The organism is Pseudoalteromonas sp. MMG010 (assembly GCF_018100905.1).
In the GTDB taxonomy this organism is placed as follows: domain Bacteria; phylum Pseudomonadota; class Gammaproteobacteria; order Enterobacterales; family Alteromonadaceae; genus Pseudoalteromonas.
This window is the reverse complement of record NZ_JAGJEG010000004.1, coordinates 1-57,671: the sequence shown is the minus strand read 5'-3', so window position 1 is coordinate 57,671 and position 57,671 is coordinate 1. Positions and strand designations below refer to the sequence as shown.

Annotated in this window: 54 protein-coding genes, 4 tRNA genes and 1 riboswitch (1 of these 59 running past the window's edge); of the genes, 38 read left to right on the top strand and 20 right to left on the bottom strand. The window is 38.6% G+C overall.

From position 1 onward, the window contains the following. From ruvX to J8L70_RS06290, 6 genes are all read right to left on the bottom strand, one after another. On the bottom strand, positions 1 to 373 hold the 5' portion of the coding sequence (gene ruvX, locus J8L70_RS06315; protein ID WP_211054694.1) for a Holliday junction resolvase RuvX. Its footprint begins 77 nt before the window's first position; the window shows 373 of its 450 coding nt (coding positions 1–373); it begins with the start codon at positions 371 to 373; its stop codon lies off the left edge, out of view. Between the two features lie 4 nt (positions 374 to 377). Further along, positions 378 to 935, bottom strand: coding sequence for a YqgE/AlgH family protein (locus J8L70_RS06310; protein ID WP_211054693.1), 558 nt, complete (start codon positions 933 to 935; stop codon positions 378 to 380). Positions 936 to 1,034: 99 nt separating this feature from the next. Next, a complete protein-coding gene (gshB, locus tag J8L70_RS06305) occupies positions 1,035 to 1,985 on the bottom strand; it encodes a glutathione synthase (RefSeq protein WP_211054692.1) in 951 nt (316 codons plus the stop codon). Positions 1,986 to 2,056: 71 nt separating this feature from the next. Further along, a complete protein-coding gene (rsmE, locus tag J8L70_RS06300; protein ID WP_211054691.1) occupies positions 2,057 to 2,791 on the bottom strand; it encodes a 16S rRNA (uracil(1498)-N(3))-methyltransferase in 735 nt (244 codons plus the stop codon). Positions 2,792 to 2,874: 83 nt separating this feature from the next. Next, entirely contained in the window at positions 2,875 to 3,351 is a 477-nt protein-coding gene (locus J8L70_RS06295; protein ID WP_211054690.1) for a hypothetical protein, read from the bottom strand. A 65-nt stretch (positions 3,352 to 3,416) separates the two neighbouring features. Further along, the gene (locus J8L70_RS06290; RefSeq protein WP_211054689.1) at positions 3,417 to 4,310 is read right to left on the bottom strand and encodes a hypothetical protein; all 894 of its coding nucleotides are present in this window, start codon (positions 4,308 to 4,310) and stop codon (positions 3,417 to 3,419) included. A gap of 99 nt (positions 4,311 to 4,409) precedes the next feature. Here J8L70_RS06290 and glnE point away from each other — a divergent pair, with 99 nt between their 5' ends. Continuing rightward, positions 4,410 to 7,205: a bifunctional [glutamate--ammonia ligase]-adenylyl-L-tyrosine phosphorylase/[glutamate--ammonia-ligase] adenylyltransferase gene (gene glnE / locus J8L70_RS06285; protein WP_211054688.1), complete on the top strand. Its 2,796-nt coding sequence runs from the start codon at positions 4,410 to 4,412 to the stop codon at positions 7,203 to 7,205. A 59-nt stretch (positions 7,206 to 7,264) separates the two neighbouring features. On the opposite strand, the gene J8L70_RS06280 is transcribed toward glnE, so the two are convergent. The 3 genes from J8L70_RS06280 to tolC all read right to left on the bottom strand — a co-directional run bounded on the left by J8L70_RS06280 (position 7,265) and on the right by tolC (position 10,303). Further along, positions 7,265 to 7,861: a TcpQ domain-containing protein gene (locus tag J8L70_RS06280; RefSeq protein ID WP_211054687.1), complete on the bottom strand. Its 597-nt coding sequence runs from the start codon at positions 7,859 to 7,861 to the stop codon at positions 7,265 to 7,267. A gap of 59 nt (positions 7,862 to 7,920) precedes the next feature. Beyond that, entirely contained in the window at positions 7,921 to 8,847 is a 927-nt protein-coding gene (gene lpxL / locus J8L70_RS06275) for an LpxL/LpxP family Kdo(2)-lipid IV(A) lauroyl/palmitoleoyl acyltransferase (RefSeq protein ID WP_211054686.1), read from the bottom strand. A 103-nt stretch (positions 8,848 to 8,950) separates the two neighbouring features. After that, positions 8,951 to 10,303: an outer membrane channel protein TolC gene (gene tolC, locus J8L70_RS06270; protein ID WP_211054685.1), complete on the bottom strand. Its 1,353-nt coding sequence runs from the start codon at positions 10,301 to 10,303 to the stop codon at positions 8,951 to 8,953. Between the two features lie 147 nt (positions 10,304 to 10,450). On the opposite strand from tolC, the gene J8L70_RS06265 reads away from it, so the two are divergent. From J8L70_RS06265 to rraB, 10 genes are all read left to right on the top strand, one after another. Then, positions 10,451 to 11,086, top strand: coding sequence for an NUDIX domain-containing protein (locus J8L70_RS06265; RefSeq protein WP_211054684.1), 636 nt, complete (start codon positions 10,451 to 10,453; stop codon positions 11,084 to 11,086). An 11-nt stretch (positions 11,087 to 11,097) separates the two neighbouring features. After that, complete coding sequence (locus tag J8L70_RS06260) at positions 11,098 to 11,556, top strand: DUF1249 domain-containing protein (RefSeq protein ID WP_211054683.1); 459 nt, start codon at positions 11,098 to 11,100, stop codon at positions 11,554 to 11,556. Further along, positions 11,543 to 12,322 carry a metallophosphoesterase gene (locus tag J8L70_RS06255; protein WP_211054682.1) on the top strand — a complete coding sequence of 260 codons (780 nt, stop codon included), beginning with the start codon at positions 11,543 to 11,545 and terminating at the stop codon, positions 12,320 to 12,322. Before J8L70_RS06260 ends, J8L70_RS06255 begins: the two co-directional genes overlap by 14 nt. Continuing rightward, positions 12,307 to 12,867, top strand: a complete 561-nt coding sequence (locus J8L70_RS06250; protein WP_211054681.1) for a YqiA/YcfP family alpha/beta fold hydrolase — start codon at positions 12,307 to 12,309, stop codon at positions 12,865 to 12,867. Before J8L70_RS06255 ends, J8L70_RS06250 begins: the two co-directional genes overlap by 16 nt. Positions 12,868 to 13,083: 216 nt before the next feature. Further along, positions 13,084 to 14,973, top strand: a complete 1,890-nt coding sequence (gene parE / locus J8L70_RS06245) for a DNA topoisomerase IV subunit B (RefSeq protein WP_211054680.1) — start codon at positions 13,084 to 13,086, stop codon at positions 14,971 to 14,973. Between the two features lie 102 nt (positions 14,974 to 15,075). Then, positions 15,076 to 16,899, top strand: a complete 1,824-nt coding sequence (locus J8L70_RS16135) for a GGDEF domain-containing protein (RefSeq protein ID WP_211054679.1) — start codon at positions 15,076 to 15,078, stop codon at positions 16,897 to 16,899. Next, positions 16,892 to 17,986 (top strand): PQQ-dependent sugar dehydrogenase, encoded by a 1,095-nt coding sequence (locus J8L70_RS06235; RefSeq protein ID WP_211054678.1) that lies wholly within the window; start codon positions 16,892 to 16,894, stop codon positions 17,984 to 17,986. Before J8L70_RS16135 ends, J8L70_RS06235 begins: the two co-directional genes overlap by 8 nt. 10 nt (positions 17,987 to 17,996) lie before the next feature. Then, entirely contained in the window at positions 17,997 to 20,291 is a 2,295-nt protein-coding gene (gene parC / locus J8L70_RS06230; RefSeq protein ID WP_211054677.1) for a DNA topoisomerase IV subunit A, read from the top strand. Between the two features lie 280 nt (positions 20,292 to 20,571). Beyond that, positions 20,572 to 21,285 (top strand): 1-acylglycerol-3-phosphate O-acyltransferase, encoded by a 714-nt coding sequence (locus J8L70_RS06225; protein WP_211054676.1) that lies wholly within the window; start codon positions 20,572 to 20,574, stop codon positions 21,283 to 21,285. After that, positions 21,285 to 21,620: a ribonuclease E inhibitor RraB gene (rraB, locus tag J8L70_RS06220; protein WP_211054675.1), complete on the top strand. Its 336-nt coding sequence runs from the start codon at positions 21,285 to 21,287 to the stop codon at positions 21,618 to 21,620. Before J8L70_RS06225 ends, rraB begins: the two co-directional genes overlap by 1 nt. Before the next feature lie 76 nt (positions 21,621 to 21,696). On the opposite strand, the gene J8L70_RS06215 is transcribed toward rraB, so the two are convergent. Then, positions 21,697 to 23,349, bottom strand: coding sequence for a pseudouridine synthase (locus tag J8L70_RS06215; RefSeq protein ID WP_211054674.1), 1,653 nt, complete (start codon positions 23,347 to 23,349; stop codon positions 21,697 to 21,699). 103 nt (positions 23,350 to 23,452) lie between these two features. Next, positions 23,453 to 24,424 (bottom strand): zinc transporter ZntB, encoded by a 972-nt coding sequence (locus J8L70_RS06210; protein ID WP_211054673.1) that lies wholly within the window; start codon positions 24,422 to 24,424, stop codon positions 23,453 to 23,455. A 196-nt stretch (positions 24,425 to 24,620) separates the two neighbouring features. Here J8L70_RS06210 and J8L70_RS06205 point away from each other — a divergent pair, with 196 nt between their 5' ends. Genes J8L70_RS06205 through J8L70_RS06195 form a run of 3 tightly spaced genes read left to right on the top strand, consistent with a single transcriptional unit; the run spans position 24,621 to position 27,009 of the window. Further along, entirely contained in the window at positions 24,621 to 25,049 is a 429-nt protein-coding gene (locus tag J8L70_RS06205; RefSeq protein WP_211054672.1) for an ATP-dependent zinc protease, read from the top strand. Positions 25,050 to 25,058: 9 nt separating this feature from the next. After that, the gene (gene rimK / locus J8L70_RS06200) at positions 25,059 to 25,964 is read left to right on the top strand and encodes a 30S ribosomal protein S6--L-glutamate ligase (protein WP_211054671.1); all 906 of its coding nucleotides are present in this window, start codon (positions 25,059 to 25,061) and stop codon (positions 25,962 to 25,964) included. Further along, positions 25,951 to 27,009 (top strand): succinylglutamate desuccinylase/aspartoacylase family protein, encoded by a 1,059-nt coding sequence (locus tag J8L70_RS06195; RefSeq protein ID WP_211054670.1) that lies wholly within the window; start codon positions 25,951 to 25,953, stop codon positions 27,007 to 27,009. The genes rimK and J8L70_RS06195 overlap by 14 nt, the downstream gene beginning before the upstream one ends. Positions 27,010 to 27,224: 215 nt before the next feature. On the opposite strand, the gene J8L70_RS06190 is transcribed toward J8L70_RS06195, so the two are convergent. From J8L70_RS06190 to recQ, 3 genes are all read right to left on the bottom strand, one after another. Further along, entirely contained in the window at positions 27,225 to 28,862 is a 1,638-nt protein-coding gene (locus J8L70_RS06190) for a BamA/TamA family outer membrane protein (protein ID WP_348772135.1), read from the bottom strand. A 190-nt stretch (positions 28,863 to 29,052) separates the two neighbouring features. Continuing rightward, complete coding sequence (locus J8L70_RS06185) at positions 29,053 to 29,337, bottom strand: DUF3630 family protein (protein ID WP_211054669.1); 285 nt, start codon at positions 29,335 to 29,337, stop codon at positions 29,053 to 29,055. A gap of 7 nt (positions 29,338 to 29,344) precedes the next feature. Further along, on the bottom strand, positions 29,345 to 31,168 hold the full coding sequence (gene recQ / locus J8L70_RS06180; protein WP_211054668.1) for a DNA helicase RecQ: 1,824 nt from the start codon (positions 31,166 to 31,168) through the stop codon (positions 29,345 to 29,347). Positions 31,169 to 31,340: 172 nt separating this feature from the next. Between recQ and J8L70_RS06175 the strand changes: the two genes are divergently transcribed. Beyond that, entirely contained in the window at positions 31,341 to 31,796 is a 456-nt protein-coding gene (locus J8L70_RS06175) for a thioesterase family protein (protein WP_211054667.1), read from the top strand. A 50-nt stretch (positions 31,797 to 31,846) separates the two neighbouring features. Beyond that, a complete protein-coding gene (gene rarD / locus J8L70_RS06170; protein WP_211054666.1) occupies positions 31,847 to 32,755 on the top strand; it encodes an EamA family transporter RarD in 909 nt (302 codons plus the stop codon). A gap of 23 nt (positions 32,756 to 32,778) precedes the next feature. Here the strand turns inward: rarD and J8L70_RS06165 are convergent, their stop codons facing one another. After that, the gene (locus J8L70_RS06165) at positions 32,779 to 34,014 is read right to left on the bottom strand and encodes a response regulator (protein ID WP_211054665.1); all 1,236 of its coding nucleotides are present in this window, start codon (positions 34,012 to 34,014) and stop codon (positions 32,779 to 32,781) included. 219 nt (positions 34,015 to 34,233) lie between these two features. On the opposite strand from J8L70_RS06165, the gene J8L70_RS06160 reads away from it, so the two are divergent. The 8 genes from J8L70_RS06160 (at position 34,234) to ung (ending at position 41,837) form a co-directional block, all read left to right on the top strand. Then, positions 34,234 to 35,079, top strand: coding sequence for a LysR family transcriptional regulator (locus J8L70_RS06160; RefSeq protein WP_211054664.1), 846 nt, complete (start codon positions 34,234 to 34,236; stop codon positions 35,077 to 35,079). A gap of 136 nt (positions 35,080 to 35,215) precedes the next feature. Continuing rightward, positions 35,216 to 36,136, top strand: a complete 921-nt coding sequence (locus tag J8L70_RS06155; protein ID WP_211054663.1) for a porin — start codon at positions 35,216 to 35,218, stop codon at positions 36,134 to 36,136. Between the two features lie 61 nt (positions 36,137 to 36,197). Further along, a riboswitch (cobalamin riboswitch) is annotated at positions 36,198 to 36,338 on the top strand. 98 nt (positions 36,339 to 36,436) lie between these two features. Beyond that, positions 36,437 to 37,255 carry an ABC transporter ATP-binding protein gene (locus J8L70_RS06150; RefSeq protein ID WP_348772134.1) on the top strand — a complete coding sequence of 273 codons (819 nt, stop codon included), beginning with the start codon at positions 36,437 to 36,439 and terminating at the stop codon, positions 37,253 to 37,255. Further along, positions 37,248 to 38,234, top strand: a complete 987-nt coding sequence (locus tag J8L70_RS06145) for an iron ABC transporter permease (RefSeq protein ID WP_211054661.1) — start codon at positions 37,248 to 37,250, stop codon at positions 38,232 to 38,234. Before J8L70_RS06150 ends, J8L70_RS06145 begins: the two co-directional genes overlap by 8 nt. 4 nt (positions 38,235 to 38,238) lie before the next feature. Next, on the top strand, positions 38,239 to 39,723 hold the full coding sequence (locus J8L70_RS06140) for a cobyric acid synthase (protein ID WP_211054660.1): 1,485 nt from the start codon (positions 38,239 to 38,241) through the stop codon (positions 39,721 to 39,723). Then, positions 39,713 to 40,312 (top strand): cob(I)yrinic acid a,c-diamide adenosyltransferase, encoded by a 600-nt coding sequence (cobO, locus tag J8L70_RS06135; RefSeq protein ID WP_211054659.1) that lies wholly within the window; start codon positions 39,713 to 39,715, stop codon positions 40,310 to 40,312. Before J8L70_RS06140 ends, cobO begins: the two co-directional genes overlap by 11 nt. Next, entirely contained in the window at positions 40,312 to 41,175 is an 864-nt protein-coding gene (locus J8L70_RS06130; RefSeq protein ID WP_211054658.1) for a cobalamin-binding protein, read from the top strand. Before cobO ends, J8L70_RS06130 begins: the two co-directional genes overlap by 1 nt. Next, positions 41,175 to 41,837, top strand: a complete 663-nt coding sequence (gene ung, locus J8L70_RS06125; RefSeq protein ID WP_211054657.1) for a uracil-DNA glycosylase — start codon at positions 41,175 to 41,177, stop codon at positions 41,835 to 41,837. The genes J8L70_RS06130 and ung overlap by 1 nt, the downstream gene beginning before the upstream one ends. A gap of 72 nt (positions 41,838 to 41,909) precedes the next feature. On the opposite strand, the gene J8L70_RS06120 is transcribed toward ung, so the two are convergent. Both J8L70_RS06120 and tal read right to left on the bottom strand, forming a co-directional pair. Continuing rightward, positions 41,910 to 42,098, bottom strand: a complete 189-nt coding sequence (locus J8L70_RS06120) for a DUF3545 family protein (RefSeq protein WP_211054656.1) — start codon at positions 42,096 to 42,098, stop codon at positions 41,910 to 41,912. A gap of 234 nt (positions 42,099 to 42,332) precedes the next feature. Continuing rightward, the gene (gene tal, locus J8L70_RS06115; protein WP_211054655.1) at positions 42,333 to 43,283 is read right to left on the bottom strand and encodes a transaldolase; all 951 of its coding nucleotides are present in this window, start codon (positions 43,281 to 43,283) and stop codon (positions 42,333 to 42,335) included. Positions 43,284 to 43,504: 221 nt separating this feature from the next. On the opposite strand from tal, the gene yaaA reads away from it, so the two are divergent. The 3 genes from yaaA to J8L70_RS06100 all read left to right on the top strand — a co-directional run bounded on the left by yaaA (position 43,505) and on the right by J8L70_RS06100 (position 46,017). After that, entirely contained in the window at positions 43,505 to 44,284 is a 780-nt protein-coding gene (gene yaaA, locus J8L70_RS06110) for a peroxide stress protein YaaA (protein ID WP_211054654.1), read from the top strand. Positions 44,285 to 44,380: 96 nt separating this feature from the next. Beyond that, a complete protein-coding gene (locus J8L70_RS06105) occupies positions 44,381 to 44,803 on the top strand; it encodes a hypothetical protein (protein ID WP_211054653.1) in 423 nt (140 codons plus the stop codon). A 278-nt stretch (positions 44,804 to 45,081) separates the two neighbouring features. After that, positions 45,082 to 46,017, top strand: a complete 936-nt coding sequence (locus J8L70_RS06100) for a mechanosensitive ion channel family protein (RefSeq protein ID WP_211054652.1) — start codon at positions 45,082 to 45,084, stop codon at positions 46,015 to 46,017. Between the two features lie 448 nt (positions 46,018 to 46,465). Here J8L70_RS06100 and J8L70_RS06095 read toward each other — a convergent pair whose 3' ends face one another. Together J8L70_RS06095 and srmB are read right to left on the bottom strand one after the other, a co-directional pair. Then, complete coding sequence (locus tag J8L70_RS06095; RefSeq protein ID WP_211054651.1) at positions 46,466 to 46,786, bottom strand: BON domain-containing protein; 321 nt, start codon at positions 46,784 to 46,786, stop codon at positions 46,466 to 46,468. Positions 46,787 to 47,063: 277 nt separating this feature from the next. After that, positions 47,064 to 48,296, bottom strand: a complete 1,233-nt coding sequence (gene srmB, locus J8L70_RS06090; RefSeq protein WP_211054650.1) for an ATP-dependent RNA helicase SrmB — start codon at positions 48,294 to 48,296, stop codon at positions 47,064 to 47,066. A gap of 76 nt (positions 48,297 to 48,372) precedes the next feature. Here srmB and J8L70_RS06085 point away from each other — a divergent pair, with 76 nt between their 5' ends. After that, positions 48,373 to 49,071: a methyltransferase gene (locus J8L70_RS06085; protein WP_211054649.1), complete on the top strand. Its 699-nt coding sequence runs from the start codon at positions 48,373 to 48,375 to the stop codon at positions 49,069 to 49,071. Position 49,072: 1 nt separating this feature from the next. Here the strand turns inward: J8L70_RS06085 and fldB are convergent, their stop codons facing one another. Next, positions 49,073 to 49,594, bottom strand: coding sequence for a flavodoxin FldB (gene fldB, locus J8L70_RS06080; protein ID WP_211054822.1), 522 nt, complete (start codon positions 49,592 to 49,594; stop codon positions 49,073 to 49,075). Between the two features lie 95 nt (positions 49,595 to 49,689). Between fldB and xerD the strand changes: the two genes are divergently transcribed. The 10 genes from xerD (at position 49,690) to J8L70_RS06030 (ending at position 57,177) form a co-directional block, all read left to right on the top strand. Then, the gene (xerD, locus tag J8L70_RS06075) at positions 49,690 to 50,592 is read left to right on the top strand and encodes a site-specific tyrosine recombinase XerD (RefSeq protein WP_348772133.1); all 903 of its coding nucleotides are present in this window, start codon (positions 49,690 to 49,692) and stop codon (positions 50,590 to 50,592) included. A 63-nt stretch (positions 50,593 to 50,655) separates the two neighbouring features. Next, positions 50,656 to 51,411 carry a bifunctional protein-disulfide isomerase/oxidoreductase DsbC gene (gene dsbC, locus J8L70_RS06070; RefSeq protein ID WP_211054647.1) on the top strand — a complete coding sequence of 252 codons (756 nt, stop codon included), beginning with the start codon at positions 50,656 to 50,658 and terminating at the stop codon, positions 51,409 to 51,411. Between the two features lie 89 nt (positions 51,412 to 51,500). Continuing rightward, complete coding sequence (gene recJ / locus J8L70_RS06065; protein ID WP_211054646.1) at positions 51,501 to 53,222, top strand: single-stranded-DNA-specific exonuclease RecJ; 1,722 nt, start codon at positions 51,501 to 51,503, stop codon at positions 53,220 to 53,222. Positions 53,223 to 53,365: 143 nt separating this feature from the next. Further along, positions 53,366 to 54,464, top strand: a protein-coding gene (prfB, locus tag J8L70_RS06060; RefSeq protein ID WP_211054645.1) for a peptide chain release factor 2 whose coding sequence is annotated in 2 segments (ribosomal slippage) — positions 53,366 to 53,440 and positions 53,442 to 54,464 — 1,098 coding nt in all. Because the reading frame shifts where the segments join, the coding sequence is not laid out codon by codon here. A gap of 26 nt (positions 54,465 to 54,490) precedes the next feature. Further along, on the top strand, positions 54,491 to 56,026 hold the full coding sequence (gene lysS, locus J8L70_RS06055) for a lysine--tRNA ligase (protein WP_211054644.1): 1,536 nt from the start codon (positions 54,491 to 54,493) through the stop codon (positions 56,024 to 56,026). Between the two features lie 278 nt (positions 56,027 to 56,304). Next, the gene (locus J8L70_RS06050; RefSeq protein WP_211054643.1) at positions 56,305 to 56,487 is read left to right on the top strand and encodes a hypothetical protein; all 183 of its coding nucleotides are present in this window, start codon (positions 56,305 to 56,307) and stop codon (positions 56,485 to 56,487) included. A gap of 128 nt (positions 56,488 to 56,615) precedes the next feature. Next, positions 56,616 to 56,708 (top strand) — tRNA-Ser (locus J8L70_RS06045). A gap of 34 nt (positions 56,709 to 56,742) precedes the next feature. Next, positions 56,743 to 56,819, top strand: a tRNA-Arg gene (locus J8L70_RS06040). A 58-nt stretch (positions 56,820 to 56,877) separates the two neighbouring features. After that, positions 56,878 to 56,954 (top strand) — tRNA-Arg (locus tag J8L70_RS06035). A gap of 146 nt (positions 56,955 to 57,100) precedes the next feature. Beyond that, positions 57,101 to 57,177, top strand: a tRNA-Arg gene (locus J8L70_RS06030). Positions 57,178 to 57,671: the final 494 nt, after the last annotated feature.

The following is a 57,671-nucleotide window of genomic DNA, read 5'->3' as shown; positions in this document are numbered from 1 at the left end:
AATTTTTATAACCACCTTGTTCAAATAAACGTGCTTTCGCATCAGCAGTCGTGAGCCTTTCATCTTGTGTTTCGACAGCTATGGCATAATGATTGTGCAAACGATTGGCAAATTTCTTTGCTTTAAAGGTCACATCCTGAGGCGTACCATCCATATTTAACGGTAATCCAACAACCATTAAATCTGGTTGCCACTCGTTTACTTGTACTGCAATATCATCCCAATTAGGAATACCATCACGAGCCGATACCGCCTTTAAGCTCGATGCACTGCCTGTAAGTTCTTGGCCTATAGCAATCCCTATACTTTTAGTACCAAAGTCAAAGCCCATAACGGTGCGTTGACCTTTTGGTTTTAGCGTTTTTTTTGTCATTGTATTATGCGTGTCCAGCTTCACTACTTAATTGACTAGCATCGAACCCTAACATAGAGACCGCTTTTTCCCAGCGCTCTTCTATAGGGGTATCAAAGATGATTTTTGGATCTGCTTTAATAATAAGCCAGCTATTCTCAAGTAGCTCTTTTTCTAATTGTCCTTGTTCCCAGCCTGAATAACCTAAAGTAATAATAAATTGTTCGGGAGCGTGTTCTGTTGTGAGTTTAGCTAGGACATCTTTTGAGGTGGTGATCATAATATCACGACTTAGTTTTTGACTTGCAGAATAACCTAGCTGTGGAGAATGAAGGACAAAACCTCTATCAGTTTTTACCGGTCCTCCAGCAAATACAGAGACTTGTGAGGCGTCGGTTGATTTATCGTTATCAATTTCGATCTTATCTAGTAGTTCACCGACAGTGATATTGATCGGTTGGTTGATAACCAACCCCATGGCCCCATCTTCATTATGCTCACAAATATAGGTGACAGAATGTTTAAAAAAAGGGTCTTGCATTGATGGCATAGCGATTAAAAAATGATTTTCTAATGATTGCATAAGCGTCACCTTTTAGTTATTGAATAGTGAGTATGGCATATTTATTGAGTTAGCTATAAAAAACTCATTAATAACAATTATTAATGAGTTTTAATTTTATTATTTAGCTATTTTTTCTTCGATAGCATCAAACAATATACCTGTAATAGATATGTCATAAGCGGCTTCTATTTCTTTTACGCATGTAGGTGCGGTGACATTTATTTCAGTTAATTTGTCGCCAATGATATCTAGGCCAACAAAAATAAGCCCTTTTTCTTTAAGCGTTGGCGCAACAGCGTGTGCTATTTTTAGATCTGATTCACTTAAAGGTCTTGCTTCACCACGTCCACCAGCGGCTAAATTACCGCGCGTTTCACCATTTTGTGGAATACGTGCAAGGCAGTACGGGATCACTTCCCCATTAATTACCAATACACGCTTGTCACCTTGTTTAATCGCAGGGATATAGTTTTGTACCATGGCAAACTGGCTACCATGCTCTGTAAGTGTTTCGCAAATAACGCCAATATTTGCATCATCTTCTTTTACTCTAAAAATAGAGGCGCCGCCCATGCCATCTAACGGTTTTAAAATAATATCTTTATGTTGTGCTAAAAACTCACGGATTTGACTTTGGCTGCGCGTCACTAATGTATCGGGTGTGTGTTCACTAAACCAAGCTGTAAATAATTTTTCGTTAGCATCTCGCAGGCTTTGTGGTTTATTAACAATCAAAGTACCTTCTTGCTCTGCACGTTCTAAAATATAGGTGGCGTAAATATATTCGGTATCAAAAGGAGGATCTTTGCGCATTAAAATGACATCTAAATCACTTAGCGCGATAGTTTCTTTTGCTTCTAGTTCGTACCATTTAGACGGGTTATCAAACACGTGTGCTTTTGCCGCTGTCGCATAGGCTTTACCTTGGCGCAGTGATAAGTCATCCATTTCCATGTAATAAACTTCATAGCCGCGCGTTTGCGCCTGCATCATCATTGCAAAACCAGTGTCTTTTTTAATATTAAACCCGCTGATCGGATCTGAAATAATACCTAATTTAATTGCCATGCACTTTGCCTTGTTATTTAAATTGTTCATGAACCTTCATAACGTTTATATGAGGGTTGTTACGATCGTTTTCAATTCGCTAAATCACCAAATTGAAGTTGTAAAGCACTTAAGACCGTTAAAGCGGCTGTTTCCGTTCGTAAAACGCGAGGCCCTAAGCGAATATCGACAAATTCTTGTTGCTTTGTATTTAACATTTCTTCGTCGGTAAAGCCGCCCTCAGGGCCAATTAAAAAACGCACCCCAGCATCAGGGACTATAATCGTTTTTATACTGTGCTCTGCACGAGGGTGTAGGGTTAGCTTTATTTCTGTACTGGTTTGTTCTAACCATGTTTGTAAATCAATTGGAGGGTGAATTACTGTAACGGCATTGCGCCCAGACTGTTCTGCAGCAGAAATTGCAATTTTTTGCCATTGTTGGTGTTTTTTATCGAGTCTATCGGCATTGAGTTTTACCCCGCAGCGCTGGCTAAAAATAGGTGTGATTTCGTTAACTCCTAATTCAACCGACTTTTGGATCGTAAAATCCATTTTATCGCCGCGAGATATACATTGCCCCAAATGCACTTTTAATGGAGACTCTGCATTGTGGTCAATATATTCAATAGGCAACACAACAACACTTTTTTTAGTGATTTCGCTTATTTCACTTAAAAACTCACCGCCTTGGCCATTAAATAAAGAAATTTTCTCACCCACTTTCATACGCAATACGCGGCTAATATGCCCCGCAGCATCATCATTTAAAGAGATTGGGGTGTTAAGTGCAATATCAGATGCCTGATAAATATGGGGGACTCGCATACGCTTCACTTATTACTGTATTTGGATATATTTGACTATGGTAAGCATGCATAGAAATAGGTGCAAATGTTTATTTTAATATTTTAGATTTTATTTAATTGTATTGCTAATTCGGTTAAGTCTGCTGAGGTTTGGGCAATTTCAGTTTGACATGATAGATGATTAACATGGCCTTTTTCGCCTACGCTTTCAAAATAATATCCGTTTTCACTTTGCGAGACTAAAAAGCGAATTTGGTGGATAGAATTAAAAATAAATTGCTGTTCTTTACTGGCTGATAAATAATCGGCTTTATTGAGCAGTACCCCTTTAATTTGATGATGTGTATGTAGGTAGCTGGCCAGTTCAGAGACACTTATTTCATTACTTATATCGCAATAAGAATAGTCTTTAATGAGGTTATCGAACATCATTTTTACTAATTGGCGTGTATTCCCCCCGGCAACAATTAATGTGCTTGGGTTTTGGCGTTTACTTTGATCAAAATAGTGTGTGGCAAAATCATGGCTGAATTTACTGTCTGTATCGAGTAAAAGATAATTACTAACTTCAAACGGCATAGTTCTCATTACCTTAACTGTGTGTGTTGTTATATATATAAGCTATCGTGAGCTGTTAATCTACTTTAAATCGAAAACATACTGATAAGTAAATAGCCAACAGCACAAAATACGGCAAACTCTATACACGCTATACCAATATTGTCTTGGTGGTCAACCTCAAGGGCTGTATTAATTTTAGGTAAAGATACCATTTTAATTATAAACGCTAAGCAATAAAGTAGCAGCCACATTACACCGCAATGCATTACTAACGTAAAAAGGTTTTCAACCATTTTACCATTTTGAAATACAGCGCTAGAAAGCCCTGCATATAACGCTAACGATAAGCCTATAGATTTTCCTGCATAACGAATGCCTATTGAGGTGTTCTCGTGATTAAAGTTACTTTGCAATGAAGCACCTTGGTTAGCGCTCGCAAATTTGCGTTCTCTTATTTTTGAATCGATTGAAAATATACCTTGTAGAACAAAAAAGCTCACAATGGCGATAAGTAAATTACTGTAACCTTGTATATGAGTCCAAGTGTATAGCCCAAGTGTAATTATACAATTTGCAATTAACATTCCTGAGTCAACCATTGCGGCGCAGACATTTTGTTTTAAAATGGCAGCCTCTTCGTTGAATCGACTCAATATCCATTTTCGATGGATTAAATGGCCTATTTTAATAAAACTAAACAACAACACGATTAAAATAATCACTTTCACCGGGTGTGATTGTGCCGTATTTAAACTTATTTCATCAAATAAAAATGCCATTGTCGCAATCACCACAATGATTTCGCTAGCAAAGCTAATTCCCATAGCAAAGTTATCACGTTGAGCTAATTCATCTTTAAGGGCTTTTTTTGCCCTGTATTCAGAATATAACCGTAAGCTGATAATAGTTATACAAATAACAATAAAACTAATGGCAATCGCAGCAAAACTGGTGTTAGATAAAGATAGATATGACATGTTGATTCCATATAACGTTTTAAAAGCATTTGTACCTAAAATTTTTAGGTTTCTTTACCTATTCTAGTACGGTTACAGATTATATAAAAGGGAGTATTAATGACTAACTCAATGCCAATCTCTAGTGAATTTACAAAGCTTGGGCAATTACGCTTTGAAAACCTTTATCCAGAGCAAGAACACCAAAGTGATATTGTTAAATTGTTGGCATTAAGTGATTTTGCTTGGCGTTGTTTATCATCGCAACCACAATTAAAAGATTGGCTGCTTGATGAGGCCGAGCTAAAACAACGGCAGGTTGTTTCGCCTTTTATTAATACAGCACTCAATGAGATTGATGATAATCAGTGTCAAAAAATATTACGCCAATACCGCGAGCGTTATTGGCTTAAAGTCGCTTATTTAGACTTATGCTGCGATAACCCAATTGATGAGAGTGTTTTTTATATTAGTGAATTGGCCGACATGTTAATTGATAGTGCTAATCAATGGGCTTATTCTCAAGTAGCTAAAGTCAGCGGGCAACCTCTTGATGAAAAAGCTAATCCGCTGCCTTTAATGATTGTAGGAATGGGAAAATTGGGAGGGAAGGAATTAAATTATTCATCCGATATAGACCTTATTTTTACTTACCCCCGTAATGTTGAAACGCAAGGTGGTCGACGTGCTGTTGAGGCACAGGTTTTCTACACTAAAGTGGCACAAAAAATCATTTTAGCTTTAGATCATATTACCGGTGATGGCCAAGTATTTAGAGTTGATATGCGATTGCGTCCATTTGGTGAAAGTGGACCATTGGTAATGAGTTTTAATGCATTTGAAGACTACTACCAAGAGCAAGGGCGTGATTGGGAACGTTACGCCATGTTAAAGGCGAGGTTAATAGGAAAACCAAGTATATATAGCGAAGAATTTTATACTTTATTAAAACCTTTTGTATATCGTCGGTATATTGATTTTTCTGTTATCGACTCTTTGCGTAAAATGAAACGTATGATTGCGCAAGAAGTTCGTCGAAAAGGACTACGTAATAATATTAAGCTTGGGGCCGGAGGGATCCGCGAAGTTGAATTTATTGTACAAGCATTACAAATGGTTCGCGGTGGGCGAGAGGCAAACTTACAAACACAGTCAATATTAACAGCACTGCAAGAATTGATAAAAAGTCAGGTTATTGACGAAAGTGAAGCAAAAGAATTAACGGCTAATTATCTGTACCTACGAAAAGTTGAACAATATTTGCAAATATTTGACGATCAACAAACGCAAACCTTACCCGATGATGTATTAAATCAACAGCGACTGCAATATTTACTGGGGCATGATGATTTTGCGACATCACTGGAAAAAATTTCTCAGGTAATGACAAAAGTGAATGAAGAGTTTGCATTAGTTATCGGTGAAGAAACTGAATCGATAGATAGTTGCGAACAAACATTTATCAGTACTTGGGATCATTTTGATGTAAGTTTTTTAGCTGATGATAAACAAGGTTGGCAAGCCCCTTTAGATGATTTTGTGCGTAAGCTAGCTAAAGCTAAAATGGGGCACCGTGGACGTGATATTCTTGATAAATTAATGCCAGTGTTACTTAAACAGCTTAGTGAAAACAATGCCAATGCGCGTGTTTTTACTATGGTATGCCAAGTATTTACAAAAATAATCTCCCGCACCGCTTATTTAGAATTACTTTATGAAAATCCAGGAACCTTAAAGCAGTTAGTTTTATTGTGTTGCCATAGTAAATGGATTGGCGAACATATATCACGTTATCCAATATTACTAGATGAGTTAATTGACCCCGCGGTGCTTTATAAACCGACGCCCTTATCGGCTTATAAAGATGAAATAAGACAATATTTTTTACGTATTGAGCATGACGACTTAGAGCTGCAAATGGAATCATTGCGCCAATTTAAACAAACTCATCAGTTACGTATAGCCGCAGCCGATGCCACGGGGGTGATCGATGTTATGAAAGTAAGCGATCACTTAACGGCATTAGCAGAAGCCATTGTTGAACAAGCCGTTAATATTGCTTGGCAAACTAACACGAAGCGTTTTGGTCACCCACCTAATACCAGCGAGCAAAACAAAGGTTTTGCTGTTATTGCTTATGGTAAAACGGGTGGTTTTGAAGTGGGGTATGACTCTGATCTTGATTTAGTGTTTGTACATAATCATGATGGTTCAAGTTTTACAAATGGCGATAAATCGATTGATTCACGACAGTTTTATTTGAAATTAGCTCAACGGTTAATGCATTTATTTAATACGCGTACGGCCTCGGGGATTTTATATGAACTTGATACTCGCCTTCGCCCTGAAGGGGCATCGGGTTTATTGGCTATAAATTTAGAAAGCTTTAATCATTATCAGCAAACACAAGCGTGGACCTGGGAGCATCAGGCTTTAGTTAGAGCGCGTATTATTTATGGTGAATCTGGTTTAGTTGAGCGTTTTTCTCAAATTCGCAGTCATATTTTATGTCAATCACGAGATGTTGAAATACTCAATCAAGATGTAATAAAAATGCGTGAAAAAATGCGTCAACATTTAGCGAAAGGAACAGAGCATCAATTTGATTTAAAACAAGATAAAGGTGGGATGGCTGATATTGAATTTATTACTCAATATTTAGTACTCAAGAATGCGCAGCATTATCCGCAGTTATGTGAGTACTCTGATAATGTACGGATTTTAACAAATGCAGCCTTGCTAGGTTGTATAACTGAACAGCAAAAACACCAATTGGTGCAAGCTTACATTGATTACCGTTCTCGTTATCATGTATTAAGTTTAGATCAACAAGGGCGCTGTGTTGAACGCACAGAGTTGAAACATGATATAGAGAATGTAACCGCTATTTGGTCTGACGTATTTACCTTAGCTTGAGGCTGTTTAATATTGCGTTAAAGCGCCGCTAAGATTACACACTTAACGACGCTTTAGTGCTATTTAGCTTTTAAGTTTATACAATGTGTGCGTAAATTTTCTGAAGGGAGTTCGGTGATCACAGCAGCACGTTGGTTGTAACAAAAAAAGGTATACACTTCATGCTCAAAGTCATCGTTTATCGCTCTGCCTACTTGGTAGAGCGCTGAGGTGAAATTACTATCGACCCTAAAGTGATCTTTTACTACATAGTCTTTTTTTAAGTACCAATATAGCTCTATTCCTTCATCATGAGCGTATCCAGAGAGTACCTCTTTTAATGTAGAGTTAATTTCAAATCGACGTGCAGTCACACTGCCAGTCCAATTTGCTGGTAGTGGTTCGACAACCTGACTTCGTTGAGCAAGTACTCGGTCTATATTTAGGGTCGGAGTTGGTAGAGGTAAAACAAATTTATCTCGTTCTTTATTGTCATTCACCTGATTACGAATTGAAGTATAAAAGCGAGATAATCCTTTAGCCGCAGCATTTGTGCTGTCTTTAATACTAAACGAATCTTTTGATAATGAGAGATCTAAATCCTCATTAAATATCAAAAAATAAGCCACTCCTATCAACGTTAATGTAAGCAGTATGTTTCGTATCCAAAACCACATAATATAGACCTGTTTGATTAGTTTATTACTGTGTATATTTAAAAACAGTATGTTACTTATTATTTATAAAGTGATGGAGCCTCTTTATTTGGGCGTGTTTTAAAGCGCCTATGTAACCACATGTATTGTGTTGGCGCTAAGTTAATAGCTTCTTCCATCCTTAGATTAACACGTCTAACATCCGCATTATCATCGCCGCTTGGGAAGTGTTCAAGGGTGGGGAAAATTTTCAAATGGTATTTTCCATTTTCATCACGCCAGCTAGATAAACTAGCCGTTTCACAGTTTTCACTGGCGGCAAATAATAATGTACCGGTGGTAGATGCTGCATCGGGTACACCATAAAAAGGAACAAATTCACAGCGTTTACGGCCATAGTCTTGATCGGGTAGGTAATAGCACACTTTTTTATTTTTTAGTGCTTTTAAAAGGCCTTTTACATCTTTTTTACCGACAAGGTATTCATTCGATCGTAACCGCCCATTGGTGGTAAAATATTCCATTAAAGCATTGTTGTGTGGGCGATAAAAACCAACCCCTTGGCATTGTAACCCTAACACTCGGCTCATCATTTCTAAGTGCAAAAAATGAGGGACTAATAATAAAACCCCTTTACCTGATTGTTGCACTTGCTCTAAATATTCAAGCCCAGAAATAGAGCCTAATACTTTTTTAATTCGCCATTGTGGCCACCACCAAGCCATACCCGTTTCAAGCATAGCGATAGCGGTATGTTCCATATTTTTACGTACTAGGGTGTCTTGTTCTTCTGCGGATAAGGTGGGAAAACACAGCTTAATATTTACTTGCGCAATATGGCGACGTTTTTTCATATATTTATACACAACGCGCCCAAGCACTCGGCCTATCGCAAATTGCACGCTTTGCGGTAACCACGAAATTATATATAAAAAGAATACACCCACCCAAGTTAACCAATAGCGAGGGCCTAAAAAAGATACTTTAAAAGGAGAAGAGTTAACCACAAAAAAATCTCAGAAAAATAAAACGCTAGTTTAACGCTAAGTCGTTAAAAATACAAAAGCCAGCATAAGCTGGCTTTTGTATATCGTTTATACAATGAACACATTAACTTTTAATTAGTCCTTTATTAATAGAGGTTAAATCGTCGCGTGTTAGTGTCCCTGTTGCTTGTTTTAGACGCAGTGTTGATAACACATAGCGGTAGCGTACATCAGCTAAGTTACGTTTTGCGCTATATAAATTTTGTGTGCTAATTAATACATCTACAATGGTGCGCGTGCCAACTTCAAATCCAGCTTCTGTGGCTTTTAGTGCACTTTGAGCTGAAATAACCGCTTGTTCTAATGCTTTGTAAGTGGCAATGTCTGAGACAACTTGATTGTACGAGGTAATGACAGAGCGAGTAATCGCACGGTAATTCGATTCTAAATCTTGGCTTGTTGCAACAAAATATGCTCGTGCTTGATTAGTTGCAGCCACGGTTGCACCACCACTGTAAATCGGCACGCTCAAGTTAAGACTGACAGTTGTGGTATCTCCACGCGGCATATCATCAAAGGTGATGGCGTTTACGTCGCCATTTGTTAGCGTATCACCGTAGCTTGCACTTAAAGTAAGTTTTGGAAAGTGACCTGCCTTGGCTTGCTCTATTTGATCTTTGGCAATATCGACACTGACTTTAGCGACTTGTAAGCTGAGATTTTTTTCTTGTGCGATATTAACAAAATCAGTTGAGCGTTTAATTGGCTTAACGGTTGAAAATGTTGTGGTGTTTAACGTATCCAGCTTTTCGTGGTACTTACCCGTGATTTCACGCAGTTGTTCGCGAGCTGTCTCAACGGTATTATTAGCAATGATTTGTTGAGCAATAGAGTTATCAAACTGTGCTTGTGCTTCATGAACATCGGTAATTGCTGTTAAACCAACCGCGTAGCGTTCTTTAGTTTGTTCTAGTTGACGTTCGATGGCGCGTTTTTCGGCTTTAACAAATTCAAGATTATCAATAGCACCAAGGACATTAAAGTAACCTTCAGCAACACGCACAATTAAACCTTGTTTTGCATCATCGTACTGTGCATTCGCTTGTAAAGCTTGTTTTTCAGCAATATCTAATGTGTTCCAAGCACCTAAATCAAACAATGTTTGGCTTAGGCTTAAACCGCGAGTGAAAGATGTGTAGTCAGTATCTGAGCGGGTATACCCTGAGTTATCGTATCCGTCGAAACTAAGATCATCAATTTTACTATACCCCATCGTTAATGCGACTTGTGGTAATAGTACGCTCATTGCACGATCATTTTCATAAGACTGTGCTTTTGCTTGTGCTTGAGCTTTTAAAACGGTGGGGTCATTTGCAGTTGCAATTTCAAAAACTTGCAGTAAATCTTCAGCTTGAGCTGTGGTTGCGCCGAATGCGCATGATAAGCTAACCAATGCTGCAATGATGTTTTTTTTCATGGGGTTCAGTCCTTAGACAATTTTTTTACTAAAAGCATGGTAACCTGTTTTACTTAATAACAAAAAAAATAAATAGTAAAACTGTATGTTCAAATGTAACAGAATATATTAACGGCTATGGCTGGTTAAATAAACAGGAATGATGAAATGAGTGATGAAAAATTAGTACAATTTACCCACCGTGATGTGAAGTTACATCCGGTAAAAAAATTATATAAAGGTTTTTTTGAAATCAATTTATATGAATTTGAGCATGCTTTATTTAATGGCGGTACATCGTCAGTTATTCGTCGAGAAATACTTGAGCGAGGGGATGCCATTGCAGTATTGCCTTATGATCCAATTACCGACCGTGTACTGTTAATAGAACAAATCCGTATTGGGGCAATTAAAAGTAAAGGTTCACCTTGGTTATTAGAATGCATCGCAGGTATGACTGATGGCAGTGAAGACTACGAGGGCGTAGTTAAAAAAGAAGCGCATGAAGAGGCGGGGTTACATTTAACCGACTTGGAGTTTATGTTGTCTTATCTTTCAAGCCCAGGTGGAACAACTGAGCGTTTGCACTTATATTTAGCATGTACCGATTTAAGCGATGTAGAAAGTGGGGTATATGGCTTACAAAGTGAAGGTGAAGATATTAAAACGCATGTGTTAACAGCCGATGATGCTATCGCACGGTTAAACAATGCGGAAATAGATAATGCAGCAACAGTTATTTGTCTGCAGTGGTTAGCGCTTAATAAGGAATCAATGCGCTTAAAGTGGAAAACTAATTTATAAACGGCGATAATGTGACAGCATTTTTAGCAACACAACGGTATATTCAGAGCCTACCAAAGTACATAACACTTTGTGAGCATAATTATATTAGGCTATTAAAATTACTACCTAGTACACAAAACGATTCTAAAGTACGCGCAATAAAGCTAGGTAATAGTGAGTTTAATATAAAAATTGATAGCATAGAAAAGTATACTCAAGACATATCGATCACACAAAAAAGTGGCATACTCGCTAATTTTACGCCTTTGTATTTAACCGTACGGTTATACCACGATGCGAAAGTTGCAGAAATAATTCACCACGATTATCATCAACGCATAAAGCCTTCATACGGCTATCCTAATCCTAAAATGCATCAAAAAGATGAAAAGTATCAATTAAATGCATTTTTATATGACTGGTTAGTCGCATGTGTAGAACGTGGTCAAGCAACGTTAAATTGGGATGTAAACAATGGCTTGGTTTAGTGATACTTTTACATTTGAGCAAACAACACTAAATATTGCTCATATTAGCGATTGTCATTTGTTTGCTGATACTCAGGGTGAGTATTTTGGTGTAAATACAGCGCACTATTTAGAACAAACTGTTGCCGATATTGCGACTAAAAATGTTGATCTTGTTATATTTGGTGGTGATTTAACTCAAGATCATAGTATGCAGTCATATCAGTTGTTTTACGATATAGTGGATAAAAGTGAACTTAATTGTCCGGTGTTTTGGCTACCTGGTAACCACGACGAACTTGCATTATTAACTCAAATAAGCACAGGGAAGATTCACCCCGCTAAATTAATAAAAGCACAAGGAATGCAGCTATTACTGACTAATTCAAAGGGTAATACCCCCGCAGGATGGGTCACGCCCGAGCATATAGAGCAGATATGTACGCTTGATTCTAAGTTACCCAGTGTTGTTTTTTGTCATCATAACCCGTTACCAATAAACGGATACCTTGATAAACATATGCTTGAAAATGGACCGCAGTTTTTAAATACATTAGTTAATGAAGTTAATGCTTTAGCGGTGTTTCATGGCCATGTTCATCAGCAAAATCATGATTTATTTAGAGCGCTTGATATATATGCTACGCCTGCAACGTCAGTACAATTTAAACGCCATAGCCGCCACTGGTTACAAGAGGATTTAGGGCCCGCTTATCGAATGATTTCTCTCGATAGTTCAAAAAATGATGTAATTTTAGACACAAAAATAATATGGTTAAAAGAGTAATATATATTCACGGCTTTAATAGCAGTGAAAAATCATTTAAAGCTGTGCGCTTTGGTGAGGTTATGGCAAACTATGATGTTGAGTATTATGTGCCGCGTTTAAATCATGAACCCTTAGCTGCCATTGTCGCTATTGAACAGTTATTAACAGCAAATACAGTATTGGTTGGCAGCTCTCTTGGAGGGTTTTTGGCCACTTATTTATCGCAAAAGCATAATGTACCCGCGGTATTAATTAACCCAGCGGTAGCACCGGATAAATTATTAATGCAATTGTTAGGGGAAAACTATAACCCTTATCAAGCGTATCATTATCAATTAACGCAACGTCATATTGACGCACTAAGAATGTTAACTTTAACGCACTTACCACGTCCAGAGCTTTTAATGTTATTGCAGCAAACAGGTGATGAGGTACTTAACTTTCAACATGCAGTGAAGTATTACTCTCAATGTAAGCAGTGGGTTGAATTTGGAGGCGATCATAGTTTTAAAGACTTTGATCGCGCCATAAATAAAATTGTAAGTTTTTTAAAAATAAACTAAAACTAGAAGCGGTTGATCTTTCAAGGTTATTTTTTCGGTACGTTTAGTGTTTAAACACCGTGGTTAAATGAGTATAAATAAGTAATAGCCAAGCCTAAATGTGAGCACCTAGTACCCTAAACACGTTTAAATGGGTAACTAAAGAACTCCTATATTGAATGAAATTAATCTTTAAAGGTTTACTAAGTCTAGGAAAAATAAGATAAAGATAAAACTATGAGCCAGCAAAATTATAATGCAGAAGCGATTGAAGTACTCAATGGGTTAGAGCCAGTAAAGCGCCGCCCAGGGATGTACACCGATACAGTACGACCAAATCATTTAGGCCAAGAAGTCATTGATAACAGTGTCGATGAAGCTATGGCTGGGCATGCTAGTCGTATCGATGTTATTTTACACGAAGATAATTCACTAGAAGTCAGCGATGATGGCCGTGGTATGCCCATTGATATTCACCCAGAAGAAGGGATCCCTGGGGTCGAACTTATTTTTACTAAATTACATGCTGGTGGTAAGTTTTCGAATAAAAACTATCAATTTTCTGGTGGTTTACATGGTGTGGGTATTTCAGTGGTCAATGCGCTTTCTACCCGTGTTGAAGTAACGGTTCGTCGTGATGCACAACAATTTAGAATGGCGTTTGAAAATGGCGACAAAGTCGAAGATTTAAATGTAATCGGCACTGTTGGCAAACGAAATACCGGCACAACGGTTCGTTTTTGGCCTGATGCAAGTTACTTTGATTCAGCTAATTTTTCTTTAACTAAATTACACCATTTATTGAAGGCCAAAGCTGTATTGTGCCCGGGGCTGCGAATTAAGTTTGTTAATAAGCAAACAAAAGAAACCCAAGAATGGTTTTATGAAACAGGCTTAAAAGATTACCTTGTTGAGGCTGTTAAAGGGTTTGAAGTATTACCAAAAGACCCGTTCATAGGTGAATTTTCTAGCTCAATAGAAGGAGCTGATTGGGCTGTAGTTTGGTTACCTGAGGGCGGTGAGTCGATTGCTGAAAGTTATGTAAACCTAATTCCTACAGCGCAAGGTGGTACCCATGTAAATGGTTTACGCCAAGGTTTACTTGAAGCAATGCGTGAGTTTTGTGAATTTAGAAACTTAATGCCACGAGGTGTAAAGTTAACGCCTGATGATATATGGGAACGTTGTAGCTATGTATTATCGGTAAAAATGCAAGACCCACAATTTGCCGGACAAACCAAAGAAAAACTGTCATCGCGTTCATGTGCTGCATTTGTTTCTGGGGTTGTAAAAGATGCCTTTAGTTTGTGGCTAAATGAGCATACCGACACTGCTGAGTTACTGGCTGAATTATGTATTTTTAACGCTCAAAAGCGTTTACGAGCGGCTAAAAAAGTGGTGCGTAAACGTGTTACCTCAGGGCCTGCATTGCCAGGTAAATTAACCGACTGTAGTGCTGCCGATAATGACAGAACAGAACTGTTTTTAGTGGAAGGTGACTCAGCGGGAGGGTCTGCAAAGCAAGCGCGAGACCGTGAATTTCAAGCTATTATGCCGCTACGAGGTAAAATATTAAATACCTGGGAAGTTGAGTCTGGGCAAATTTTAGCGTCGCAAGAAGTACATGATATTTCGGTGGCGCTTGGGATAGATCCCGACTCGAGCGATTTATCGGCCTTGCGTTATAACAAAATTTGTATTTTAGCGGATGCTGACTCCGATGGACTGCACATTGCCACTTTATTATGTGCTTTGTTTGTACGTCACTTTTCGCAGTTAGTGAAAAGTGGGCATGTTTATGTCGCAATGCCACCTTTATTTAGAATCGATATTGGCAAAGAAGTGTATTATGCACTCGATGAAGAAGAGAAAAGTACAATTTTAGCGCGTATTGAAGCAGAGAAAAAACGTGGAAAAGTTAATGTTCAACGCTTTAAAGGTTTGGGGGAAATGAACCCATTACAGTTGCGTGAAACAACAATGGATCCTAATACTCGTCGCTTAGTACAGCTAACGCTTGATGAAGAAGAGCAGACCTTAGAAATGATGGATATGCTCCTTGCTAAAAAACGTTCTCCAGATAGACGTCAATGGCTTGAAGATCACGGTAATAAGGCACAGGTATAACCTAACATGAGTGACGCGCTTTTCACATTTAGAGTCAATTCAAAATACATTTTAAGTACCTGTTTTTGGTCTGTGTTTTTTATTTGTTCTATGGTTTTTAGTGTGAAAGCGCACAGTACTGAAGGGGTTAGCTGGATTGACCGAAAAGTGGAGCACGCTGAACGCTTAAGTGAAAATGATCCTAATTTAGCTATTCAATTTATAAAGCAAATACTTAAACAACAGCCCGTTGAACTGACAGCGTTAGGCGCTGCTGAACTTAACATACATTTATTAGAAAATTATATTTATATTAGCCATTTAAATGCGGCATTAGCGCTAGTTGAAGAGATTGATAAAGCTTACTTAGGGTTAAAACCTCCTACTCAGGTTTCTTATTTGTCATTAAAAGCAACGTTATATAGCTACTTAGGCAACTTTGAATTAGCAGAACCTTTAATTATAGAAGCCGAATTAAAAGCAAAAGAAATTAATGATTTAACTTTACTTGGTGAGATTTATCATATTAAAGGCGAATTTTATGGCGGTATTAATGATGATATAAAAGCAATTGAAGCATATTCTAACGCCTATGAATTAATGAGTATAACGAATGATAAGTTAAACTTAGCTTATCTAGAAGGCTCAATGGCACAAGCGTATGCCTCTTTGTATGATTTTGACAAAGCGGTTAGTTTAATTACTAACTCATTAGTTTATTTTGATGAACATAATTTGCATTTTGACCGCTCGACAGCACATTATAATTTGGCACAATTTTATTTACACTTAGATAAGCCAGCGCAAGCGCTGCATCATGCGACGGCCATGCTAAGTATTATTGATAAGCTGTCTAATCCGACGCTTAAATATTTTAGTTATATACTTTCTGCCCGAGCGTATTTCGAGTTAGGTCAGTTAGATAAGGCACGCAAAGATCTTGATTTGAGTTCATCATTTATTAGTGATGTTGAAGGAGCTCGCAATACCTTAAATTATTTATTCACCAAAGCAAAAGTTGAAATGGGTGAAAACAAGCTAGATCTGGCATTAATTACCTTAAATCAAGCACAAGAGAAGTTAAATACGCTGCCAGATGGAAAGATAGTAATGATGAGATTGGATTTATCATCTTTATTTTCATCTTTATATGCTGCTAAGAAAAATTTTGAAAAAGCGTACCAATACAAGTTAAAACATTTAGAAATGAATGAACTGTATAATAGCAATGTAAGGGAAGCCGTACGCTCTCGTTATAAGGTCGCATTTGATTTAAAGCAAGTTGATTTAAAAAATCAATTACTGGAAAAAGACAAAGCGCTAAATAATTTTGCCTTAATAGAAGCGCAACAGCAAAAAGCGATTCAGCGAGTTATTATCATCAGTATTTTAATTATATTCGTTGCGGTATCTATTTTTTCAATACGTCAGTATCAACTCAAGTTGCGCTTTAGTCGCTTAGCAAATACAGATGCATTAACTGGCGTTGCAAACAGACGAAAAATAATGAATGTGGTTGAGCAAACTTGCTCGCAAAATACAGCCAATACTTTTAGTTTAATTTCGTTCGATTTAGATCATTTTAAACAAGTCAATGACAATTATGGTCACCCAGCAGGCGATAAAGTATTAAAAGCAGTCTCTAAGATCACGCAAGATATAATTAGTGATGAGTGTGAGCTTGGAAGAATTGGGGGGGAAGAATTCCTTATTGTATTAAACAACAAAAACTTATCTGAAAGCGTTGAAATTGCTCAAAAGATAAAAAGTGCAATAGAAAACTTGATTATAAAAAGTGACGAATACAAAATTAAAATCACGGCAAGTTTTGGCGTTGTGCAAAAACATAACATGCTTACCTCTTATAAAGAGCTAATAAAGTATGCAGATAACGCCCTTTATATTGCAAAAGACAAAGGACGAAATAGGATTCAAACATATGAATAAATTACTAGGATTGTGGCTGTTTTTTGTTTTTGTAAGTTACAGCGCCAGTGCCAAAGACATTACTGATAAATTGCTAGTACCTTATGGGTTTACTATTAGTCTATTTGCCGATGATGTAAAAAATGCCCGCCAAATAGCGGTGTCTAAAAAAGGTATTGTGTATGTGGGTTCGCGTGGCGCAGGTAATGTTTATGCTTTAATTGATCATAATAGTGATGGTAAAGCCGATAAAAAATTTACCATTGCTACAGGACTAAACATGCCCTCTGGTGTTGCAATAAAAGGCAATGATTTATATGTAGGTGAAGTAAATCGTATTATTCGTTTTAAAGACATAGACCAACATTTAAAAAATCCACAATATGAGGTCGTTTACGATAAACTACCAACAGATCGTCACCATGGTTGGAAGTTTTTACGTTTCTCACCCGAAGGCGAACTCATTATTCCGGTAGGAGTGGCGTGTAATGTGTGCGCTGAAGCGCCGCAGTTTGGGCGTATTTTTGCCCTTAATGTTGATACCCAACAAATACGAACCTTAGCTAAAGGGGTGCGCAATACGGTGGGTTTTGATTTTCATCCAAGTACACATGCTTTGTGGTTTAGCGATAATGGCCGCGATATGATGGGGGATGATATTCCACCCGATGAAATAAATAAATTAAGCGTAGAAGGCGAGCATTTTGGTTTTCCTTACGTACATGCTGGGGCAATTTTAGATCCCGAGTTTGGCACAGGTAAAAATATTACCGATTATACTGCACCAGCCATTGCACTTGGGGCGCATGTTGCTCCTCTGGGCGTGCATTTTTATACTGCAAATCAGTTTCCTAAAAATTACCAAAATCAGCTGTTTGTAGCTGAACATGGGTCGTGGAATCGCAGTAAAAAATCAGGCTATAAAATTGCAGTGGCTAATATTGAGCAAGGGAAAGTAGTTAAATACACCCCTTTTATAACCGGCTTTATGAAAAATGAAACAACATATGGACGTCCAGTCGCTTTTGCACAGCTAGGTGATGGCAGTTTATTAATAAGCGACGATTACGCTAATGTGATCTACCGTGTAAGCTATAAGAAAAACTAGGTAAGCTTTAATGAGTGATACAGATACCTTGCTAATGCAAGGAGTTGAACAACAAACAATGGGGCGCTTTACCGAAGATGCCTACTTAAATTATTCTATGTACGTCATTATGGACCGTGCCTTGCCACATGTTGGCGATGGTTTAAAACCGGTACAGCGTCGTATTATATACGCCATGAGCGAGTTGGGTTTATCGGCTGCGGCTAAATATAAAAAATCAGCGCGTACCGTGGGTGATGTACTAGGTAAATACCATCCACATGGCGACAGTGCGTGTTACGAAGCAATGGTATTAATGGCACAACCCTTTTCCTATCGTTACCCATTGGTTGACGGGCAGGGAAACTGGGGCGCGGCTGACGATCCTAAATCCTTTGCTGCAATGCGTTATACCGAAGCGAGACTCTCTAAGTTTTCTGAAGTATTACTCAAAGAGCTTGGTCAAGGCACAGTCGATTGGACGCCTAATTTTGATGGCACAATGGATGAGCCATTAGTTTTACCATCGCGCTTACCACACATTTTACTCAATGGTGTAACCGGTATTGCCGTAGGTATGGCCACTGATATTCCACCGCATAATGTACGTGAAGTAGCCAGTGCGTGTTGTTTATTACTTGATAAGCCAAAAACCGAATTAGATGAATTGCTTTCTTTAGTTCATGCGCCAGATTATCCAACTGATGCCGAAATAATTACGCCAAAAGCCGATATTCATAAAATTTATAAAACCGGTCGCGGTTCGATAAAAATGCGTGCGGTATATACCGAAGAACAAGGCGATATTGTTATTACGGCTCTGCCACATCAATGTTCGGGTGGTAAAGTGTTAGAGCAAATTGCCGCGCAAATGAATGCGAAAAAACTGCCGATGGTTGCCGATTTACGCGATGAGTCTGATCATGAAAATCCAACCCGTATAGTGATTGTACCGCGTTCTAATCGTATTAAAGCAGAGCCATTAATGGCGCATTTATTTGCAACCACCGATTTAGAAAAAAATTACCGTGTTAACTTAAACATGCTCGGTTTAGATGGGCGTCCACAAGTTAAAGACTTACACAGTATTTTAACTGAATGGCTCACCTTTAGACGCGAAACAGTGCGTCGACGCCTACAGTTTAGATTAGATAAAGTACTCGCTCGTTTACATATTTTAGAAGGTTTATTAGCGGCCTTTTTAAATATAGATGAAGTGATTGAAATAATTCGTAGTGAAGATAAGCCTAAACCGGTATTAATGGAACGCTTTGCGTTAACCGATACGCAGGCAGAAGCTATTTTAGAATTAAAACTTCGTCACTTAGCAAAACTAGAAGAATTTAAAATTCGTGGTGAGCAAGACGAGTTAGCAAAAGAGCGTGATAAGTTACAGTTAACCCTTGGCTCAGATCGCCGTATGTCGACCTTATTGAAAAAAGAAATTCAAGAAGCAGCAGAACTGTATGGCGATGATCGTCGCTCTCCTGTTGTAGAGCGTTTAGAAGCTAAAGCGTTAAGTGAAAAAGATTTAATACCGTCAGAGTCAGTAACCGTTATCTTATCTGATAAAGGGTGGGCGCGTGTAGGTAAAGGTCATGATGTTGATGTAGAAGGCTTAAACTACCGTGCAGGCGATTCGTATAAAGCGTCGGCTAAAGGCAAGAGTAATCAACCAGCCGTATTTTTAGATACCTCGGGTCGGGCATTTTCTACCGATGCGCACAGTCTCCCATCGGCTCGTAGTCAAGGTGAACCGATGACTGGGCGATTTAATTTAACCCCAGGTGCAAACTTTGAACACGTTGTTATGGCAGAAGATAGCCAAGTACTGCTGATGGCATCGGATGCAGGTTATGGTTTTATTAATGATTTTAATGATTTAGTCAGTAAAAATAAAAACGGTAAAGCGCTCGTGAGCGTTCCTAAAGGCGGTGAATTGCTTGCGCCAATTCGAGTAAGTGATGTTGCAAGTGATTACTGTATGGCGATTTCTAATGAGGGGCGTATGTTATTGTTCCCACTTAGAGACTTGCCAAAACTGAGCAAAGGTAAAGGGAATAAAATTATTTCTATACCTGGAGCAAAAGTACAAGCGCGAGAAGAGTTTGTTAAAGTGCTGGCCGTTGTGCCACAAGGCTGTAGTGTCACACTACACGCTGGCAAGCGTAAATTAACGTTAAAACCCAGTGATTTAGAGCATTATCATGGTGAACGTGGGCGTAGAGGTAATAAACTCCCCCGTGGTTTACAGCGAGTTGATTACGCTGAAATAGAGCATGGTCAAGTTGATACACAAGAGAGTGACGATACAAACGCAGAGTAATTTTTTCTGCGTTGTTAAAGGCCTGCTTAATATTCATTTATAAGCAGGCCTTTTTTATTAGCATTAAATATAACTTTAATCGCCAATGAGAGCGCAGCCATAACGTGTACTAAGCGTACTTAACTCTATGATTTAAAAGTTATTGGGTGTTTTTAATGGTACGACTCAGTAAGTAATTAAAAAAATAATGACACTTTCAGCTTACAGTTGTTCGCTATTTTGTCGTTTCAGCGTAAAAATAGCGTTATAATATGCGCGATTCTATTTTGGAGATGTGAATTTGTTAGCTGTTATCCGTATTTTAATCTTATCGGTATTTATTTTATTAAGTTGTATATGTGGGTTGTTACTCTCAATTATTAGGCCGTTCCATAAAAATAATGTCTATGTTATTGCGTCTTGGTATGGCGCTATGGCCAAGTTACTTGGGGTTACACTGATTTTAAAACGTGACGTTGAAGCTGAAAATGTGGGGCCTGCGGTTTATGTTGCCAATCATCAAAATAGTTATGATTTATTTACTATTCCAGCCATGGTGCCAAAGCATTGTGTCAGTATTGGTAAAAAAAGTTTGAAATGGATCCCATTTTTTGGCCAACTTTATTGGCTCTCGGGTAATATACTAATTGATAGATCGAATAGAACAAAAGCCGCTAATACAATCTCTAAGGCCGCTAACAAAATAAAGCAACAAGGTTTGTCGGTGTGGATGTTTCCTGAAGGTACGCGCAGTTATGGCCGCGGATTGTTACCCTTTAAAACTGGGGCTTTTCATACCGCAATGAGTGCCGATGTACCCATTGTTCCCGTATGTATGAACAGTACTGATAAAAGCATTAAACTAAATCGTTGGAATAATGGTACAATTTGTATTGAAATGTTAGCACCTATCAACCTTGATAAAACCTTAACTGCACGCGAACATGCAGCAAGTATACACAGCGTTATGGCTGCTAAAATAACCGAATTAGATGCTCAAGTGAGAGATGAATAATGGAAAATTGGCGCGAAATAAGTGAAGACATTGTAACTTCATTACTCGAAGATGGGTCAGACCCAGAAATACTTTATGAGGTAGAACATCACTTTGTAAGTGAAGAGTTTACTAAACTTGAGCAAGCAGCATTAGCAGCGTTTAAGTTAGGTTACGATGTTGAAGAACCTGCCGAATTAGAGCTTGAAGATGGCAGCAAAATTTGGAGTTTCGATATTGTTGTCGAAGCTGAGCTAGATGTTGACGTGATTATGGAAGACGTTGATAAGTTAGCTGCATTAGCGGTTGAATGTGATGTAGAGTACGATGGCTGGGGAACTTACTTTCAAGAGTAAGCTAGGCTGATTAGCGCCACATGCTAAAAATAAAAAAGGGACATATTGCATGTCCCTTTTTTATTTTGCCGATAATTTAAAAATCAGCAGGGACTTCAAACGTTAGGCGCTTTTTAGTAATTGGGTGAGAGAACGCTAAGTATTCGGCATGCAGATGTAAACGATCGGCTAGCTTGCCATAATGAGTGTCGCCAACAATAGGCATATTAAGCCCTAACTTATGTGCACAGTGCACTCTTAACTGATGAGTACGACCTGTTTTAGGGTGTAAATGTAAGCGGGTTACATTGTTTTCGCGCGAAACAACCTGCCATGTGGTAAATGCAGGCTTTCCGTGCTCGTAACAAACTAATTGGCGTGGTTTATCATCTAAATCAAGTCTAAGGGGGAGGTCTATTGTGCCACTCTCTCCTTCAACAAAACCTTCTACCAGTGCCACGTAGCGCTTTTCAACCGTACGCTCTATAAATTGTTTTTGTAGTGCTTTATGTGCCCGCTTATTAAGTGCAACCATTAATAAGCCTGACGTCGACATATCTAAACGGTGAACAATTAAAGGGCCTGAAGCCTGAGGGAATTGACTTTTTATACGAGTATAAACAGAGTCTTCAATGGTAATTCCAGGTACTGACAAAAACTCAGCCGGCTTATTCACTACAAGCATGTCATCGTCTTGATAAATGATTGGCAAACTTTTACCTTGTGCCGGATTCTCTAGTAAGGGGTTATCTTCTACATTCATTCCATCTAGCATGTGGGCTAAAATTGGCTGGCATTTACTAAAACATGCAGGGTAGTAGTTTTTATGTTGTCTAACGGCTGATTTTAACGAATCACCAAACCAAAACTCGGCCATTGCAATGGGTGTTAAGTTATTTGCAAACGCATACTGTAATAATTTAGGTGCAGCGCAATCGCCAGCTCCAGAGGCGGGAGTGTGTTCAGGTAGCGGCGCAAAAACAGCATTTAAATCTTTTACTTCACCTTTAATATTTAAAAATTTATATTGTGAGAATAATTTTTTTTGTAGACTTTTCGACAACGTTTTACGGCGTTTTTGTAACAACTTTATTTGATCGTTAATCTCATTAATCGTACTTTTTAAGGTGTTTATTTTAGCTTGCCATTCACTTTTTAGTGCACTAAGTTGTTTTTTTTCTGCCACACTTTGCGCCGACAATTTAACTTGTAAACGTTGAAAACTACGTTTATCTAATGTGTTTTCTCCTTCACTGCGTTGTTTTTTTCGTTTACTGCGACTGTCTTGCATGTGTTTATGTTGTGCATCAAGGCGCTGATTAAATTCATTAGTCGCTTTTGTTAAATCAGTATTGAGTTGCGATAATTGCTCGCTGTTTTGTAGCTGATCTAGCTCACTGTTAATATTATTAATAATGTCGCTTTGCTGTCGGTATTTAGCATCAGTAGATTGCATATTCGAAATAGCTTCTACAAACTTTATGTTCTGATCAGTGGCATTAAACTGCCCTGAGTATGCGCTGAGAAATCCCAGTTCGTGCTGCTCGTTTTGTACTACTAATACCCCAAACATCTTCCCTGAAAACGCATCAAACAACTGTGTTTGCGTTGCTAATTGTTGCTGTAACTGTTTGGCAGCTAATTCACTAATAGGGTGTGGTTGATAATAAAAAGGGTAAGTAAATTTTTCTGGTAGGGTAATGTGATCTACCGATTCAGAAAAAGCAGTAAAGCAAGCAGGTTTTGACATGATAATAACTAACACACAGAGCAAAAAATTGGCGTGCATAATAACACAGTTTAGGGTGAAAATCTGTTACCGATAATGACTTAAACTGTGTATTGCTGAAGCTTTATAACCACTTCTTAAATTTTAAATAAAATCCGATGACTGCACTTATTAAAATTAAAGCGGCGATGAATAAAGCAAACGCATAGGGAGTATCGGTGCCGGGAATACCGCCAATGTTGACACCTAACAGTCCCGTTAAAAATCCTAATGGTAAAAATATAGCGGCAACAATCGACATAACATACATGCGTTGATTAAGTTGTTCTGAGACTTGAGTTGCCATTGTTTGTTGAATGATTTGTGCTCGCTCTATCGCATTTTCAAGCTCTTCTAAATAGCGTATTAATAAGTTAGTCGTTTCGTTTAACTTTGTTTTATCGTCAGTATTAAGCCACGCATAAGGGTGGCTTAATAAATTATTAAGTGCTTCTTTTTGTGGTTTTAAATAGCGTTTTAATGCAATAGCTTGTCGTCTTAGCTGAGATAAACCTTGGTTATCGAATTTTTTACTCGGTTCATCTATTTCATCTTCAAAGAGATCGAGCACCTCATCAAGCCCGTCAACGACATCTTGCATTCGCCAAATTAGGTTATGTGTTAATGCACACACCAGCTGCGAAATACTTTTTGGCCCTTTGTTATTCGCCAAATCGGTTAATGTATCTTGAATAGATAATAAGTGGCGTTTACGTGTTGTAATAACTATATTTTCGTTAATAAAAAAACGTAGCGACACCATATCTTCAGGGCTTTGGGTTGGGTTTAAATTAACGCCGCGTAAAAAAAGCAGCTGTCCGTTATTTACATTAACAACTCGTGGGCGGGTTTCTTGGGCAATCAGCAACGTTAATTCATACTCACTTAAAAAGTGACACTTTTTCAGCCATTCAATAACTTGCGGTTCGCTGTAGTCAATATGCAGCCATAATTTACCTTGTGTATTTTGCAAAGGAGCAAGTTGCTCAAGTGTTGTTAATGTAACGGCACCTCCACTTTCATCAAGGCGTAAAGCATGTAGTAACCCAGGTAGCATATTAGACTCTCAAAATAGCAAAAAGAAACCTTGTTCAATGTTTTATCACAAGGTTAATAGTTATTGCATTGTTAAACGAGAAGCCCATGGCGGTCAATCAATTCGGCTTATCGAGTAGATAAATTTATTTCGTTGGTGTTTTTTTACTGCTCGCGTATAAGTCTTTTTTAATTAATATCCTGAGCAATAACCAGTAATGATTGAGAAAATAACCGTAGGTTGGCGTGAGTGGGTGAGCTTACCTGCGTTAGGTATAGGTAATATAAAAGCTAAAATAGACAGTGGAGCACGTACTTCGTGCTTGCATGCTTTACACATTGAAGAGTTTGAAGAAAACGCTGAGCAGTGGGTTAAGTTTATTACCCAGCCAGTACAAGGTGATGTACAAACACAGCAAATTTGTAAAGCGAAAGTAAAACGCAAGGCGTATGTAAAAAGCTCCAGTGGGCAAGAAGAGTATCGTTATTTTATAGCAACACAATTGCACATTGGTAATGATAGCTGGCCTATAGAGCTTACTTTGAGTAGCCGTGCAAATATGAAATTTAGAATGTTATTAGGGCGAACCGCGATGCAAAATCGTATGGTTATTGACCCTGCTTTGTCTTATGTAATAGATAATTAGAGCTTAATTATGAAAATTGGAATTTTATCTCGCAGTAGTAACTTATATTCAACTCGTCGTTTAATTGAAGCGGCCACTGCGCGAGGCCATGAAGTGAAAGTCATTGATGCATTGCGTTGTTATATGAATATTAACTCTGAACAACCAGAAATACATTACCGTGGTGAAAACCTCAAAGAGTTTGACGCGATTATCCCTCGTATTGGCGCATCTGTAACATTTTATGGTTGCTCGGTTCTGCGTCAATTTGAAATGATGGGAGTGTATCCACTGAATGAATCGGTGGCTATTTCTCGCTCGCGAGATAAATTACGTTCATTGCAGTTATTGTCGCGCAAAGGGGTCGGTATGCCAGTGACCGGTTTTGCCAGTAAGCCCGATGATGTTAAAGACTTACTCGAAATGGTAGGTGGAGCGCCGGTTGTTATAAAATTACTTGAAGGGACGCAAGGGATTGGGGTGGTATTAGCTGAAACCCGTAAGGCCGCAGAAAGTGTAATTGAAGCTTTTATGGGTCTTAAAGCAAATATAATGGTGCAAGAATATATTAAAGAAGCAGGTGGGGCTGATATTCGTTGCTTTGTGTTAGGCGATAAGGTGATTGCAGCAATGAAACGCCAAGCACAAGAGGGTGAATTTCGTTCTAATTTGCACCGCGGAGGCAGTGCTGAGTTAGTGCGTATTACACCACAAGAGCGTAAAACTGCAGTGGCGGCAGCTAAAGCAATGGGGCTCAATGTTGCAGGCGTTGATTTACTGCGCTCTGAGCGTGGACCATTAGTGATGGAAGTAAATTCATCGCCAGGACTTGAAGGAATAGAAGTGGCGACTAAAAAAGATATTGCAGGGATGGTCATTGAATTTATCGAAAAAAATGCAACTGTAAAAGGAACAGCAACACGTGGCAAAGGCTAAAGCAAATCAGCCTTTTACTTTGCTGTGCCAAAGTGTAGGTGTTGCTCAACGTAAAACACTCGCATTAGAGGCCGCTAAGTTATATACCCATTCTCCGTTAACCATTCCTATTGAAGTGGTTAACGGGGCTTTGCAAGGCCCTGTGCTAATGGTATGTGCGGCTATTCATGGTGATGAGCTCAATGGCGTTGAAGTCGTGCGTCAGCTATTAGCTAAAATAGATCCGAATCAGTTGCGTGGCACTCTTATTGCGGTGCCTATTGTGAATGTGTTTGGGTTTATTCATAAATCACGCTATTTACCCGATAGACGTGACATGAATCGCAGCTTTCCTGGTTCTGAACGAGGGTCGTTGGCAGGTCGTATGGCGCATATGTTTTTTAATCAGGTGGCTGTGCATTGTACTCATATTGTCGATTTACATACTGGGGCGATTCATCGGACTAATTTACCGCAAATACGCGCAAATTTAGCCGACGATGCAACGGCACAAATGGCCAAAGCATTTGGAACGCCTGCGGTAATTAATGCGTCATTACGTAATGGTTCATTACGAAGTGAAGCCGCTAACTTAGGGATCCCGGTGATCACTTACGAAGCCGGTGAAGCGCTACGCTTTGACCCAATAGCAATCGCAGCCGGTGTGCAAGGCGTTGATTATGTTATGCGACATTTAAAAATGCTGCGAAATAAACGCCCTAAGAAATTACCTGAACCCATTATTGCGGGTTCTACCAGTTGGATTAGAGCTGAGGTTGATGGCATTGTACGAGCGCAAGTGAGTTTAGGTGAGCACGTTGAGCGAGGGCAGGTGTTGGCGTATATAAGTAGTCCGCTAGGTGATACCGAGTTAGCACTTGTAGCTCCTACAGGTGGGATTGTTATTGGTCAGCAAACTATGCCATTGGTTAATGAGGGTGATGCGGTGTTTCATCTTGCTTATTTTGATCAAGCGAATAGTATTGTTGAGCAGCAGCTTGAAGATTTTATAGACGAAATAAACGATTTAGATGAAGAGCTAAAAAGTGGTACGCTGAATAATTAATGGTGCTAAGAAGCACTTAATAAAAAGCTCGGTTGTTTCATCTTTAAGGGAATAGAAAAGCGATATGACTTAAGCTGTTTCGATGTGTTTGAATCGTTTATGGGGTGCAATACATGAATGACTTTCCAGCAAAGAATGAAAATTTAACACAGCGAAAGAGCGCTGAAAATGTAAAGTGCCAATATGGCATAATAACGCAGCAGTGTAGAGGTGAATTAAAAACTGTTTTTTACGCTAACAAGCCATTGCAATGAATCGACATCGTCGGTTTTTTGTAATGGCGCTGCAATATCAAGGTGAATAACAGTGCCCGCATTTGCTCTGCTAGGGGCCAATCGCAGACCAATCCCCACATTTTTTAAAATGTTATCATCATTATTTTCGACTAAGGTGTTTTCGGCGTTGCTAAACCAGGCTTTACCAACATCAACAAATGCAGCCCCACCGACTTTAAATAATTGCAAAAAGTTGTAGTCCCAGTAATAGCGTTTTTCTAGACTAATTAACCAACTACGATCACCGTGTTGGTAATCGATAGGGTATCCACGTAACCCTGTTTCGCCACCTAAAGTGAGTTGCTTATCATAGGTTAAATGCTCAGCTAACTGTACTTGGGCTTTAATATACCAAGACTCATCTACTTGTGTATTTAAATAATACTGTATTTTGCTGGTGGCTATAAAATTTTCGAGTTGCTTTAATTCTCTGTTCCAATACCCATCTATGTTGGCATCAAATCGCCAAAGTGTTTGCTCATTACTAAACAGGGCTTTGTTAATATCTAAAGAATAAACAACCCTTGATTCATCGTTGCTCAGTGATTGTGAAGAATAACCAAACAGCGTTTTAATATTCCAGCCTAAATTTAAATCTTCGGTGCGATGAATTGTGTCAAAATTTCGCACTTTTATATAATGATCTTCAAACCAGTGGCCGCTAATAAAGGGGTAGCTTAAAGAGCGGTCTAAGGCTAATGGCAATAAGGTACTTTCTATTGCATTAAATGTATTATCTTCGTTGATATAGCCGCCGCTAATGCGCTGGGTCCAGCTATGGCTAAGCTTTTTAGAGTGGCCTAAAAAAAAGCGCTGCAATTGAGTATCTTGTTTATATTCACTAACGATATCGCCTTTACTGTATATCGACTCTTTGCGTTCTTCTTTATAACTTAAAGCACCATAACTAAAAGGCGTATTTATGGCATAAAATGGGTAAGTTAATTCTAAGCGATGGCGCTTACCATCGTTGTTATCGGCATATTCAATACGGGCTTTGTAACGAGATGATAGTACATTGGGGTCATCGTAAACAAATAAGTAACCGGTTCTATCGCTGTCGCTGGTGCGCGAGAGCGATAAACGTTTACCCCAACCAAATAAGTTGGATTCACGAAAACCAAAGCTCGATTTATTTTCGCCGCCACTGCGGCTAAAATTAATTTCTGGTAGTAAGGTCCATAAATCACGAGTAACCACATCCACATCCACATCGCCATCACAGTTTTCGGTAGCAGATATTTGGGCATCGTACAGATAGCGTTGTTTTCGCAGTAAACGCTCTGATTCGGCTAGCTTTTTTGCATCATATGTGTCTTTTTCAGTAAATAATAAAATATTATGGATTACATCAGGTTCAGTCTGAATATGAGCATAATTAGCAAAACGAAATAAAAAGTTATCCTCAGCCTCTAGCTCTGTATTAAATACATTAAGTTGCTTTATGTTAATAGAGGCTATTTGGGGAGCCATTTTATGTGTGGTAATTTTTGTATTATCGTTGAGTTGGCGATTGAGTTTTTCGGGTTTGTTTTCGTTTAAAGTGGTTACAGAGCACTGTTTAATACTCGGTAATATTTGCGCAGCGCATAGGGGCGAGGCAAGTCCGAGCCCTGAAATGAATATAGCACTGTTTAATAGCCACTTAGTCAAAAATTCACATCCTTAGAACCGTATTTTTACCATTTACCTTCACTTAGCTTACAGGAATACTTTGTAATTGAAAGCGGTAAAATACGTTTAAAGGGGGAAGTTAAAGTAATTTAATTTAGCTTAAATAAAACGTTAAGGCGGCTAATAAATGTTCTGCTTCAATGCCTTGTGCATCGATCCAAATACTTTCACTGTAATGTTCAAAATTTAGGGTGAAGTTATTTTGTTGGTAGCTAAAGTTAAGCTGGTGGCGATCAGCCCCTTTAGAAAAATCATTAATGGTGATTTCGTCATTATGCAAAAATAAATTAGCCCACAGCTCAAAGTCTTCATCATGAGGAGGTTGCTCCGTGTTAATGGTAATACAAAGGTGGGTATGGTCGTAATTTAGTTCGGTCATAATGCTCTTAACTGTTAGCTAAATAGTTGCGTATTGCTTTTAAAAAAGGACCGCCATATTTTGCTAACTTAGTAAAACCAACGCCCGAAACTTTTAAAAATTCACTGTCGTTAGTTGGTGTAAGTTGAGCCATTTCGGCTAATGTTTTGTCGTTAAATACCACATACGGTGGAACATCGTCAGCATCGGCAAGCTCTTTTCGCAGTGCTCGCAAACGAGCAAACAGCTTTTTGTCGTAATTAAACTGTGCCAATCGATCTTGCCCTACATGTTTTGCCTGTAAGCGAGGTTCTGCAAGTTTTAATACATACTCGCCTTTTAAAACGGCACGAGCAGCTTCGGTTAAACGCAGCGATGCGCCTTGTGTTATATCTTGACTTAATAAGCCTTGGTGGATTAATTGACGTAGGATACTAAGCCAAAACTCATTGCTTTTTTCTTTGCCAATACCATAAGTAGATAACGTATGATGGTTGTTATCGCGAATACGGCTGGTATTTGCACCACGTAATACATCAACAATATAACCTATACCAAAGCGTTGCTGCGCTCTATACACACAAGATAGAGCTTGTTGAGCGACTAAAGTGCCATCAAAACTTTTTGGTGGGTTTATGCAAATATCACAATTACCGCATTGCTCTCTTTTATATTCGCTAAAGTAATTAAGTAATATTTGCCGACGACAGGTTTGTGCTTCGGCAAAATTGGCCATAGCATTAAAGCGTTGTTCTTCAACACGACGGCGTTGCTCGTCCTCAATATCTTCAAAAAAGCGCCTTACGCGGCCAATATCTGCAGGATCAAAGTACATGACTGCTTCGGCGGCAAGGCCATCACGTCCTGCGCGGCCTGTTTCTTGATAATATGCTTCGATGCTTTTTGGAATATCGTAATGCACAACAAATCGTACGTTGGGTTTATTTATACCCATACCAAAGGCGACAGTTGCCACCACAATTTGAATATCGTCACGCGCAAAACCGGTTTGCACAAATTGACGTTGCTCGTTACTCATTCCAGCATGATAAGCTGCCGCATTATGGCCGGCATCGGCCAGTTTTTCGGCTATATCGTCAACGCGTTTTCGGCTCGTACAGTAAATTATACCGCTTTGATTTTTTTGTACTTTTAAGTAGCGCATTAGCTGCGCCATAGGTTTAAATTTTTCTTCTAATGTGTAACGAATATTAGGGCGGTCAAAACTACCTGTATGCACCCATGGTTGCTGAAGCTTTAATTGTTGAATGATATCGTTACGTGTCGCTTTATCGGCAGTGGCGGTGAGTGCCATCATAGGCACATGAGCAAAGCGGTGTTTTAGTTCTTGTAATCTAAAATAGTGCGGCCTAAAGTCATGTCCCCAATGTGATACGCAATGAGCTTCGTCGATGGCAAATAAACTTACCTTTAAATAACCTAATCGCTCAATAAACTCATGTTGCAGTACTTTTTCGGGGGCCACATAAAGTAGCTTTATCAGGCCTTGATGCAGTTGTTGATACACTAACTGCTGTTCTTCACGCGATAAGCTGTTATTAATGTAAGCGGCTTTAACCCCTAGGGCTTGCAGTTGTGCGACTTGGTCTTGCATTAAAGAAATTAAAGGCGAAATAACAACGCAGACCCCTTCAAGTACTAAGGCAGGTATTTGATAACACACCGACTTACCGCCACCGGTAGGTAGTAAAACTAACGAATCTTGACCATTGATTGCTGCCTCAATTACTGTTTTTTGCCCATCACGAAATTCGCTATAGCCAAATACTTGCTTGAGTACAGTTTCTGGTTTGCGCACTAAGGTGCTTGCCGGTGAAGTTAAAGTTGTCATCGCGGCCTATTTTAGTGTTTTTTTGCAAAGATGTCTTTAGCTTTAAGCTCGAACTCAACCCGTCGATATGTTTTACTCTTTTAATTGGTTATAAACTAGCCGTTGCTTTGATAAATATAAAACCGCTAAGGCGACATAATGATTAAAAATAAGCAATATTGAGGGATACAAAATGAGTAAAGACATATTAACGCAACAGGTGGCGGATCTTTTTGTAAAAGGCATGCCTTTTAATCAGTTTTTAGCTATTTCGGTTGATTTTATCAATGCAAATCAAGCAAGTATTTCACTTCCTTGGCAAGATGTGTTTATTGGTAACCCGGCGCAAAAAATTTTACATGGTGGTGTTATTAGTGCTGTGCTTGATAATGTCGGTGGCATGTTGGCTGCTGCAAGTGTGATTGACAAATTAACAGACCTTGATTTAGCAAGCGTTGAAAAAAAGCTCGCAACCCTAGGTACGATTGATTTGCGAACCGATTATTTACGACCCGGTAAAGGTGAGCGATTTACAGCCACAGCAAATTTACTGCGTTCAGGCAATAAAGTGTGTGTATGTACTATGCATTTACATAACGAAGAGGGGGTGCACATTGCATTTGCGACAGGCACATATATGGTTGGCTAAATATCTTTGTAGGAGTAAACTAGCGCCTTTAAAATAGCTAAGCGATTATTATGCCAGCACAGAATGAACAACGTAAGGGGGCTATTTTAGCTTGTCTTGCTTTTTTAATGTGGGGATTAGCCCCTATTTACTTTAAACAACTAAGTACTATTTCGGCTTTTGAAATATTAATGCATCGCGTTGTTTGGTCAGTATTGTTTTTAGTGGTTGTTGTTAGCGTGTTAAAGCATTGGCAAAAAATTAAAACAATTATTGTCCAGCCTAAATTAATTTTAATGTTAATAATTACCTCGGGGTTATTAGGTTTTAATTGGGGGTTGTTTATTTGGGCTGTAAATAACAACCATATGCTTGATGCAAGTTTAGGGTATTACATCAATCCTTTACTGAATGTGCTACTTGGCATGTTGTTTTTATCTGAGCGATTACGAAAATTACAAGGTGTTGCAGTAGGGCTGGCATTAGTTGGGGTTTTATTGCAATTAATTAGCTTTGGTTCGTTTCCTGTTGTGGCATTTTCTTTAGCGAGTACATTTGCTGTTTATGGTTTGTTGCGTAAAAAAATGCCCGTAGAAGCGTTACCTGGAATTTTGCTCGAAGCACTTATTTTATTACCCGTGGCATTATGTTATTGGTGGTTTATGGCTCCTTCGGGAAGTTCTGATTTATTAGCTAATAGCTGGACAATAAACGCATTATTAATGAGTGCTGGTATTATTACTACCTTACCACTGCTTTGTTTTACTGGGGCTGCAAAACGTTTGCGTTATACAACATTGGGCTTTTTTCAATATATTGGTCCAAGTTTAATGTTTATTTTGGCAGTGCTATTTTACGATGAGATTTTTGATGCAGAGCGAGTAGTAACCTTTGCCTGTATTTGGACAGCCTTGGCTATTTTTAGTTGGGATTCGTACTATCAATCTCGCAAGCGTAAAAAAATACAGCTAGCCAATTAGCGTAAATAGTCGGTTGATGGGTATTAACTGACTATTTTATTACGGCCTGTTTCTTTTGCTTCATAAAGGAATAGGTCTGCTTGCTTTAAAAGTTCGTCAATTTGATAAATTGGGGCGAAAGCAAATCCAATTGATAATGTAAATTTAATCTTGTCTTTACTAAATTCTGGACTGTTTAGTTCAATAAATTTCCTAAACCCTTCTAAGCGATCAAGTGCATCTTGTTTGTGCACACTGTTAAAGTAAACGGCAAATTCTTCACCGCCTAAACGTGCCACTAAGTGTTTTTCAAAATACTTACTAAAGCAGATTGATAAACCTTTTAATACTTCATCTCCGGCATCATGGCCGTAGGTGTCGTTTATTGATTTGAAGTGATCGATATCTAACATGGCCATCGCAGCACTTTGTTGTGCTTTTTCAATACACTTTAAAGATTTAACCGATTCTTCAAAAAAATACCTACGATTTGGTAAGTTAGTTAAATAATCGGTATTTGCTTGGCGTTTTATCGTGGCAATTTGTTCTAACATATCGACATTTTGGCTTAATCGACAATAAAATTCGTCACTATTAAATGGTTTATGAAGGTAATCGTTAGCTCCATTTTTCAAAAAAACAGTCGAAATATAAGGGGCATCAGATCCTGAAATACCAATAATTGCTTTTTCGTCATTACTGTATAAGCGGCGGATTTCACTACACAGTTCTTCGCCTCTCATATTAGGCATTTCATTATCAGTAATGATGACCGATATCGCTGGGTTTTGCTCTAATATTGTTAGTGCCTCAATACCATCTTTGGCTTGATAAACTTGGTATTTATGACGCGCTAATAAGCTGGTTATATATCGCCTAGCAGGCGCTGAATCATCAACCACTAATACTTTAACGCTCTCATTACGAGGGAGGCGATAAAGTTGTTTTTCTAAATATTGGTAGGCTTGTTTATTCTCTTTGGTGATGTAATCAATAATAGGGAAGCGCTCAACCGTTTCACGAGTTTGTTTATCAATATTTCCCGTCATAACAATTGTTGGAATATCAGCATCGACTGTATAGGGGATTGCCTCACCTTTAGGTGCATCGGGTAAAATATAATCAACAACAGCACAAAAGTAGTTTTGCGAACTGACCAATTTTTTTGTTTCGGCTAGGGATTGAGCGATATCTACTTGGTAGCCCGATTTTAACGCAATGTGTTTTTGCACCATCGCAATAGTCGGTGTATCTTCTACTATTAAAATTCTTCTAGTCACTAAACTGCCTTGTTTTAATTAGTGAAAAATGGCTGTATGTAAGGTGCAAGCATTAAAGTAATAAAAGTAACTTACATCACAGGATTAAGTTGATTTATATAATTTACACGTTATCAAGATAAAGATAATTAAACACAATAACACTCTAACAATGTATAAGAGCTTAATTTGTTAGCTAATTAAAAGTAGCAATGTATTACTTAATGGTAAAGGTAAATAATGGATATAGATTTATTAAAAACATTTGTTGAAGTGGTACGCACGCGTCATTTTGGTAAAGCCGCAGAAAACTTATATATAACACAGTCTGCTGTGAGTTTTCGAATTAGGCAACTAGAGCAAGGTTTAGGTGTTAATTTATTTATTCGCCAACGAAATAATATTCAACTGACGGCGCCAGGTGAGCGTTTGTTACCGCATGCGCAAATGATTTTAACGGGGATGCAGCGTGCTAAAGTTGACGTTGCTTTAGCTGATAATATGCACAAACAAATTAGCTTAGCAGGCACCCCTAATATTTGGGACGCGTTTTTACAATTCGGCATTACTAATATTGTTTCTGCGATGCCAGGGGTTTCTTTAATTGCAGAGGTAAAAGCACAACAAGAAAGTACGCGGTTATTACTTGAGCGTACGTTGGATTTAGCTATTTTATTTGACCCCCCTAAAGTTGATGAGTTGGTAGTACAAAAAATTTGTGAACTGCCTATTATTCCTGTTAGCCGTTTTGATACGGCAACTTATGATAATTTTTTTGATAACCAATATGTGTATGTTGATTGGGGAACCACTTTTTCGTTGTGGCATGCTCGTCAGTTTACGGGAAAAACGTCGCCTTATTTTAGAACCAGTACGGGGCGAATTGCGCTAGATTTAATACTGCAATGTGGTGGTAGCGCATTTATTCCTGAGGTGCTTGTTGACTCTCAGTTACAACAAGGTGAGTTGTTTCATGTAAAAGATGTACAAAATACATCAAGGGATATTTTTATTGCTTATCATCGAGATAATGAACAACAAGAACTGATTGAAACTTTAGTTAACTTATTATCACCGAATATTTAGTGTTTTATTTAAACGGCTTTTTTATCGCTTTAACTTAGTCATTTGCATGACATTTATGTTTCTATTGTAATATAATTGTCACTCAAATGTTTATTGTACAGTTTTATTTAATAAACTGACGTTACCTGGAAAAGTTATGAACATAAAAAAATCAAGCGTGTGTGTGTTATTTTCGGTCTTGCCGTTTAGTGCTTTGGCCGATATTAATTGGTATGGATCAGCTAATATTAGCGTTGAATCTACCGATGAAGGTGAAGGTTCATTTACACAAATTAAAAGTAATCTAACAAGTATCGGATTTAAAGGCTCTGAAAAACTCAGTTCAAGCTTTACGGCTGTGTACAAATTTGAAATGCAGTTAAACCCAACCGATGATTCAAAAGATAATGTAACTGCTCGAAATCAATATATCGGTGTTAAAGGTGCATTTGGTCAGGTTGTTATTGGTAGAAACGATACTGCATTAAAGCAATCTCAGGGTAAGCTCGACTTATTTAATAATTTAACGGGTGATATCAAAACAGTATTTGATAAAGTTGGCGAGAACCGTTTAACAGATACAATAAGTTATTCAACTCATAGTTATAATGGTTTTAAACTATTGAGTACTTATAAAGCTAAAGGGAGCAGTGAAGCTAAAAGCGGTTACTCATTAGCACTAACTTATGGCGATGCGTTATTAAAAGACAGTGGAAGTTATTTTGCTATTGCGCATGATAACGCGATAAATAATTTCGACACGCTAAGAGTCAGTGCTCAAACTAAATATAATGCTTTTAAATTTGGTGCAATGTACCAAACTCAAGAAACTATTTTGGGTGAACAAAAGGCCGATGGATTTTTAGTTAATGTGGCTTATTTACAAGGTAAAAATACCTTTAAAGTTCAATATCAAACTATAGATTTTGAAAACGCAGACAAACCATCGGGTATTTCACTTGGTGTAGATCATAAATTTAATAAAAATGGCAGTGTTTTTGCGTACTACACTGGTTTAGATATGGACACTAATGAAGATGAAAGTGCTTTAGGTGTTGGATTGCTATATAAATTTTAAAGATATTTTCTTTAAATTACACTGCTAACCCCTCATAATATATTTAAAGCTCAATATACATTAAGTTGTTAATGATAACAGCGACGTTATATTGAGCTTTATTCAGCCCGTTGGAATGAGGTGAAAATCCTCAACTGTACCCGCAACTGTAAGCAGCTTTGCTGTAAGTCAGATACATTGAGCTGTGACTTCATACACCTTGGTATGTTTAATTTAATTTAATGAGCGGGTTTACTCAGTCTCTTAATAGCCATTGTTTAAACTTGTGCGCTGTTTAGTTCTGATCCTGCCTAGGGTTTTATATTGCGCTCACGTGACTCTGCGACTCCTTTACTAACGGTTGATAAATTAAGCTGGGATATTAATGGTCATCGTATTTTAAATAACATTAATTTGACGATTTTTAGTAAACGAAGTGTTGGATTAATTGGCCCAAATGGGGCAGGGAAGTCAAGTTTACTGCGTTGTTTATACCGCTTTAATCAACCTACCCAAGGTGCCATTAAGTACCAAAACCAAAATATTTGGCAGCTAAGCGCAAAAGAGTATGCCAAACGGGTTGCTGTGGTACTGCAAGAAACCCCTGCACAGTTTAATTTAACGGTTTTCGATGTGGTAGCTTTAGGTTTAACACCACATAAAGCATTGTTTAGTATCAGTAATCAAAATGATAGATCGCGTATTGCATTGGCATTAAAAAAAGTAGATTTGACGAATCAAGCAACGCAACGTTTTGATTCTTTATCTGGTGGCGAAAAGCAACGAGCGCTCATTGCGCGTGCCATAGTGCAACAACCACAGCTATTAATTATGGACGAACCCACCAGTCATCTAGATGTTAAATACCAAATTCAAATAATGGCGTTGGCTAAATCTTTAGGGGTCACGGTACTTGCTTCGTTTCACGATTTAAATTTGGCGTCAGCAATGTGTGATGATTTAATCGTTCTTAATAATGGCGAAATTCAGTGCACAGGTACTCCAAATGATGTGCTTAACGAGTCAATGCTAAGTAACGTATTTGGAGTGCGTACAAAGGTCAGTACGCACCCTCATTCGAGTAAGTCACACACCTTTCCTCATATTACTTATTTTTATGGTAATAATGCTCATGAGTAAACCTAGCTGGGCGTTAATATTCACCATAGTGTGTAGCATTGTGAGTGTGTTTTTGGCACTGAGTTTTGGAGCGGCTGATGTTTCACTAAGTGAGGTGTTTATGACGTTGTTCGCCGATGAAAACACGTCATTAAGTAGCCGAATTATTTTTGAATTAAGAATGCCTAGAACCTTGTTAGCTTTTTTAGCGGGCAGCGGTTTAGCTATTTCGGGGTTAATTCTTCAAACAGTGACTCGTAACCCGCTTGCCGATCCCTATTTATTTGGTATTTCATCGGGTGCGTCGTTTGGGGTTGTGTTGCTGATTACATTAACCGGGATTAGTTCGGGTTTTAGTTTATCAATAGCAGCATTACTAGGTAGTGGATTAGCAATGAGTTTACTGATTGCCATTGCTGCAAAGCAACAAACAGCACAAGTGGAATCTATGTTGTTAGCGGGTGTGGCTTTATCGTTTTTATTTAGTGCATTAACTAGCTTACTTTTATATTACAGCGACCCACAAGCGGTTGCGGCTATTTTGTTTTGGACTTTAGGTAGTTTTGCCCGAGCTCATTGGCATGGTTTATGGCTCCCAAGCTTAATTATTATAGTATGCATGGTACTGATGATTGGTTTTAAACGACAGCTTAATGCGTTAACGCTAGGTGATGAAAGCGCGACTACATTAGGGGTTAAAGTGAATCGCTTTCGATTATTAATGCTGGTTTTAAGTTCTTTAATTACTGCAATATTGGTTTCAATGTGTGGTGGAATTGGGTTTGTTGGGTTAATGATCCCCCACATTATTCGCTTTTTTATTTCCCAAGGTAGTAGCCAAAGTTTAGTTGTTAGCGCCTTAAGTGGCGGCATTTTTATGGTATGGGTTGATGTGCTCGCGCGTACTTTAATAACCAACCAAGAATTACCCGTTGGGGTAATAACAGCCGCAATAGGTAGCGTCTTCTTTTTAGCCTTGCTGTATTTTAAAAAGCGATAACATCATGAAAACATTAATGGTACAAGGGACAACATCAGATGCAGGGAAAAGCACCTTAGTCGCTGCACTGTGCCGTGTATTTGCCAATAGAGGGGTACAAGTAGCCCCTTTTAAACCACAAAATATGGCACTTAATAGCGCAGTAACAAAAGAGGGCGGCGAAATTGGTCGCGCACAAGCCTTACAGGCAATTGCAGCAAAAATAGAGCCTGAAATTGATTTTAATCCTATTTTATTAAAACCCAACAGCGATACTGGCGCGCAGGTAATTGTTCATGGAAAAGCCATTAGTAATATGCAAGCACAGGCATATCATGACTATAAAAAAGTGGCGATGGATGCGGTTTTAACTTCTCATAAGCGTTTAGCTAAACGGTTTGAGTTATTATTAGTTGAAGGTGCTGGTAGCCCCGCCGAAATAAACTTACGCCATAACGATATAGCAAATATGGGGTATGCTGAGGCCGTTGATTGCCCTGTAATAATTATTGCTGATATTGACAAAGGCGGTGTATTTGCACACCTTGTTGGTACTTTAGCGTTATTAAGTGAGTCTGAACAAAATAGAGTAAAAGGGTTTGTCATTAATCGTTTTCGAGGTGATATTGCTTTGCTACAAAGTGGTTTAGATTGGCTTGAAGAATACACCAACAAACCCGTGCTTGGGGTATTGCCTTATTTACATAATTTAGCCCTTGATGCCGAAGATGCGGTAGCCATAAAAAACAATGTTAGCAATGTGGCTATTAATATCGCTGTTTTATTGTTGCCACATATTAGTAATCATACCGATTTTGATGCACTGCGTTTACATGAAAATATTAACTTAATATATGTACGCCATACGCAAGCGATCCCTGCGGTCGATTTAATTATTTTACCGGGCAGTAAAAATGTACTCGCCGATTTAGCCTTTTTGAAAAACGAGCAATGGGATGAGCAAATTAAACGCCATTTACGTTATGGCGCTAAAGTTTTAGGTATTTGCGGGGGCATGCAAATGTTAGGAAATACCCTTTATGACCCTTTAGCGATAGAGTCATCAATAAAGCGTATTGAAGGCCTCGGGTTAATTGATTTTGAAACAACTTTAACAGATAAAAAAATACTCACTAAAGTAAGCGCAGCTTTAACATTAAATAATAAACAAACTCCCTGTAGTGGTTATGAAATACACGCAGGAATAAGTTGTGGTAAAGCATTAAACAACCCGTTTATTACTTTTTTACAGCACCCTCAAAACTTTAAAAACGATGGTTTTATTAGTGATGATAACGCCATTGCTGGAACTTATTTGCATGGCCTTTTTGATGAAGCACAAGCAATGATGCAAATTTTGCATTGGGTAAAACCAAATTTGGCTATCAAGCCGTTAGATATTAATGCACAACGCGAACATCAGCTAGAGCAATTAGCGCAAATGTGTGAGCAACATTTAGATATTGAACAGATTATTTCGATTTACCAAGGGGGCAAAAATGACGAATGAAAAAAATAATAACCATCAACAACGACAACAAAAAGTAAAAGAAAAAGTCGATGCACGTGTTGCTCAAGCGCAGCAAGTAAAAGGTATTTTTCAGGTTATTACAGGTAACGGAAAAGGCAAGTCTACCTCGGGCTTTGGTGTGGTTGCACGTTGTGTTGGCCACGGTAAAAAAGCGGCCGTGTGTCAGTTTATAAAAGGGACATGGGCCTGTGGCGAACGCAACTTATTACAAAATGCCGGAGTTGAATTTGCTGTAATGAACACCGGTTTTACTTGGGATACGCAAAATAAAGACGCTGATACTGAGGCTGCGCAAGCGACATGGCAAGAATCTAAACGCATGCTAAATGATGAGTCTATTGACTTGGTATTACTTGATGAGCTGACATACATGGTTACTTACGGCTATATAGATTTAAACGAAGTCGTTATGGCACTTAACGCTCGTCCCGCTATGCAATCAGTCATTATTACCGGACGAGCAGCTCATCGTACACTGATTGAACTTGCTGATACAGTGAGTGAAGTGCGCAATGTAAAGCATGCGTTTGACTCAGGAGTTAAAGCGCTTGAAGGATTCGATTACTAATGCGCTCTTTTATATTGCTGTTAGTGATATTTTTTAGCACAGCCACATATGCTCAAAGTCAAAGCATTAGAATTATCGCCCTTGCACCACATATCGTTGAAAACCTGTATGCGATAGGGGCAGGCGACTTAATTGTTGGTACTGTTGATTATGCCGATTATCCAAGCGAGGCGAAATTGATCCCCCGCATTGGTGGCTATTATGGGATATCATTAGAAAAAGTATTAGCGTTAAAGCCTGATATCGTATTGGCATGGAAGGGGGGGAATAAAGCCCTTGATTTAGCACAATTAGAGCGCTTAGGCATTAAGGTACATTTTAGTAACCCAACGTCATTAAATGATATTGCCGATGATATTCGTCATCTCGGAGAGGTTACTGAAAAGCAGATACAAGCGAATAAAGTAGCGAGCGAATTTTCTCGACGTTTAGCTAATATAACCTTAGAGCAAAGTACTCATCAATCTGTTAGCGTATTTTACCAATTATGGTCAGAGCCTATGATGACAGCGGCAAAAGGCACCGCAATAGATCAAATTATCTCATTATGTAAAGGGGATAATGTATTTAGTGAAGCAAGCACACAGTACCCACAAATTAGCATTGAGAATGTCGTTATTACCAAGCCGCAAATTATTATTACCCCTCAGCAGCATGCGAATAAACCACAGCCTGAGGTGTTATGGAATGAATGGCCGGAGATCCCTGCAGTAAAAAATCAGCAGTTTATTAGTATCAATGCCGATTTATTACATCGTTTAACCCCGCGAGTATTAACCGGTGTGCAGCAACTGTGTGATAAAATAAACAACTCCCGAGAGTATTATAAAATGCAAAAAAACAACGCAATTAAGGATGTGTAATGAATCAATGGCAAGACTTTTTAACTCAGCAGTTACAACAACCTTATATGCAGCAAACATTAAGCTATATTGCCCAACGACGTAGCGAAGGTGTTATTGTTTATCCCGCTGATGAGCACGTTTTTAATGCTTTTGACACCACTGATTTAGCCGATATAAAAGTAGTTATTTTAGGACAAGACCCTTATCACGGAGAAGGGCAGGCACATGGGCTATGTTTTTCAGTACTTGAGGAGGTGACTAAGCTGCCGCCCTCATTAAAAAATATTTACAAAGAGCTCACCACAGATATTCCAGGATTTACTGTGCCAAGCCATGGCTATTTACAGCAATGGGCACGCCAAGGTGTGTTTTTGTTAAATACGGTATTAACCGTAGAGCAAGGCCAAGCCCATTCGCATAAACATTTGGGGTGGGAGCAATTTACCGATAATGTTATTGCTCATATTAATGCTCAATGCGATGCAGTGGTGTTTATTTTATGGGGAGCGCATGCACAAAAAAAAGGCAAAAAGATAGATAATACAAAGCATCATGTTTTAGTCGGGCCACATCCTTCACCATTATCAGCTCACAGAGGCTTTTTTGGATGTAAGCATTTTTCAGCCACAAATGATTTATTAATAGCCCAAGGAAAACAGCCCATTAATTGGCAAATATAGTCATTAAAAGCGTTTAGCAATAATCAAAAATGTAAAAGCCCTTAAAAAAGGGCTTTGTACTGAAAATAAAACTTAGAAGTCTATTTCATCAACATTAATTGTGTCTGTATAAAAATCTAATTCTTGTAACTCTTTACGTAGACGTTGTTTATCTTTAATTGCTTCGATTTCGCGCCATTTCCTCTTTTTGTTTTTTTGAGATGTTTTAACGGGACTATCTGCGTCTTCTAGTATTTCTAATATATCGTTTAGGCTATCCATGATTATCTCCTATTGATTTTATTGAATCTCAAGCATACCTAAAAATCCACATTGCCTAGGTGAGTTCCCCCACGAAGACACGATAGATATATCACAGGCCAAACTAAAATAGAATAAATAAGTGACAGAAATGTTGCATATATGTGATAGCTTAATGAAGGTGATGTCATCATTAAAAAGATATAAAAAAACGCCGCAATGCGGCGTTTTTATTTACTCAGCTTTAAATTTTACTTACATTGCTTTAAAGCGAGCTTCTAATTGTTCTTGTGCATCGGCAAACGAGCGAATGCCTTCGGCTAGCTTTTCAGTCGCCATAGCGTCTTGGTTATGTAACCAGCGAAATTGTGACTCTGTTAATGCTGCTGGCTTTGGCTCTACAGTGTAATCACTTTCAAGCAGATACTCTTGTGCACCTTCAAGGTTACCCAGTTCTTCAAGTAAGCCTGGGCTAATCGTTAGCTTATCACAGCCTGTTAAAGCAATAATTTCGCCGGTATTACGGAAACTTGCACCCATAACCACTGTTTTGTAATCGTGACGTTTGTAAAATTCAAAAATGCTACGTACAGATTGCACACCAGGGTCTTGTAATGGGTCGGTTGGTTTTTCTAAACCATTAGCCACATGCCAATCTAAAATACGACCTACAAATGGTGAAATTAAGAATACGTTAGCATCAGCACAGGCACGTGCTTGGGCTTCACTAAACAATAAAGTCAGGTTACATTTAGTCCCTTCTTTTTCTAGTTGTTCAGCGGCTTTAATGCCTTCCCAGGTAGAGGCAACCTTAATTAAGATTTTATCTTTGCTTACACCTTCTTTTTCGTACAGGCTAAGTAAAGTGTGTGCTTTGTCGATAGTTGCTTGAGTGTCAAATGATAAACGCGCATCAACTTCAGTAGAAATATAACCCGGTACAATTTCGCTAATTTCTTTACCTAGTAATACAGCAAAGTAATCACAGGCAAGCTCTAATTGCTTGGCTGCATCTTGCTCGGTTTCTTTAGCATAGCTCCATGCTTTATCTAAGTAAGGCTTGTAAGCTTCAATCTCACTCGCTTTTAATAATAGCGATGGATTAGTGGTGGCATCTTCTGGCTGATGCTTTTTAATCGCTTCAATATCGCCGGTATCGGCTACAATTGATGAATGTTGTTTTAGCCTTTGTAAAGCTGAAGTCATGTGCTTTCCTCATTCCAAGCAAGTTAAAAGAAAATCTAATACCCTTAATATAACTAAACCATACTGCAACAGTGTGACAATGCTTGATAGGTCATATGTCCGTATCAATAAAAAACCAGGCTTATGAATGTTTAAGAGAGGATTTATTTAAACAAAACGTGCTTTTCGTCTCATTTAATGTTGAAATTGACATTAAATAATTTACAAGTCAATAGCTAACTATGATCACTGTTATTTCACCTGCAAAAAATCTTGATTACGAAACAACGCCGACTACGGATAAGTTCACTCAACCTGAATTACTCGAGCATAGCGAAGAGTTAATGAAGGTATGTCGTGAACTAACGCCAGCACAAATTGGCAGCTTAATGAAAATTAGCGATAAACTGTCTGGTTTAAATGCTGCTCGTTTTAGCGAGTGGGCACAGCCTTTTACTCCAAGTAATGCTAAACAAGCGGTACTAGCATTTAATGGCGATGTATACGGCGGATTTGATGCTGCAACACTTAGCGCAGCTAACCTTACGTATGCACAAGGACATTTACGTATATTGTCAGGCTTATATGGCTTATTAAAGCCGCTTGATTTAATGCAAGCCTATCGATTAGAAATGGGCACTAAACTTGAAAATTCACGAGGTAAAAATTTATATGAATTTTGGGGAAGTGTAATTGCACAAAAGCTAAACGACGTTGTTGCTGAGCAAGATGCACAATACTTAGTCAACCTTGCATCAAACGAATACTTTAAAGCGGTAGATAAAAAAACACTGAACGCCCAAATTATTACTCCACACTTTAAAGACTGTAAAAATGGTCAATATAAAGTAATTAGCTTTTACGCTAAAAAAGCCCGCGGCATGATGGCGCGTTACCTAGTTGAGAATAAAATAACTCAACTAAGTCAATTAAAAGAATTTAACATAGACGGGTATTACTATAGTGCAGAGGCGACAGCGAAAGAATTAGAGCCGGTATTTTTACGCGACGAGCGAAATTAATATTTATAACCCCAAGCTTATTTCGCTTTTCAAACGCAAAGTAAGCTGGGGTTTTGCTTTATTTAGCAAAAAAAGTAAATTTAGAGGAACACGTCATTGTCACCCGATTACCCCCGTTACTCTCTTAAAGAGCTGCGCGAAGCGCTAGAGACGATAGACAAAGCTAGATATCCTGAGCGACTAGAGCAAATTCATTGTGAAATAACAAAACGAACCGTTGCAGCGAACTCAAACATCCCTAACTCAGATATGCCTTCAAGCTCCTGTGAAAATGTAATGATGGGTCGTCGAGTCTTTGTGTTCATCCTTGGCATTATTTTTATCTACTGGGGAGGGTATAGTGCAATAGAAGGAGAAATGGTGGGGAAAAATCGCATTTATACAAAAGAAAATGACCCATTTTTATTTTATTTTCGAGTTCTCATTTGCATCGGTGTTGGAGTTATCTTGCCCTACTATGCAGTAGTAGGAAAAAAGAATAATCACTCTAGTGCGCACAAAAAACAGCATAAAGAGTAACATCACTGGCTTATATCTGAGCCCTCTTATGCGTTAGTTATGCATTAAATCGTCACCTGCAGCGCCAGGGTATTCACTTTTTTGGCAATTTCTTTTGCACCGCTTATTGAACCGAGCGAGCATTGTCTTTTATTACAAAACGTTCATCTATAGTCACTTTTTATTTTAAATCTTCGCGATGCGCACCGACTTGACCTTTTGCAGGTCGTTAACTTTTTTTGCTGGTACTAAATTTGCAAAAGTGGTTCTATTCATTTCATACATTAGGTGCAAATTAAATGATTAGTATTCCCTCAATTAGTGAAGCTGAAAAGCTAATAGAAGAAAAACTCGGTGGTTGGTTTGATATTGTTATTAGCCACATTCCCAATTTTATTGTCGCAATTATTATTGCCATTGTTTTTTCATTATTAGCGCGCTTTGCGGGCAAGTTAATAAAAAATATTTTAAGACGCTCGTTAGACTCAAAGCAAATTGCTGACTTAATGGCCTCTATATTTAAAATGGGGGTACTGTGTGTCGGTGTATTTATTGCGTTGGACTTTTTAGGGTTAAAAGGGACTGTTACGTCTTTACTCGCCGGCGCGGGTATTGTTGGTTTAGCCATTGGTTTTGCGTTTCAAGATATGACCGAAAACTTAATTGCGGGTATTGCGATGGGTATACGCAAACCATTTAAAACAGGTGATGTAATAGAAACCGACGATGTGTTTGGCTCCATACATTCAATAAACTTGCGTAACACGCTAATAGAAAGCTTTTATGGGCAGTTAATATTAGTGCCTAACAAAGTACTTTTTAGAAATGTGCTAAAAAACTATTCTACCTTGGGCGTAAGGCGTATAGAGGTCCCTGTGGGAATTTCGTATGGCGATGATATTGAAAAAGCCAAAGAGGCAATTATAGCAAAAATAAACGCCTTTGATTTTGTGATACGCAAAGACGAAACTAATGTGTTTGCTGAAGGCTTTGCCGACAGTAGTATTAATTTATTGGTGTGGTTTTGGATAAAATACCCCGGTGAACCGGATTTTATGACGGTGCGCCACAAAGGGGTTGTTGCAGTAAAGCAAGCATTAGATGAAGCTGATATTAGTATCCCATTTCCTATTCGTACCCTTGATTTTGGTATTAAAGGCGGTGAAAAGCTCGATGCAATGATAAGCGAAAAAATTAATTTACAGACATCAAAAAGTCAATCTAATGATGACTAACTGCTTTTTTAAAAGCAGTTAAAGCGCCTGATATAGCGTTTAAACAGCGAGTAATAATTACAGGCTAGCAGCGCGTTTTTACTTAACGTTAGCTGCTAGTTTTGATTTTACTCGCTTATGTTGCTGATATAGCTTTTACGCATTGCTAAGTTATAGACACACGGAGTTATTTTATAGCGATAAACACGCTCTACGATAAATGTGCTTTTATTGTGCTGCGTAGCCTTGCAAACCGATCCTTAATCCAACCTATTAATACTTTCATTCATCAACCTCATTAACGCAGTGAGGCAGTCAATACGATAAATAAATTAACGGATATGACGATAATTTAATAAAAGTTAAATTTTAATAATGGTGAAATAGACAGTGCTTTAAGGCAAAAAAAATCGTGGCTGATATTACTAACAGTCACGATTAATACAGGGGAGAGTAAATCGATATAGAATTAAATAACACTGACTTTATTATGGATAACTTTTATGCCGTCCATATTTTCTAAAAACTTTTCGGCAAGTGCACGTTGAAAACCATTTTTAGCTTTACCGTATAAATTGACTTCACCATTTTTAACTTCAACGCGAATATCACTTAATGCTAAGTTTGGGTTGTTACGTAATACGTAGGTGATTGAATTTTGTAATGTTGGCTGAGTGGCAACACTACTAATAACTGCAAGGTTAGTGGCTGCGCTTACTTTGGTTGCACACGCTAATAAAAATAAACAACAAAATGAAATTAAAGCAATAGTTAATTTAAAACGGTTCATCATTATATCCTGCAATAAAATTAAATTGAGTAACAAAGTTACTTATTTAGATACAATATTCATTCCTATTTTAAGTTGTTGAATTTATTAGGTATTATTTTTAATTTAGATGTTACTGAGCAAAAATTACAAAAAAATGGGAAGTGGTTACATTGATTAAATAGGTATGACGCAAATTATGAAATAGGAAATAATTAATAGGGAAGGGGATAAGTGTTATTTGCTGCCAGTTATAGTATTTAAAATAAAAAAGCCGGTATGAACCGGCTTGATCTGTTTACTTTTTCTTTTTAACTTTAGCCTTAGCTTTTTTCTTGGCTTTCATTTTTACTGGGTCTTTGCGCTTTTTAGCTGGTGGCTTAGCTTCTTTATGTTGCGGCTCAAGCCCTTTTATAACACGGCGTTTTAATTTTTGTTCTGTGTAGCGCTCTACTTTAGATAAAATACCTACGTCGTGCGCTTCGATTAACGATATTGCAATGCCTTTTTTCCCCGCGCGTCCGGTACGGCCTATACGGTGTACGTATACATCGGCAGTGCGTGGCATATCAAAATTAATAACATGGCTTATATCGGCAACATCAATGCCGCGTGCAGCAACATCGGTAGCCACTAATATTTTTGTGCGGCCACTGTGAAAGTTATCCATCGCTTTCATACGTTTATCTTGTGGCATTTCGCCACGTAACCACGCGGCTTTAACACCGTTGTTGGTAAGTTCACCTATTAAGGTTTCTAAGCGTTCACGAGTTTTAACAAACACAATGGCTTTGGTTACATCGGGACCATTTAAGGTATTTACTAATAGCTCAAGTTTATGGTGGTAATCATCGGATAAATGCACCCATTGATGTATTTTAGCTTTTTCTTTACGCGACGATTCGGCTTCAAGTAATGCGGGATCGTTTAGTATACGTTCTGCAAATAACTCTACGCTGTCGCCTTCTAAGGTTGCAGAGAATAAAAAACACTGACGACGGTTTTTAGCTTCATCACAAATTCGTAGCATTTCTTTTCTAAAACCCATATCTAGCATACGGTCTGCTTCGTCGAGTATGAGCATTTCGACATTTTCGGCATGAAAGTTTTCTGTTTCTAGGTATTCCATTAAACGCCCTGGTGTGGCGATTAAAATATCGTTATTGTTTTCAAATATTTCTTTATGGGTACCGTAATTAATGCCGCCGGTCACGACCCCGATTTTTAAATGCGTTGATTTAGCTAGTAATTCACACTGTTCGTGAATTTGATACGCTAACTCGCGTGTTGGGGTCATAATAAGTACGCGAGCAAAACCTGGATCTCTACGTGGAAAATCAAGCAAGTATTGAATAGCAGGCACTAAAAATGCGGCTGTTTTACCTGTGCCAGTAGGTGCAGAGGCTAAAATATCACGCCCTTGTAAGGCCTCAGGGATCGCTTGTTGCTGAATGCTAGTAGGGGTTTCAAAACCCATTTTATCAATGGCGTTAAGTAACTTAGTATCAAGATCAAAATCAGAAAATTGCATAGAGTGTCTAAAATAGTGGACAATTACCGGCAATTATACGCGCTATCCGCCGGTTGGTGAATGAAAAGGTGAAAAAATGTCAGGTTTTACATTTAAGCAATTTAAAATTGAGCACGATAAGTGTGCAATGAAGGTATCAACCGACGGTATCTTGCTTGGTGCATGGGCTGATTTACAGGCTGCGCACTCATTATTAGATATTGGTACCGGCACGGGGTTATTAGCGTTAATGTGTCAGCAACGTAATCCTGATATCACAGTCAGTGGGGTTGAAATTGACACCGATGCTTATAACCAAGCACTGTATAATATAGCGCAAAGTCCGTGGCCAAAAATAAAAGTACATGCACAGCGTATTCAAGATTTTAATAGCGAGAAGCCGTTTGATGTTATTATTTCAAACCCGCCCTATTTTAATGCTAGCTTAAAGGGGGAAGATGAAGCACGAAACGTGGCGCGTCATACCGACACCTTAAGTTTTACGCAGTTGCTAGATGCGGTTATACGACTTAGCCATTCAAGTACACGATTTAGTGTTATTTTACCATGTAGTGAAGCTCAAACGCTTAGCCAGCTAGCATCACACAAAGGGCTATATTTAAATGCCCACTGTCTGGTACAAGCAAATAAAAGTAAACCTTTTAGCCGTAGTTTAATGACGTTTAGTTTTAATAATAAAGGGTGTGAGGAGTCAACGCTTTGTATTAAAAACAATAATAATCAATATACTGATGACTATATTGCGCTGTGCAAAGCGTTTTATTTAAAAATGTAAGTTATAACGAGTCGCTATATTCAGTCATGATTTGTTCAACCCAAGTTGCAATACGCTCATCACTGAGCTCATATTGACTGTCTTCATCTAGCGCTAGGCCAACAAAATGTTTTGTATCTTCAGTTAGCGCTTTAGAGGCTTCAAACTCATAACTGCTGTCGTTTGGCCATAAACCTAACTGGGTGATCGATTGGCTGTTTATTTCATCGTGTAGCATGCCAAGCGCATCTTGAAACCACTGGCCATAACCTTGTTGATCGCCCATGCCAAACAATGCAATGGTTTTGCCATTTAAATCAACATCTTTAATATCATCCCATTGCGATTCCCAATCTTCTTGGATTTCGCCAAAGTCCCAAGTAGAAATGCCAAAGATAAGAAAGTCGTACTGTTGTGCATTTTTAAGAGGTTCGTCTTTAATATTATGAAGGCTGACAATATCGGCACCGATAAGGTCGCGAATTTTTTCTGCTGCCATTTCGGTGTAGCACGTTGTAGAGCCAAAAAATAAACCAATCTGCATTGTATTTATCACTGTGTAATTGCCTGATATGATAGGGCTAAGTTTACCGCAAGGTATTTACAATTGATACCTTGATAAGGATGAGAATAACCGTGATCACGCCCGAACAAGACCTGCATTCAAATACCGATTTTCTCGACGCTTTTTTAGATAACCTTTATTTGGAGCAGCATGTAAGCGATAACACACTCAGTGCTTATCGTAGTGATTTAGATAAGTTTTGCTTATTTTTAAACGCAAAACCGTTAATGTCGGTCACTGCACAAGATATTGAAAGTTACTTAGCACACCGTGTTGATTTAGGTTTAAAACCTCGCAGTACCGCCCGGAGCATTAGTGCGCTAAAGCGTTTTTATCAGTATTTTGTCCGCGAAAAAGTAATTGTAGAATCACCAATGCTTAATATTGCACAGCCTAAAGCTGGGCAATCATTACCTAAAACGTTATCGGAGGCTGAGGTTGAAGCATTACTCAATGCTCCTAATACTGAAGAGCCGATGGGACTGCGTGATAAAGCGATGCTTGAGCTGCTTTATGCAACAGGATTAAGGGTGACTGAATTAGTCGGATTAAGAATGGAGCAAATTAATTTACGCCAAGCAGTTGTATTTGTTAAAGGTAAAGGGAATAAAGAACGTTTAGTGCCTTTAGGTGAAGAAGCGATGTATTGGCTTGATCAATTTATTAAGCTCGGTCGTGGACAAATGATAAAACATGCCACAGATTTTGTTTTTCCCTCCAAGCGCGGCGTAGGAATGACACGACAAACTTTTTGGCATCGGATTAAACACTATGCTATTTTGGCTGCGGTTGAGTCACCTTTATCGCCTCATACTTTGCGTCATGCTTTTGCGACACACTTATTAAATCATGGGGCGGACTTGCGGGTAGTACAAATGATGTTAGGCCATAGTGACTTATCGACCACACAAATTTATACCCATGTTGCTAATGAAAGGTTAAAATCGGTTCATAGCGAACATCACCCTCGTGCTTAGTGAAATTTATTATTCGTTTAACGGTCAGTATTTCAATAAAGCGAACAGAAATTAGAGAGAATTATGAAAAAATTACTTTTAACGTGCCTTTTAATCTGCACAAGCTTTAGTTTATTGGCTGAAGATGCACAACAGACAGACACGCAATCAACGTTAGTACAACAAAACGATGAGACTATTATTAAAGCATTAGCATTAGGCGGCATTAAAGTAACAAGCCTGCATGCTAGTCCAATTAATGGCTTAAAAATAGCGCTAACCAATTATGGCATTATTTATACGAGCAATGATGGGCAATACATTATTTTTCAAAATAGATTAATTGATTTGCAAAGCCGTGAAACAATTTCGGAGACAATTTTAACCGAAGCACGCAAAGCTAAAATGCTTGAATTTGAAGATTCGATGCTGGTTTATAAAGCGCCAGAGGAAAAATATCGAATTACCGTATTTACAGATATTAGCTGTGGTTACTGTCGTAAACTTCACAGCGAAATAGATGAACTACTTGAACTGGGTATTACAGTACGTTATTTAGGTTTTCCAAGAGCGGGTATTAACAGCCAAGCGTATACTGACTTAATGAATGTATGGTGTGCTGATGATCAACAAACAGCAATGACAAATGCTAAAAGTGGAAGTGGTACAAGCAAAAATTCGGGTTGTTACGCACCGATTGCAGAGCATTATGAATTTGGTAAAAGTGTTGGGGTTGCTGGTACACCAGCAATAATGTTAGACGATGGTAGCTTGATTTCTGGCTACATGCCGGCGAAGAAATTAGCTGCGGCTTTAGAAGAAAATAAAGCATCTAACTAATTATCCAATGTTATTTCTGGATTAATGTTATTAGTATCAAAAGGCCGTAAGGCCTTTTTTGTTTTTATTATTTAATTTAAAGTATTTTCATGAAAAAAATCATTACAGCACGCCAAATTGTTGATGACAGCCATTTACCAAATTACTTACACCCAGTGATAAAGCAATTATATGCCGCTCGAAATGTACAACATGCCGATGAGCTAGATAATAGCGCGGGTACATTACACGACTTTAAATTATTTAAAGATATTGATAAAGCGAGCGAGTTGTTAATTGATGCTTTGCACAATCAAAGCAAAATATTAATTGTGGGTGATTTTGATGCCGATGGCGCCACCAGTACTGCCACATTAATGCAAGGGTTAGCAATGTTTGGTTTTAAAAACCTTGATTACCTAATCCCAGATAGGTTTAGTTTAGGCTATGGTTTAAGCCCTGCTTTGGCTGAACAAATAGTAATGATGAATCCTGATTTAGTGATCACTGTCGATAATGGTATTTCGTGTATTGCAGGGATTGATATTGTAAAAAATGCAGGTATTAAAGTGCTGGTAACCGATCACCACTTGCAAGGAGAACAGCTCCCAAGTGCCGATGCCATTGTAAACCCAAATCGCCATGATTGTACTTTCCCATCAAAATCTATAGCAGGTGTAGGCGTTGCTTTTTATATATTAATTGCGCTGCGCAGTGCGCTAAGAGAGCAAGGGTATTTTACGCAACAGCCAATGCCTAATTTGGCTGATTTACTTGATATTGTTGCCTTAGGAACCGTTGCTGATGTGGTTGCATTAGATGCGAATAATCGTACGTTAGTACACCAAGGGCTTGCGCGTATTAGAAGTGGTAAAACACGCCCAGGAATTACGGCATTAATCGATGTCGCTAACCGAAATGCCGCTCGTTTAAGTGCCAGTGATTTTGGCTTTTCTCTTGCCCCGCGTTTAAATGCAGCTGGTCGTTTAGATGATATGAGCTTAGGTATAGCCTGTTTATTAAGTAGCGATATAAATCAAGCCAGACAAATTGCAGGTGAGTTAGATAGTTTAAATTTTACACGCCGTGAAATAGAGCAAGGTATGCAGCTAGAAGCGCAAGCGGTGCTTGATAAGCTTGCGTTTAACGACGATAACATCCCCGATGCTATTTGTTTGTATCAAGAAGACTGGCACCAAGGTGTTATTGGTATTTTAGCGGGGAGGTTAAAAGAAAAATACCACCGCCCAACAATTATATTTGCTGGTGGTGAAAACGGCGAAATAAAAGGTTCGTGTCGCTCTATCGAAGGGCTTCATATGCGGGATGTATTAGAGGGGCTAAATACTCAGCAACCTGAACTAATTAATAAGTTTGGTGGTCATGCAATGGCTGCTGGATTAAGCATTAATGAACACGCTTTTAGTGTGTTTAAACAGGCTTTTTTAAAATCGGTCGGTGAGCAATTAAGTGAGCAAAGTAAACGTTGTATTGTATTAACAGATGGTGAATTACCTGCTGATTGTTTTACTATGGAGTTTGCTCAGTTATTAAAGCAATCGGGGCCTTGGGGTCAGCAATTTCCAGAGCCGGTGTTTGAGCACCTCTTTGAAGTTATTCAGCAGCGTATTGTTGGTGAAAAACATTTGAAGTTAGTTCTTAAACACCAATCCGGGCGCTTAGTAGATGCCATTGCTTTTGGCGTTGATGTAAAAGCTTGGCCTGACACTGAAGTTAACTTTGTTAAAGTGGCCTACCAACTCGATATTAATGAGTTTAGAGGTAAATTTAGCTTACAACTAATTGTACGTGAACTCGAAAAGACACAATAAAAATATTGTCTATAGGGCATAAAGTGCTAATAAAACGCGCGGTTTTTTGTTAAAATCGGGCGTTTTTATTATTTGACGATAATTTAGTGTGTAACTCCCCTATAAAAGGGATGCATTAAGCTAGCCATTTTGGAGTAATGTAAATGTTTGAAGTGAATCCTGTGATTAATCAAATCAAGGAAATTCGCGAACGTACTGAGCTGCTTCGGGGGTACCTTTGACTACGCTCTTAAGCAAGAGCGTTTAGAAGAAGTTAACGCCGAGCTTGAAGATTCAGCCGTATGGAATGAACCTGAACGAGCGCAAGCCCTTGGTAGAGAAAAATCAGCACTAGAAGCAGTGGTTGAAACCATTGATAATTTAGTGGCTGGCGCCGATGATGTTGAAGGGCTGTTAGAGCTTGCTATTGAAGCTGAAGATGAAGAAACCTTTGATGAGGCGCAAACTGAATTAGAAGGCTTGAACGAGCAGCTTGAAGGGTTAGAGTTTCGTCGTATGTTTTCTGGCTCTCATGATTCAAACGATGCATACCTTGATTTGCAATCAGGTTCTGGCGGCACAGAGGCGCAAGACTGGTGTAACATGTTATTACGCATGTATTTACGCTGGGGTGAAGCTAAAGGCTTTAAAGTTGAGCTAGTTGAAGCAACCGATGGCGATGTGGCGGGTATAAAAGGCGCTACGGTGCGTTTTGTTGGTGAATATGCTTATGGCTGGCTTCGTACTGAAACCGGTGTTCATCGCTTAGTTCGTAAAAGTCCTTTTGATTCTAGTGGTCGCCGACACACATCATTTGCCTCTGCTTTTGTATACCCAGAAATAGACGATAATATTGAGATTGATATTAATCCGTCTGATCTACGTATAGATGTATACCGTGCATCGGGTGCCGGTGGTCAGCACGTAAATACGACCGAATCAGCAGTGCGTATAACACACGTACCAACCAATACGGTTGTGCAGTGTCAAAATGAGCGCTCACAACATAAAAATAAAGCCCAAGCAATGAAGCAGTTAAAAGCAAAATTATTTGAGCTTGAGCTACAGCAACAAAATGCTGAAAAGCAAACGCAAGAAGACGCAAAGTCGGATATTGGCTGGGGAAGCCAAATTCGTTCTTACGTACTTGATGATGCACGAATTAAAGATTTACGAACAGGTGTTGAAAACCGTAATACACAATCGGTACTTGACGGTAACCTAGACAAATTTATTGAAGCCAGCCTAAAGTCTGGCTTATAACCACCAAGCTAAAAAAGAGCTAAAAAATGACTGATAAAATCCAAGACGAAAATAAGTTAATCGCTGAGCGTCGTGGCAAGTTAGACGCTATTCGCGAAAATTGCCCAGCCAACGGTCATCCAAATCAGTTCCGTCGTGAACATTACACGGCTGACTTACAAGCTGAGTTTGGTGATAAGAGCAAAGAAGAGTTAGTTGAATTACAGCATGTTGTATCAATTGCTGGACGTATTCTTGCAAAGCGTGGCCCGTTTCTTTCAATTCAAGATATGAAAGGGCGTGTACAGGCTTATGCATCTAAAGATGTGCAAAAAGACTTAAAAGCAAAATATGGCCAACTAGATATTGGTGATATTGTTGGGGTTAAAGGCGCACTGAATAAATCGGGTAAAGGCGATTTATATGTCGAAATGACTGAATATGAGCTACTAACTAAGTCGCTTCGTCCATTACCAGAAAAGTTTCATGGTTTATCGGATCAAGAAACTAAGTACCGTCAACGTTACGTCGATTTAATTACTAACGAAGCAACACGCGAAACATTCCGTATTCGTTCACAAGTTGTTGAAGGCATTCGTCGCTTTTTAGCAGAGCGTGACTTTATGGAAGTAGAAACGCCTATGCTACAAGTGATCCCAGGCGGCGCGACTGCACGTCCATTTGTAACGCATCACAATGCGCTTGATATCGATATGTACTTACGTATAGCGCCTGAGCTTTATTTAAAACGCTTAGTTGTTGGTGGGTTTGACCGTGTGTTTGAAATAAACCGTAACTTCCGTAATGAAGGGTTATCAACACGCCACAATCCAGAATTTACAATGATTGAGTTTTATCAAGCGTATGCTGATTACATTGACCTAATGAACATTACAGAGGATATGCTACGTACAGTTGCAACGAATGTATTAGGTAGCCCAATTGTTATTAACACAACAAAAGATGAAAATGGCGAAGTAATCGATTCTGTAGAATATGACTTTGGTAAGCCGTTTACCCGTTTAAGTATGGCTGATGCAATTTTAAAATATAACCCAGAGTTTGATGCTGCAGTATTTAATGACCCAGAAAATCACTTTGAAGAATTAAAAGCGTACGCTAAGCAAGTGCATGTTAAAATTCCTGAGAACTGTGTATGGGGGCCGGGTAAGTTTTTATGTGAAATATTTGAAGAAACAGCCGAGCATAAACTTATTCAACCGACCTTTATTACCGGTTACCCGTGGGAAGTGTCACCACTTGCTCGTCGTAATGACGACAACGCGTTTGTTACCGACCGCTTTGAGTTTTTTGTTGGCGGACGTGAGCTTGCTAATGGCTTTTCAGAGCTTAATGACGCACAAGACCAAGCAGAGCGCTTTACTCGTCAAGTTGAAGAGAAAGACGCGGGAGATGATGAAGCAATGCATTATGATGAAGATTATATTCGCGCACTTGAGTATGGTTTACCGCCTACAGCAGGTGAGGGGATTGGTATTGACCGTCTAGTTATGTTGTTTACAGATTCATCGACAATTAAAGATGTGATTTTGTTTCCACATATGCGACCACAAGCTGATTAAGCTTGTTATAAAATAATAAAAACGCCGCTTAATTGCGGCGTTTTTATTTGTATTGGTTTAATGCTATTAATTTAATTTTAATTGGTTTATATTTGAGCAGTTAGCGTTTTTTAGGTAGTGTGCTTTAAATTTAAGTAACCAATCATAAAGAGTTTATTTTATATCGTTGATATTGGTGAACTACTGCTTTGTCGTATAAAGCGGTGTGTAAGTGATAAATACCTAAAACAAACGGTTTAGTGTATGTATCTGCCAAAATTCTGATGAGATTGATTACGATGAAAAATAAACGCACTGACGAAAACAAAGATGAACAGCCCTCTTTTTCCCAACGAGAAGAATATTACAGGCTTTGTATTTTACAATTTCAACAATTAGGTTATCAAGAACAGTATTTGAATGAGATTTTTAATCTAACAGATTCTTTAAATACTGATAAAGGAAATGAAAACAACAGCTAAGTTGTTTGATAATTAAACTAAATAGCGATTTATTTCGAACTTATGCACATTCAGTGACCATATAGCTATTTTTGGCATAAAAGTGTTTGACATATTTTCTGAAATCTTTATTATACGCCCCACAAGACGGAGAGGTGTCCGAGTGGCCGAAGGAGCTCCCCTGCTAAGGGAGTATAGAGTTTGTAGCTCTATCGAGGGTTCGAATCCCTCCCTCTCCACCATTTTTTAAATGGCAAATCTTGTAAAGTAAAGATTGGGCGCATAGCTCAGCTGGATAGAGTACCTGGCTACGAACCAGGCGGTCGGAGGTTCGAATCCTCCTGCGCCCACCACTCTTTACTCTCTTTTTAGAGACACTCTGCTTAGAGTATAAATAAGTAAAATAAAAGTGGGCGCATAGCTCAGCTGGATAGAGTACCTGGCTACGAACCAGGCGGTCGGAGGTTCGAATCCTCCTGCGCCCACCACTTTTATAAACTCTACTTAGAGTATAAATAAGAATAAAGTGTTGGCTACATAGCCAAAAGGTCTGAGGTTCACTCTTACAAGATACGTCCTGCGTCCAGCACTTTTAATACACTCTACTTAGAGTATAAATAAGTAAAATGAAAGTGGGCGCATAGCTCAGCTGGATAGAGTACCTGGCTACGAACCAGGCGGTCGGAGGTTCGAATCCTCCTGCGCCCACCACTTTCATACACAAGCCGACTTAGCGTCGGTTTTTTTGTGTCTGAGATAAAGTGCAGAATAAAGTGCAGAATAAAGTGTATTAATAAGTCGTTGGTAGGTTAGCTGCAGCCAACCAGACGGTCGGAGGTTCATTGTTAAAAGAGACGTCCTGCGCCCACCACTTTCATACACAAGCCGACTTAGCGTCGGTTTTTTTGTGTCTAAAATAAAGTGCATAGCTCAGCAGGATAGAGTACTTGGCTTCGAACCAGGCGGTCGGAGGTTCACTGTTTCAAAATAAGTCCTGCGCCCACCACTTTCATACACAAGCCGACTTAGCGTCGGTTTTTTTGTGCCTGAAATAAAGTACATAATAAAGTGTATTAATAAGTCGTTGGTAGGTTAGCTGTAGCCAACCAGACGGTCGGAGGTTCATTGTTAAAAGAGACGTCCTGCGCCCACCACTTTCATACACAAGCCGACTTAGCGTCGGTTTTTTTGTGTCTGAGATAAAG

Bases quoted from the DNA above. Each gene is read 5' to 3' on its own strand.
- J8L70_RS06310 (WP_211054693.1), bottom strand. From the start codon at position 935: ATGCAATCATTAGAAAATCATTTTTTAATCGCTATGCCATCAATGCAA.
- gshB (WP_211054692.1), bottom strand. From the start codon at position 1,985: ATGGCAATTAAATTAGGTATTATTTCAGATCCGATCAGCGGGTTTAAT.
- rsmE (WP_211054691.1), bottom strand. From the start codon at position 2,791: ATGCGAGTCCCCCATATTTATCAGGCATCTGATATTGCACTTAACACC.
- J8L70_RS06295 (WP_211054690.1), bottom strand. From the start codon at position 3,351: ATGCCGTTTGAAGTTAGTAATTATCTTTTACTCGATACAGACAGTAAA.
- J8L70_RS06290 (WP_211054689.1), bottom strand. From the start codon at position 4,310: ATGTCATATCTATCTTTATCTAACACCAGTTTTGCTGCGATTGCCATT.
- glnE (WP_211054688.1), top strand. From the start codon at position 4,410: ATGACTAACTCAATGCCAATCTCTAGTGAATTTACAAAGCTTGGGCAA.
- J8L70_RS06280 (WP_211054687.1), bottom strand. From the start codon at position 7,861: ATGTGGTTTTGGATACGAAACATACTGCTTACATTAACGTTGATAGGA.
- tolC (WP_211054685.1), bottom strand. From the start codon at position 10,303: ATGAAAAAAAACATCATTGCAGCATTGGTTAGCTTATCATGCGCATTC.
- J8L70_RS06265 (WP_211054684.1), top strand. From the start codon at position 10,451: ATGAGTGATGAAAAATTAGTACAATTTACCCACCGTGATGTGAAGTTA.
- J8L70_RS06255 (WP_211054682.1), top strand. From the start codon at position 11,543: ATGGCTTGGTTTAGTGATACTTTTACATTTGAGCAAACAACACTAAAT.
- J8L70_RS06250 (WP_211054681.1), top strand. From the start codon at position 12,307: ATGGTTAAAAGAGTAATATATATTCACGGCTTTAATAGCAGTGAAAAA.
- parE (WP_211054680.1), top strand. From the start codon at position 13,084: ATGAGCCAGCAAAATTATAATGCAGAAGCGATTGAAGTACTCAATGGG.
- J8L70_RS06235 (WP_211054678.1), top strand. From the start codon at position 16,892: ATGAATAAATTACTAGGATTGTGGCTGTTTTTTGTTTTTGTAAGTTAC.
- parC (WP_211054677.1), top strand. From the start codon at position 17,997: ATGAGTGATACAGATACCTTGCTAATGCAAGGAGTTGAACAACAAACA.
- rraB (WP_211054675.1), top strand. From the start codon at position 21,285: ATGGAAAATTGGCGCGAAATAAGTGAAGACATTGTAACTTCATTACTC.
- J8L70_RS06215 (WP_211054674.1), bottom strand. From the start codon at position 23,349: ATGTCAAAACCTGCTTGCTTTACTGCTTTTTCTGAATCGGTAGATCAC.
- J8L70_RS06210 (WP_211054673.1), bottom strand. From the start codon at position 24,424: ATGCTACCTGGGTTACTACATGCTTTACGCCTTGATGAAAGTGGAGGT.
- J8L70_RS06205 (WP_211054672.1), top strand. From the start codon at position 24,621: ATGATTGAGAAAATAACCGTAGGTTGGCGTGAGTGGGTGAGCTTACCT.
- rimK (WP_211054671.1), top strand. From the start codon at position 25,059: ATGAAAATTGGAATTTTATCTCGCAGTAGTAACTTATATTCAACTCGT.
- J8L70_RS06185 (WP_211054669.1), bottom strand. From the start codon at position 29,337: ATGACCGAACTAAATTACGACCATACCCACCTTTGTATTACCATTAAC.
- recQ (WP_211054668.1), bottom strand. From the start codon at position 31,168: ATGACAACTTTAACTTCACCGGCAAGCACCTTAGTGCGCAAACCAGAA.
- J8L70_RS06175 (WP_211054667.1), top strand. From the start codon at position 31,341: ATGAGTAAAGACATATTAACGCAACAGGTGGCGGATCTTTTTGTAAAA.
- rarD (WP_211054666.1), top strand. From the start codon at position 31,847: ATGCCAGCACAGAATGAACAACGTAAGGGGGCTATTTTAGCTTGTCTT.
- J8L70_RS06160 (WP_211054664.1), top strand. From the start codon at position 34,234: ATGGATATAGATTTATTAAAAACATTTGTTGAAGTGGTACGCACGCGT.
- J8L70_RS06155 (WP_211054663.1), top strand. From the start codon at position 35,216: ATGAACATAAAAAAATCAAGCGTGTGTGTGTTATTTTCGGTCTTGCCG.
- J8L70_RS06145 (WP_211054661.1), top strand. From the start codon at position 37,248: ATGAGTAAACCTAGCTGGGCGTTAATATTCACCATAGTGTGTAGCATT.
- J8L70_RS06140 (WP_211054660.1), top strand. From the start codon at position 38,239: ATGAAAACATTAATGGTACAAGGGACAACATCAGATGCAGGGAAAAGC.
- cobO (WP_211054659.1), top strand. From the start codon at position 39,713: ATGACGAATGAAAAAAATAATAACCATCAACAACGACAACAAAAAGTA.
- J8L70_RS06130 (WP_211054658.1), top strand. From the start codon at position 40,312: ATGCGCTCTTTTATATTGCTGTTAGTGATATTTTTTAGCACAGCCACA.
- ung (WP_211054657.1), top strand. From the start codon at position 41,175: ATGAATCAATGGCAAGACTTTTTAACTCAGCAGTTACAACAACCTTAT.
- J8L70_RS06120 (WP_211054656.1), bottom strand. From the start codon at position 42,098: ATGGATAGCCTAAACGATATATTAGAAATACTAGAAGACGCAGATAGT.
- tal (WP_211054655.1), bottom strand. From the start codon at position 43,283: ATGACTTCAGCTTTACAAAGGCTAAAACAACATTCATCAATTGTAGCC.
- yaaA (WP_211054654.1), top strand. From the start codon at position 43,505: ATGATCACTGTTATTTCACCTGCAAAAAATCTTGATTACGAAACAACG.
- J8L70_RS06100 (WP_211054652.1), top strand. From the start codon at position 45,082: ATGATTAGTATTCCCTCAATTAGTGAAGCTGAAAAGCTAATAGAAGAA.
- J8L70_RS06095 (WP_211054651.1), bottom strand. From the start codon at position 46,786: ATGAACCGTTTTAAATTAACTATTGCTTTAATTTCATTTTGTTGTTTA.
- srmB (WP_211054650.1), bottom strand. From the start codon at position 48,296: ATGCAATTTTCTGATTTTGATCTTGATACTAAGTTACTTAACGCCATT.
- J8L70_RS06085 (WP_211054649.1), top strand. From the start codon at position 48,373: ATGTCAGGTTTTACATTTAAGCAATTTAAAATTGAGCACGATAAGTGT.
- fldB (WP_211054822.1), bottom strand. From the start codon at position 49,594: ATGCAGATTGGTTTATTTTTTGGCTCTACAACGTGCTACACCGAAATG.
- dsbC (WP_211054647.1), top strand. From the start codon at position 50,656: ATGAAAAAATTACTTTTAACGTGCCTTTTAATCTGCACAAGCTTTAGT.
- recJ (WP_211054646.1), top strand. From the start codon at position 51,501: ATGAAAAAAATCATTACAGCACGCCAAATTGTTGATGACAGCCATTTA.
- lysS (WP_211054644.1), top strand. From the start codon at position 54,491: ATGACTGATAAAATCCAAGACGAAAATAAGTTAATCGCTGAGCGTCGT.
- J8L70_RS06050 (WP_211054643.1), top strand. From the start codon at position 56,305: ATGAAAAATAAACGCACTGACGAAAACAAAGATGAACAGCCCTCTTTT.